55 protein-coding genes and 2 tRNA genes (1 of these 57 running past the window's edge) are annotated in these 57671 nt (G+C 55.5%); 33 read left to right on the top strand and 24 right to left on the bottom strand.

Going from position 1 to position 57671, the window contains the following annotated elements; translation table 11 throughout:
* The 9 genes from recJ to ffh form a co-directional block, all read right to left on the bottom strand.
* Nucleotides 1-73: the 5' end (the start) of a single-stranded-DNA-specific exonuclease RecJ gene (gene recJ, locus ABD735_RS18115; RefSeq protein WP_344809112.1), read on the bottom strand. 1760 nt of this gene lie to the left of the window's left edge; only the first 73 of its 1833 coding nucleotides appear in the window; the start codon lies at nt 71-73; the stop codon falls past the left edge of the window.
* Between the two features lie 15 nt (nt 74-88).
* Nucleotides 89-1483 carry a threonine synthase gene (gene thrC, locus ABD735_RS18110; protein ID WP_344809110.1) on the bottom strand — a complete coding sequence of 465 codons (1395 nt, stop codon included), beginning with the start codon at nt 1481-1483 and terminating at the stop codon, nt 89-91.
* 8 nt (nt 1484-1491) lie between these two features.
* Entirely contained in the window at nt 1492-2790 is a 1299-nt protein-coding gene (locus ABD735_RS18105; RefSeq protein WP_344809233.1) for a homoserine dehydrogenase, read from the bottom strand.
* A 221-nt stretch (nt 2791-3011) separates the two neighbouring features.
* Entirely contained in the window at nt 3012-3863 is an 852-nt protein-coding gene (locus ABD735_RS18100; RefSeq protein WP_344809108.1) for a DsbC family protein, read from the bottom strand.
* A gap of 328 nt (nt 3864-4191) precedes the next feature.
* Nucleotides 4192-4551, bottom strand: a complete 360-nt coding sequence (gene rplS / locus ABD735_RS18095) for a 50S ribosomal protein L19 (RefSeq protein ID WP_344809106.1) — start codon at nt 4549-4551, stop codon at nt 4192-4194.
* Between the two features lie 78 nt (nt 4552-4629).
* Nucleotides 4630-5322 carry a tRNA (guanosine(37)-N1)-methyltransferase TrmD gene (gene trmD, locus ABD735_RS18090; RefSeq protein ID WP_344809104.1) on the bottom strand — a complete coding sequence of 231 codons (693 nt, stop codon included), beginning with the start codon at nt 5320-5322 and terminating at the stop codon, nt 4630-4632.
* A complete protein-coding gene (rimM, locus tag ABD735_RS18085) occupies nt 5322-5954 on the bottom strand; it encodes a ribosome maturation factor RimM (RefSeq protein ID WP_344809102.1) in 633 nt (210 codons plus the stop codon). Before rimM ends, trmD begins: the two co-directional genes overlap by 1 nt.
* On the bottom strand, nt 5905-6162 hold the full coding sequence (gene rpsP, locus ABD735_RS18080; protein ID WP_344809100.1) for a 30S ribosomal protein S16: 258 nt from the start codon (nt 6160-6162) through the stop codon (nt 5905-5907). The genes rimM and rpsP overlap by 50 nt, the downstream gene beginning before the upstream one ends.
* 138 nt (nt 6163-6300) lie before the next feature.
* Complete coding sequence (gene ffh / locus ABD735_RS18075; protein ID WP_344809099.1) at nt 6301-7686, bottom strand: signal recognition particle protein; 1386 nt, start codon at nt 7684-7686, stop codon at nt 6301-6303.
* A 163-nt stretch (nt 7687-7849) separates the two neighbouring features.
* Between ffh and ABD735_RS18070 the strand changes: the two genes are divergently transcribed.
* The 5 genes from ABD735_RS18070 (at nt 7850) to ABD735_RS18050 (ending at nt 14359) form a co-directional block, all read left to right on the top strand.
* Nucleotides 7850-8671, top strand: coding sequence for a cytochrome C assembly family protein (locus ABD735_RS18070; protein WP_344809097.1), 822 nt, complete (start codon nt 7850-7852; stop codon nt 8669-8671).
* 95 nt (nt 8672-8766) lie between these two features.
* Nucleotides 8767-10014, top strand: a complete 1248-nt coding sequence (locus ABD735_RS18065) for an HlyC/CorC family transporter (protein ID WP_344809232.1) — start codon at nt 8767-8769, stop codon at nt 10012-10014.
* Nucleotides 10015-10210: 196 nt separating this feature from the next.
* Nucleotides 10211-10819, top strand: a complete 609-nt coding sequence (locus ABD735_RS18060) for a Yip1 family protein (RefSeq protein ID WP_344809095.1) — start codon at nt 10211-10213, stop codon at nt 10817-10819.
* 378 nt (nt 10820-11197) lie between these two features.
* A complete protein-coding gene (locus ABD735_RS18055; protein WP_344809093.1) occupies nt 11198-13465 on the top strand; it encodes a DUF1631 domain-containing protein in 2268 nt (755 codons plus the stop codon).
* A 417-nt stretch (nt 13466-13882) separates the two neighbouring features.
* Nucleotides 13883-14359: a TonB family protein gene (locus ABD735_RS18050; RefSeq protein ID WP_344809091.1), complete on the top strand. Its 477-nt coding sequence runs from the start codon at nt 13883-13885 to the stop codon at nt 14357-14359.
* 18 nt (nt 14360-14377) lie between these two features.
* Here the strand turns inward: ABD735_RS18050 and grxD are convergent, their stop codons facing one another.
* Nucleotides 14378-14692, bottom strand: coding sequence for a Grx4 family monothiol glutaredoxin (gene grxD, locus ABD735_RS18045; protein ID WP_344809089.1), 315 nt, complete (start codon nt 14690-14692; stop codon nt 14378-14380).
* A gap of 283 nt (nt 14693-14975) precedes the next feature.
* Here grxD and ABD735_RS18040 point away from each other — a divergent pair, with 283 nt between their 5' ends.
* The 3 genes from ABD735_RS18040 to ABD735_RS18030 all read left to right on the top strand — a co-directional run bounded on the left by ABD735_RS18040 (nt 14976) and on the right by ABD735_RS18030 (nt 18245).
* Nucleotides 14976-16172, top strand: coding sequence for an aspartate aminotransferase family protein (locus ABD735_RS18040; RefSeq protein WP_344809087.1), 1197 nt, complete (start codon nt 14976-14978; stop codon nt 16170-16172).
* 101 nt (nt 16173-16273) lie between these two features.
* Entirely contained in the window at nt 16274-17188 is a 915-nt protein-coding gene (gene argF / locus ABD735_RS18035; protein ID WP_344809085.1) for an ornithine carbamoyltransferase, read from the top strand.
* A complete protein-coding gene (locus ABD735_RS18030) occupies nt 17172-18245 on the top strand; it encodes an ABC transporter ATP-binding protein (protein WP_344809083.1) in 1074 nt (357 codons plus the stop codon). The genes argF and ABD735_RS18030 overlap by 17 nt, the downstream gene beginning before the upstream one ends.
* Before the next feature lie 188 nt (nt 18246-18433).
* Here the strand turns inward: ABD735_RS18030 and ABD735_RS18025 are convergent, their stop codons facing one another.
* Nucleotides 18434-20134, bottom strand: a complete 1701-nt coding sequence (locus ABD735_RS18025; protein WP_344809081.1) for an ATP-binding protein — start codon at nt 20132-20134, stop codon at nt 18434-18436.
* Nucleotides 20134-20916 carry a response regulator gene (locus tag ABD735_RS18020; protein WP_344809079.1) on the bottom strand — a complete coding sequence of 261 codons (783 nt, stop codon included), beginning with the start codon at nt 20914-20916 and terminating at the stop codon, nt 20134-20136. The genes ABD735_RS18025 and ABD735_RS18020 overlap by 1 nt, the downstream gene beginning before the upstream one ends.
* A 154-nt stretch (nt 20917-21070) precedes the next feature.
* Here ABD735_RS18020 and ABD735_RS18015 point away from each other — a divergent pair, with 154 nt between their 5' ends.
* Together ABD735_RS18015 and ABD735_RS18010 are read left to right on the top strand one after the other, a co-directional pair.
* On the top strand, nt 21071-21868 hold the full coding sequence (locus ABD735_RS18015) for a GNAT family N-acetyltransferase (RefSeq protein WP_344809077.1): 798 nt from the start codon (nt 21071-21073) through the stop codon (nt 21866-21868).
* A gap of 13 nt (nt 21869-21881) precedes the next feature.
* Nucleotides 21882-22721, top strand: coding sequence for a lysophospholipid acyltransferase family protein (locus ABD735_RS18010; RefSeq protein ID WP_344809075.1), 840 nt, complete (start codon nt 21882-21884; stop codon nt 22719-22721).
* Between the two features lie 16 nt (nt 22722-22737).
* On the opposite strand, the gene ABD735_RS18005 is transcribed toward ABD735_RS18010, so the two are convergent.
* The 3 genes from ABD735_RS18005 to ABD735_RS17995 all read right to left on the bottom strand — a co-directional run bounded on the left by ABD735_RS18005 (nt 22738) and on the right by ABD735_RS17995 (nt 26949).
* A complete protein-coding gene (locus ABD735_RS18005) occupies nt 22738-25026 on the bottom strand; it encodes an acetyl-CoA hydrolase/transferase C-terminal domain-containing protein (RefSeq protein WP_344809073.1) in 2289 nt (762 codons plus the stop codon).
* A gap of 53 nt (nt 25027-25079) precedes the next feature.
* Complete coding sequence (locus ABD735_RS18000) at nt 25080-25571, bottom strand: hypothetical protein (protein ID WP_344809071.1); 492 nt, start codon at nt 25569-25571, stop codon at nt 25080-25082.
* Nucleotides 25572-25770: 199 nt separating this feature from the next.
* A complete protein-coding gene (locus ABD735_RS17995) occupies nt 25771-26949 on the bottom strand; it encodes an alpha/beta fold hydrolase (protein ID WP_344809069.1) in 1179 nt (392 codons plus the stop codon).
* A gap of 114 nt (nt 26950-27063) precedes the next feature.
* Between ABD735_RS17995 and minC the strand changes: the two genes are divergently transcribed.
* The 7 genes from minC to ABD735_RS17960 all read left to right on the top strand — a co-directional run bounded on the left by minC (nt 27064) and on the right by ABD735_RS17960 (nt 33693).
* On the top strand, nt 27064-27969 hold the full coding sequence (minC, locus tag ABD735_RS17990; RefSeq protein ID WP_344809067.1) for a septum site-determining protein MinC: 906 nt from the start codon (nt 27064-27066) through the stop codon (nt 27967-27969).
* Between the two features lie 30 nt (nt 27970-27999).
* A complete protein-coding gene (minD, locus tag ABD735_RS17985; RefSeq protein ID WP_344809065.1) occupies nt 28000-28809 on the top strand; it encodes a septum site-determining protein MinD in 810 nt (269 codons plus the stop codon).
* 2 nt (nt 28810-28811) lie between these two features.
* A complete protein-coding gene (gene minE / locus ABD735_RS17980; RefSeq protein ID WP_344809063.1) occupies nt 28812-29060 on the top strand; it encodes a cell division topological specificity factor MinE in 249 nt (82 codons plus the stop codon).
* Nucleotides 29061-29220: 160 nt separating this feature from the next.
* Nucleotides 29221-29991: an START domain-containing protein gene (locus tag ABD735_RS17975; protein ID WP_344809061.1), complete on the top strand. Its 771-nt coding sequence runs from the start codon at nt 29221-29223 to the stop codon at nt 29989-29991.
* Nucleotides 29988-30659, top strand: coding sequence for a TetR/AcrR family transcriptional regulator (locus ABD735_RS17970; protein ID WP_344809059.1), 672 nt, complete (start codon nt 29988-29990; stop codon nt 30657-30659). Before ABD735_RS17975 ends, ABD735_RS17970 begins: the two co-directional genes overlap by 4 nt.
* 94 nt (nt 30660-30753) lie before the next feature.
* A complete protein-coding gene (locus ABD735_RS17965) occupies nt 30754-32190 on the top strand; it encodes a PhoH family protein (protein WP_344809057.1) in 1437 nt (478 codons plus the stop codon).
* 12 nt (nt 32191-32202) lie between these two features.
* Nucleotides 32203-33693: a cryptochrome/photolyase family protein gene (locus tag ABD735_RS17960; RefSeq protein ID WP_344809055.1), complete on the top strand. Its 1491-nt coding sequence runs from the start codon at nt 32203-32205 to the stop codon at nt 33691-33693.
* Here the strand turns inward: ABD735_RS17960 and ABD735_RS17955 are convergent.
* From ABD735_RS17955 to hemA, 4 genes are all read right to left on the bottom strand, one after another.
* Entirely contained in the window at nt 33677-34468 is a 792-nt protein-coding gene (locus ABD735_RS17955) for a HesA/MoeB/ThiF family protein (protein WP_344809053.1), read from the bottom strand. The genes ABD735_RS17960 and ABD735_RS17955 overlap by 17 nt on opposite strands.
* On the bottom strand, nt 34465-35451 hold the full coding sequence (gene prmC / locus ABD735_RS17950) for a peptide chain release factor N(5)-glutamine methyltransferase (RefSeq protein WP_344809051.1): 987 nt from the start codon (nt 35449-35451) through the stop codon (nt 34465-34467). The genes ABD735_RS17955 and prmC overlap by 4 nt, the downstream gene beginning before the upstream one ends.
* Nucleotides 35444-36535: a peptide chain release factor 1 gene (prfA, locus tag ABD735_RS17945; RefSeq protein ID WP_344809049.1), complete on the bottom strand. Its 1092-nt coding sequence runs from the start codon at nt 36533-36535 to the stop codon at nt 35444-35446. The genes prmC and prfA overlap by 8 nt, the downstream gene beginning before the upstream one ends.
* A 66-nt stretch (nt 36536-36601) precedes the next feature.
* Nucleotides 36602-37945 (bottom strand): glutamyl-tRNA reductase, encoded by a 1344-nt coding sequence (gene hemA / locus ABD735_RS17940; RefSeq protein ID WP_344809047.1) that lies wholly within the window; start codon nt 37943-37945, stop codon nt 36602-36604.
* Between the two features lie 271 nt (nt 37946-38216).
* Between hemA and ABD735_RS17935 the strand changes: the two genes are divergently transcribed.
* The 9 genes from ABD735_RS17935 (at nt 38217) to ABD735_RS17895 (ending at nt 45766) form a co-directional block, all read left to right on the top strand.
* On the top strand, nt 38217-40034 hold the full coding sequence (locus ABD735_RS17935; protein WP_344809045.1) for a tetratricopeptide repeat protein: 1818 nt from the start codon (nt 38217-38219) through the stop codon (nt 40032-40034).
* A 19-nt stretch (nt 40035-40053) separates the two neighbouring features.
* Nucleotides 40054-40728, top strand: coding sequence for a lipoprotein insertase outer membrane protein LolB (lolB, locus tag ABD735_RS17930; RefSeq protein WP_344809043.1), 675 nt, complete (start codon nt 40054-40056; stop codon nt 40726-40728).
* Nucleotides 40728-41708: a 4-(cytidine 5'-diphospho)-2-C-methyl-D-erythritol kinase gene (gene ispE, locus ABD735_RS17925; protein ID WP_344809041.1), complete on the top strand. Its 981-nt coding sequence runs from the start codon at nt 40728-40730 to the stop codon at nt 41706-41708. Before lolB ends, ispE begins: the two co-directional genes overlap by 1 nt.
* 80 nt (nt 41709-41788) lie before the next feature.
* A tRNA-Gln gene (locus ABD735_RS17920) sits at nt 41789-41863 on the top strand.
* A 192-nt stretch (nt 41864-42055) separates the two neighbouring features.
* Nucleotides 42056-43000 carry a ribose-phosphate pyrophosphokinase gene (locus ABD735_RS17915; protein WP_344809039.1) on the top strand — a complete coding sequence of 315 codons (945 nt, stop codon included), beginning with the start codon at nt 42056-42058 and terminating at the stop codon, nt 42998-43000.
* Between the two features lie 116 nt (nt 43001-43116).
* Complete coding sequence (locus ABD735_RS17910) at nt 43117-43761, top strand: 50S ribosomal protein L25/general stress protein Ctc (protein WP_344809037.1); 645 nt, start codon at nt 43117-43119, stop codon at nt 43759-43761.
* Nucleotides 43762-43833: 72 nt separating this feature from the next.
* Nucleotides 43834-44433, top strand: coding sequence for an aminoacyl-tRNA hydrolase (gene pth / locus ABD735_RS17905; RefSeq protein WP_344809035.1), 600 nt, complete (start codon nt 43834-43836; stop codon nt 44431-44433).
* A 50-nt stretch (nt 44434-44483) separates the two neighbouring features.
* Complete coding sequence (gene ychF, locus ABD735_RS17900; protein ID WP_344809033.1) at nt 44484-45575, top strand: redox-regulated ATPase YchF; 1092 nt, start codon at nt 44484-44486, stop codon at nt 45573-45575.
* Nucleotides 45576-45689: 114 nt separating this feature from the next.
* Nucleotides 45690-45766: transfer RNA gene (locus ABD735_RS17895), tRNA-Met, on the top strand.
* Between the two features lie 162 nt (nt 45767-45928).
* Here the strand turns inward: ABD735_RS17895 and ABD735_RS17890 are convergent.
* Together ABD735_RS17890 and ABD735_RS17885 are read right to left on the bottom strand one after the other, a co-directional pair.
* On the bottom strand, nt 45929-46162 hold the full coding sequence (locus ABD735_RS17890) for a DUF2061 domain-containing protein (protein ID WP_344809031.1): 234 nt from the start codon (nt 46160-46162) through the stop codon (nt 45929-45931).
* 111 nt (nt 46163-46273) lie between these two features.
* The gene (locus ABD735_RS17885; RefSeq protein WP_344809030.1) at nt 46274-46639 is read right to left on the bottom strand and encodes a polyribonucleotide nucleotidyltransferase; all 366 of its coding nucleotides are present in this window, start codon (nt 46637-46639) and stop codon (nt 46274-46276) included.
* A gap of 149 nt (nt 46640-46788) precedes the next feature.
* On the opposite strand from ABD735_RS17885, the gene ABD735_RS17880 reads away from it, so the two are divergent.
* From ABD735_RS17880 to ABD735_RS17870, 3 genes are read left to right on the top strand one after another with little or no spacing between them, the layout of a single operon-like run.
* On the top strand, nt 46789-47943 hold the full coding sequence (locus ABD735_RS17880; RefSeq protein WP_344809028.1) for a glycosyltransferase family 4 protein: 1155 nt from the start codon (nt 46789-46791) through the stop codon (nt 47941-47943).
* Nucleotides 47940-49088, top strand: a complete 1149-nt coding sequence (locus ABD735_RS17875) for a glycosyltransferase family 4 protein (protein ID WP_344809026.1) — start codon at nt 47940-47942, stop codon at nt 49086-49088. The genes ABD735_RS17880 and ABD735_RS17875 overlap by 4 nt, the downstream gene beginning before the upstream one ends.
* Complete coding sequence (locus tag ABD735_RS17870) at nt 49085-50329, top strand: oligosaccharide flippase family protein (protein ID WP_344809024.1); 1245 nt, start codon at nt 49085-49087, stop codon at nt 50327-50329. Before ABD735_RS17875 ends, ABD735_RS17870 begins: the two co-directional genes overlap by 4 nt.
* A 4-nt stretch (nt 50330-50333) precedes the next feature.
* Here ABD735_RS17870 and ABD735_RS17865 read toward each other — a convergent pair whose 3' ends face one another.
* Nucleotides 50334-51176: an ATP-grasp fold amidoligase family protein gene (locus ABD735_RS17865; protein ID WP_344809020.1), complete on the bottom strand. Its 843-nt coding sequence runs from the start codon at nt 51174-51176 to the stop codon at nt 50334-50336.
* Nucleotides 51177-51289: 113 nt separating this feature from the next.
* Nucleotides 51290-52405, bottom strand: a complete 1116-nt coding sequence (locus tag ABD735_RS17860) for a putative signal transducing protein (protein ID WP_344809018.1) — start codon at nt 52403-52405, stop codon at nt 51290-51292.
* Between the two features lie 33 nt (nt 52406-52438).
* Between ABD735_RS17860 and ABD735_RS17855 the strand changes: the two genes are divergently transcribed.
* Both ABD735_RS17855 and ABD735_RS17850 read left to right on the top strand, forming a co-directional pair.
* Nucleotides 52439-53386, top strand: a complete 948-nt coding sequence (locus ABD735_RS17855; RefSeq protein ID WP_344809016.1) for a diacylglycerol/lipid kinase family protein — start codon at nt 52439-52441, stop codon at nt 53384-53386.
* Nucleotides 53383-54192 (top strand): metallophosphoesterase family protein, encoded by an 810-nt coding sequence (locus tag ABD735_RS17850; protein WP_344809014.1) that lies wholly within the window; start codon nt 53383-53385, stop codon nt 54190-54192. Before ABD735_RS17855 ends, ABD735_RS17850 begins: the two co-directional genes overlap by 4 nt.
* 421 nt (nt 54193-54613) lie before the next feature.
* On the opposite strand, the gene ABD735_RS17845 is transcribed toward ABD735_RS17850, so the two are convergent.
* The gene (locus ABD735_RS17845; RefSeq protein WP_425548629.1) at nt 54614-55102 is read right to left on the bottom strand and encodes a pilin; all 489 of its coding nucleotides are present in this window, start codon (nt 55100-55102) and stop codon (nt 54614-54616) included.
* Nucleotides 55103-55544: 442 nt separating this feature from the next.
* Here ABD735_RS17845 and pilB point away from each other — a divergent pair, with 442 nt between their 5' ends.
* Entirely contained in the window at nt 55545-57245 is a 1701-nt protein-coding gene (gene pilB / locus ABD735_RS17840) for a type IV-A pilus assembly ATPase PilB (protein WP_344809010.1), read from the top strand.
* A gap of 62 nt (nt 57246-57307) precedes the next feature.
* Nucleotides 57308-57671: type II secretion system F family protein (locus ABD735_RS17835; RefSeq protein WP_344809008.1), on the top strand; the 364-nt coding region annotated here is incomplete at its 3' end.

The following is a 57671-nucleotide window of genomic DNA, read 5'->3' as shown; positions in this document are numbered from 1 at the left end:
GGAGGGTGACAGACAATCGCAGCGCATCATCTTTCGCAGATGACTCCCTGCCCATTTCGTCCATCACCTTCATGAAGAGGACCTCAAATCAGAGTTTCAGCGCCGAGACCATGGATGACTGCACTGCTTTCAGGTCGTTCGGCAACACCTCGAAGCGTTCCTCCCTGTCCATGAGATCAGCCAGGAATGGCGGCAACACAGGATCCGAGGCCGCACCCGATTTCCGCACGGCTTCCGCAAATTTTGCAGGGTGTGCAGTACCGAGCACTACCATTGGTACAGCGGGATCGCGTCGACAATCGATCGCCGCCTTGTAACCAATCGCCGTATGCGGATCGAGCAGTTCATTACTGCGCTTCCAGCGTTCGCCGATCACGCGGGTTGTTTCTTCATCGCTCACGGCCGCCGAGTCGAACAGGGCACGAGCCTTCTGCCAGGCGACGTCTTCGATGCTGACGGTTTCAGTGCTCATTCGCTTCATGAGATCTGCCAGGGCCTGGCCATCACGGTGATGCAGATCGAACAACAGACGCTCGAAATTCGAGCTGACGACGATATCCATGCTTGGCGACAACGTGTGCTCGAGCGGCGCCTGCTCGTAGCGGTTGCTCGCCAGGAAGCGGTGAAGAATATCGTTCCTGTTGGTAGCGACCACCAGCTGGGTAATTGGCAAGCCCATTTGCTTGGCGAGGTATCCGGCGAAGATATCGCCGAAATTGCCTGTTGGCACCGAGAAGGCGACCGATCTCGATGGCGCGCCGAGCCGCAGCGCAGCGTAAAAATAATACACGATCTGCGCCATGATTCTGGCCCAGTTAATCGAATTGACTGCCACCAGTTGCCTGCCCTTCAGGAAACTCTGATCAGCAAAGCTGGCCTTGACCATCCTCTGGCAGTCGTCGAAATTGCCTTCAACCGCGATATTGAAGACATTTGGTTCAAGTATCGACGTCATCTGACGCCGCTGCACTTCCGACACCCGGCCGTGAGGATGCAGAATGAACATGTCGACCCAGGCCGAGCGCTTGCAGCCATCGATGGCCGCCGAGCCAGTGTCTCCAGAGGTAGCCCCCATGATCACGACTTTCTGCTGCCGCTTGGCGAGGAAGTAGTCGAACAGCCGACCAAGCAGTTGCAGCGCAAAATCCTTGAACGCCAGGGTGGGTCCGTGAAACAGCTCCAGCAACCAGACATCGGCCTCCAACTGCTTCAGAGGTGCGATGGCATCGTGGTTGAAGGCCGCATAGGTGTCGTGCACCATCTCAGTGAAGGTTTCGCGATCAATCGAGTCGCCGACGAACGGCATCATGACCTCTACCGCCAGCTCCTGATAAGACGCCGAGCGCAAGGCCTGAAGCTTTTCTACGCTGAATTCGGGCAGATGTGTCGGCACATAAAGGCCGCCATCGGGCGCCAGACCGGTGAGAACCACGTCTTCAAAGTTGAGTGCAGGCGCCTGCCCTCGGGTGCTGATGTATTTCACGGTGAATCCTAGTTTCTGTGGTCGAGTAAAAGATCAGCCACACGGATACGAACTGGCTCTCCGATGATCTGATCAAGGTCCGCCATGCTGGCCAGTGCCTTGTTCATGCGGCTTTCCTGTACACGATGGGTTAGCAGTACGATAGGAATGAGGCCATTCTGCTCGTCACTTTCCTTTTGCATGATCGACTCGATATTGATGCCCTCATTGCTGAGTATCGTCGCCACCGAGGCCAGAACGCCTGGTTCATCTCGAGCAAATAGACGGATATAGAACGCGGATTCTACATCGTTGATGTCAAGACAATGCTGGTCCGTGAGTTTGCTCAACAGTGTGCCGAGCATCGGTGTAGAGGTACCATCGTGACGAGCCAGATCAACGAGATCGGCAATGACCGCTGAGGCGGTAGCCTCACCACCGGCACCGGCCCCGCAATACAGCGTCTGACCAACGGCATCAGCATGAACGACTACTGCGTTTAGCACGCCATCGATACGCGCGAGCAGATGCCAGTCTGGCACCAGCGCAGGATGAACTCTAAGCTCCACGCCGCCTTCATGCCTGCGGGCGATACCCAGATGCTTGACGATATAGCCGAGCTGCGCGGCGTGCTGAATATCAAAGGGGGTAAGCCTGCTGATGCCTTCGGTGTAAGTTCTTTCGAATGCCAGCGGCATACCAAAAGCTATTGAAGCCATCAGTGCCAGCTTGTGTGCAGCGTCGATACCTTCAACATCAAAAGTCGGATCAGCTTCCGCGTACCCTCGTGCTTGTGCTTCGGCGAGCACATCAAAGAAGTCGCTGCCTTCGCGCTGCATTTCAGTCAGGATAAAATTTCCAGTACCATTGATAATGCCGGCGATCGCATCGATACGGTTACCCGCCAACCCTTCACGCAAGGCCTTGATGATCGGAATGCCACCAGCAACGGCGGCTTCGAAGGCGATGACGACGCCATGCTCCCGCGCAAGATCGAACAACTCGTTTCCGTGCTCAGCCAGGAGGGCCTTGTTGGCCGTCACCACGTGTTTGCCATTGGTGATTGCGCGACGAACGAGTTCGTAGGCGGTGGTGGTGCCGCCAATAAGTTCCACGATGACATCGACATCATCCCGATCAGCTGAAGCGAGCACGTCTCCGCTGAAAATATCGGGATCAAGACCGTCGGTCTCGTAATAACGACGAGAGGCGCAGTTGATGATACTGAGCGGGCGCCCAGCCCTGTGGGCGATGAGATCCGCATTGCGCTGCAGCACGTTGATGACGGCTTTGCCCACTGTACCGAGTCCGCAAAGACCGATTCTCAGGGGATCATCTTTTCGAAAACTACTGACAAAGGGAGCCTTTGGAGACTCAGACCCTGTGCTTGAAGGATTGCTTTGCATGCTCTGGCTGCTGCTCTTTCTGGTGGTCTGGATTGATGACCTGGCAGAGCACCCTCACCGGCAATCGGCGCGGGAGCCGGACTCCGCCAGCGGGCGCCAGAAGATACTCCGTGCCCTGCCTCAAGTCAATCTGACCCGCTGCCTCAGAGCTTGCTGAGCCCCAGATTCTGCGTGAGCATATCGGCTGGGAGATAGCCGGGGATCAGGCGGCCATCATCCAGAACGATAGCAGGCGTTCCAGAGATACCGATCTTCCCACCAAGGTCGTATTGTGAAGCGACACCGTTGGTACACTGCTTGAGCGGCACCGACTTTCCTGCCTTGGCCTGATTCATGGCCTCGAGGCGGTCGTCAGCACACCAGACAGCCACCAGCTTGTCATAACTGGACGACCCTACGCCAGCACGAGGGAATGCCAGGTAATTCACCTGTATGCCCTGCTTGAGCAACGCTGGCACTTCCTGATGAAGCTTTCTGCAATATCCGCAGTCGACATCAGTGAACACATTGACCACGGCGCGTGGCTCACCTTCAGGCTTGAATACGACCTTATCAGTTTGCGGAACGCTCGCGATGGCCTCCGCACGAGCAGACTCGCGTCGCTCTTCAGCCAGATTGACGATACGACCCTCTTCAAGCTTGAAGATGTCACCAGCGATGAAATAGTCGCCACTGGCGCTCACGTACAACAGTTGCTGATTGGCCGTCTCTATTTCATATACATTTGGAATCGGGCTGATACTGATTCTGGCCACTTCAAGGCCGGGCACAGCGCTCATGAGCCTCGACCGAATGGCAGCCTCTTCATCTGCCTGCATTTCGCCGGACTGTTCTGGCAGCGCTGGCGCCTGGCTGTGGCCCGACTTCTGCTCCTCAGCAGCAGAAACAAGCCCTGCGTTCAGTCCGCCAACCGCAAAACTCAGGCAAGCAAGCCTGAGCACGTATCGGGAATTAATCAGGGAGGAGATGGACAAAGGAGACAGCGTTGACATCATTCAGTTCCAAAAGAAGAAATCAGGTCACTAAGCTAACGCTACACGGCAGTAAAATTCCAGCTGACAACGCACAGAACGCATTACTATTTATTCAGATCGATGTCATGGCTCATAGCGAACAAGCGCCATTTCGAACGGCACAACAGAATCCGACCACCAGGACAGACTAAGAAAGACAGGAAGGATTGAAAGGACAGCGAAGAATTTCAGACAAGCGAAAGCACAACGGTAGCGCCAGCTCGCAAAACGTCTTTAAGGAAGTCTATGGAAAAATCCTGAACCGGGCGACGAGGCCATTAAGCCAGATCGCCCGACGGACAACGCTGGCTTACTTACCCAGCTTTTCCTTGATTCTGGCAGCCTTGCCGCTCAGATCACGGATGTAGTACAACTTGGCTTTGCGCACATCGCCGCGACGCTTCAGAGTGATGCTGTCGACCACTGAGCTGAAAGTCTGGAAGGTCCGCTCAACGCCAACGCCGTAGCTGACCTTGCGTACTGTGAACGCACTGTTCATGCCGCGATTACGCTTGCCAATGACAACGCCTTCGAAAGCCTGAAGACGCTCACGAGCACCTTCCTTGACTTTCACGCTGACCACAACCGTATCACCGGTACTGAAAACAGGCACTTCTTTCGACATCTGTTCCGATTCGATCTGGCTGATAATCGGGTTACGTGTGGTCATCTTTCCGTCTCCTTTCGCGCCTGTGCTCTCAACAGCAGAGGCTGATACTGAAATTATAAGGTCTGAACCTAAAGTTTATCAATCGAGCAAATCTGGTCTCAGCCGCCGAGTAAGCTCGAGCGACTTCGCTTTCCGCCAGGCTGTAATTCGAGCATGATCGCCGCTCAACAGCACCTCCGGAACCTGTACGCCTTCAAACACTTCGGGGCGCGTATACTGCGGCCCTTCCAACAAGCCATTGACGAACGAGTCGTCAGCAGCAGAATTCTGATGACCCAACACGCCTGGCAAAAGCCGCGTGATGGCATCTATCGCTGCCAGTGCGGCATATTCACCACCACTGACAACAAAATCTCCCATCGACCATTCCTCGTCGATAGCGAGATCGATAAAACGTTGATCGACCCCTTCATAACGCCCGCACACCATAATCAGTGCGTCCGCTGATGCAGCGTCAGCGATGAGCTGATGGCTCATGCGCCGCCCTCGGGGCGAAAAATACACGGTCTTCGACCGTCGTCCTTCTCCAGCAAAATCTCCGCGACCCTGCAACTGCCTGGTAGCCTGCATCAATGGATCGGCCAGCATAAGCATGCCTTGACCGCCACCGTAAGGTCGATCATCGACAGTTCGATGACGATCCGAGGTAAAGTCCCTCGGCGACACCGTCTCCAGGGACACCAGACCTTCCCTGAAAGCCCTTCCACTGACGCCGTAATCAGTGACAGCGGCAAACATCTCGGGAAACAGCGTCACGACACCGAATCGCACTAGTAGTCCGAACCCCAGTCAACTTCGATGAGCGCCTGGCTCAGATCGACATTCAGCACCACCGAACCAAATAGCAGAGGAATCAATCTCTCTCCGCCATCAGAGTAAGGCAGCGCGGTCTTGTCCACCGTCAAGACCAGAACATCGTTGGCCCCGGTTTCAATCAGCTTTTTCACTCGCCCAAGATCTTCTCCAGCGCGATTTCGAACTCTGAGCCCTACCAGCTGATGCCAGTAGAAGCCTTCCTCACCAAGCGCCGGCAAGCTGTCACGATCGACGAAAATGCTGGCCCCTGCGTAAACAGCTGCCTCTTCCTTGTTCTGACACCCCTGCAAGCGCACCAACCAGGAGCCACCATGTTGACGGGTCTCAGTTTTAGGCACCGCTATGAGCTCGTCAGAAGCAAGCGCATCCCGGAGCTGTAGCATCCAGGGATGATAGTCGAAGATGGCGTCAGGCTCGTCGGTAAACGACTGCAGCTTCATCCACCCCTGCACACCGTAAGACGCTCCAAGGCGGCCTACTAGCAAGCGCTGGGGGGAGGCAACCTCGTTCAAGGGCAACGTAGCTTCGGGCGCTGAATCAGGCAGCCTGTTCAGCAGCTGGCAGCTTCTTGACGATAGAGGCAACACGCTCGGACAGCTGTGCGCCTACGCCCTGCCAGTAGCTCAGACGCTCTGTGTCCAGACGAACTGACTCTTCCTGACCGCGCGCAGTCGGGTTGAAGAAGCCAATACGCTCGATGAAGCGGCCGTCTCTGGCTTTCCGGCTATCTGTAACGTGAATGTGATAGAACGGACGCTTCTTCGATCCGCCGCGCGAAAGTCGGATAGTTACCATGAATGCTTTCTCTCTGTTATGTACTCGATGTCTGGTCAAAGGCAGCTGGAATGGCATTCAGCCAGACATACTCAAGCAGCCTCTTTTGAGGGCGCGCATTGTACCTCATACTTGTCGAGGTTGGAAGCGCGCCGCTGTTCAGAATTTTCCGAAGGGCGGCATTCCGCCTCCACCGCCTGGCGGCATCATCCCACCCATGCCGCGCATCATATTCATCATGCCGCCTTTCTTGCTGAAGCGTTTCATCATCTTCTGCATCTGCTTGTGCTGTTTGAGCAACTTGTTGACGTCCTGGAGAGGCTGCCCACAACCCTCGGCAATCCGCTTCTTCCTCGAAGGATTGATGATGTCCGGATACTGTCGCTCTTTGGGCGTCATGGAACCGATGATAGCCTCCATACGGCCAAGCGACTTGTCGTTCACCTGAGACTGGGCGGCCTGGGAGAGCTGCCCCATGCCGGGCAGCTTGTCGAGCATGCCGGCCATGCCGCCCATACGCTTCATCTGCTGCAACTGATCGCGAAAATCTTCCAGGTTGAAGCCCTTGCCCTTGGAGACCTTGGATGCAAATTTCTCAGCCTTGCCACGGTCAAGTTTGCGCTCGGCATCCTCAATAAGGGACATAACGTCGCCCATACCGAGGATTCTTGAGGCTATCCGGTCCGGGTGAAATCGCTCCAGCGCGTCGGTCTTTTCGCCAACACCTATAAATTTGATCGGCTTGCCGGTGATATGACGAACCGACAGCGCAGCACCACCTCGTGCGTCACCGTCGGCCTTGGACAGAATGACGCCGGTCAGGGGCAAGGCCTCATTGAAGGCCTGGGCGGTATTAGCCGCATCCTGACCGGTCATCGCATCGACCACGAAGAGGGTCTCGATGGGATTGAGCGCGGCATGCATGGCCTTGATTTCGTCCATCATGGCTTCGTCGATAGCCAGGCGACCCGCGGTATCGACGATCAACACGTCCTTGACCCGACGCCTGGCTTCCGCCATCGCAGCCTTGGCTATCTCGACAGGAGTCTGCGTCAGATCGCTCGGGAAGAAATCCGCCTTGACGTCTTTCGCGAGGGTCTCGAGCTGCTTGATGGCCGCAGGTCGATAGACGTCTGCACTGACGAGCATGACCGACTTCTTCTTTTCCTGCTTGAGATAGCGCGCGAGCTTGGCAGCAGAGGTCGTTTTACCAGCGCCCTGGAGACCTGCCATGAGTATGATGGCGGGCGGCTGCGTCGCGAGATTGATATCCTGATTACCGCCACCCATCACGGCGACGAGTTCCTGTTGCACCAGTTTGACGAATGCCTGGCCAGGAGACAGCGCTCTGGATACTTCAGCGCCAACAGCGCCCTGCTTGACCTGCTCGACAAAGGCCTTCACGACCGGAAGCGCGACGTCCGCCTCCAGCAGCGCCATCCTTACTTCACGCAGCGTATCCTTAATATTGTCTTCGGTCAGTTTGGCCTGACCGGTCACTTTCCGGAGGCTCGATGATAATCGTTCGGTCAGGTTTTCAAACATGCAGTGGTTCCAGACTGAGTGAGCGAGGCTGTGGCAAAAGGGCTTGGATTATAGCGAACGCTCGCGCATACTTCACGCTTGATCGCATAAAGATCAGTGGCCAAAGCCGTTTTCGGCCCGCCATCGCTCAAGTTTTGCGCCGCCCGTTTCAGAGTTCCGATTAGTGCCGACAACCACTCTTTATAGCTGGCTACCGGCCTTTGGTGCCATCTCGACAACCTTCTATGCCCTTGGTCTTGCCTTGCAGCTGGCAGTGCTGTCGGGAAAGATCTCGCAGAATCGCTTCGCCTCCGGCCTCATCGGTATCGCCGCGACGGCATTGCACGGCGCCTGCATCTGGATAGCCCTCAGCTTCAGCCCGACCGAAAGAACCATAGCGCTGCTCGACTCGATATCAGCCATCGCCTTCCTGTCGTCGGTGCTGATCGTCGTGATGGCGTTTTTTCGTCCAGTGCATAACCTCAAGATACTGATCTATCCCGTCAGCGCAGTCACCGTGATCGTCCTGCTCTTCCCGAGCGGCGCCGGCACACCTGGCATTCACCTGGGCACAGCCGTGATCTGGCATGTCGGGTTCGCAGTGCTGGGCTACGCCCTCATGACGGTAGCCGCCCTCCAGGCCTCTTTGGTCTACCTACAGCACGCGCAGCTGAAGACCCGCACCAACAACCGCCTGATACGGGCACTTCCGCCCCTCTTGCTGATGGAACGCCTGCTGATACAGATGGTGACTGGCGCTGCGATATTTCTCACCCTCGCCATACTGACCGGCTTCGTTTTTGCTGATAATTTCTTTGCCCAGAAACTGCTCCACAAGTCAGTCTTTACCATTGCAGCCTGGGCGGTCTGCATCATGCTCCTGCTCGGTCGGTTTTTCTGGGGATGGCGGGCCAAAACTGCGGCAGTGTATACAGTATCTGCCCTCGGGCTGCTGATGCTGGGGTTTCTGGGCTCGAAACTGGCACTGCAATATCTGCTCGCGTAGTATGAACGGCGCATCCCCAGTCACCTCTGCGTTGAGCGAAGTACTATCGCAAGGGGAATCCTTCACGTTATCTGGAAGCTTCTGAATTGAACGACATGTCCGTCGAGTCGCTGCTCGTCCTCCTTCTGATTCTTATTATCTGTTCAGCGTTTTTCTCAAGCTCTGAAACCGGAATGATGACACTCAACCGTTATCGCTTGCGCCACCTCGCCCAACAGAATCACAGGGCAGCCCAGCGCGCCCAGCGCCTGCTCGAACGTCCGGACCGACTGATCGGCATTATTCTGATCGGCAACAATTTCGTAAACATCCTTGCCTCCTCGGTAGCCACGATCATCGCCATCAGAATATGGGGAGACGCAGGCATTGCCATTGCTACGGCGCTGCTGACACTGGTCATCCTCATCTTTGCTGAAGTCACTCCGAAAACCATTGCTGCACTCTATCCTGAGCGAATTGCCTTTCCGGCGACCTTGATCCTGCGACCCTTGCTCGTACTCATGTATCCACTGGTCTGGGCTGTCAACCTCCTGTCGAATGGTCTTATTAAACTGCTACGGATCGATGCCAGCGCGATTGGCAGTGATCACCTCTCACGAGAGGAGCTTCGAACGCTCGTACACGAGGCCGGCACCCGAATCCCCAAACAACACCGCCAGATGCTGCTGAGCATTCTTGACCTGGAAAAGGTCAGTGTTGAAGACATCATGGTACCGAGGAGTGATATTAATGGCATCGACCTCGAAGACGACCTCGACGAGATCGTGGAGCAGCTCAAGACCTCACAACATACACGGCTACCCGTATACAAGGGCGACATCAACAATATTCTCGGCATCCTCCACCTCAGGAATCTGGGTCGCTTTCTGACTCACGAATTTTCCAACAAGGCCATGTTGCTACAGCACAGCAGGGACGCCTATTTCATCCCCCACAAGACCTCGCTCAACACCCAACTCCTGAACTTTCAGAAGGAACAGCGGCGAATTGGCATCGTTGTCGACGAGTACGGCGACGTGCTCGGACTGGCCACGCTAGAAGATATTCTCGAGGAGATCGTGGGTGAGTTCACCACAGATGTCGCCAACACGAGCCCGGAAATCACCTTGTTCGACGATGAGCGCGTACTGTTGGACGCTTCAGCTACAGTGCGGAAAATAAACAAGCTGCTTGGCTGGAAGCTACCGATAAATGGCCCGAAGACGCTGAATGGACTGATTCTCGAAGCGTTGGAAAACATCCCCGACAATCCGGTCTGCCTTGTTCTCCATGGGTATCGGCTTGAGATAAAACAGATAAAAGATAACGCAATAAAATCTGTTCTTGCACTTCGCAATCAATAAGCACATGCGCGCCCAGACACATACCCAGAGAATCTAAGCAGTCGCCGTTTAGATCATCAAAGTATAAGGGCGTCATTGACTCGCTTCCGGCATTTCTTTAGAACAATAGTAAGGGCATAGTCTGCCTCGAAACGGTTCTCACAGCGCCGACCTGGCAGCTCAAACAGGCCGACAAACAATAAAGGAGTTGAACTCTATGATCCTGGAACACACGCTCGGTTTATTCACTCACCCTGACAAGGAGTGGGCCCTGATTCGAGCGAAGACCGAATCTCCCGGTCGACTGTACTTTCAACACACGCTCCTGCTGGCGCTTATTCCAGCCGTAGCCGCCTATATCGGCGTCACTCAGACAGGCTGGAGCATCGGCGGTTCTGGTACTGTGCGCCTGACCACCGCGAGCGGGCTCAGCCTGTGTGTTCTGTTCTATTTTGCGATGCTGTCAGGCGTCTACGTTCTAGGACGCTTTATCGACTTCATGGCAGTCACTTATGGCGTGGATCAAGAGGCTCACAGAGGCGTTGAGCTGGCAGCGTATGCAGCCACGCCAATGTTCCTGGCCGGCGCCGTTGCTGTATATCCCAATGTGTGGATCGTCATGACTGTGGGGCTGCTCGCAGTCGCTTACTCTGTCTACCTGCTCTATGAAGGCCTTCCAATTCTCATGAAGATTCCGCCAGAGCGTGGATTCATGTTTGCCAGCAGCATACTGACTGTCGGCCTGGTGATGCTCGTAGCGCTTATCGCTGCTAGCGTGGTCATCTGGGGCCTCGGCGTTGGCCCCGAGTACACGACCCGCGGCTAAATAGTGCTGACCAGCCCCGGGGCGGCCATGGCGGCACCCGGGGCGGTATCACCTCCTCGTCCAGCCCTCCAGCCCTCCAGCGCCTTTCGTCGACATCTTACAAATCATCACCGTAGTGCAATTGATCGCAATATAATCAGGTGATACTGGCTATTTTGGCAATCTGTAGTACAATCCGTAGCATTAAAACATAAAACTACTTATAACTAATCTAGAGTCGCCGCCACGACCAATACCCTTGTTCATCCGCCATCAGGCCGATGACCGCATTGCTGCGGACAACCATAACAGGGGCTCTATGTCATTTTATCTCACTGCTTTCGTTTTAGAATCGGAAAGTGCTGTTTCATCGATTCAACGTGATGACGGTGTCTGGATATGATCACCGGTCCTGACATGTCTCCCTCGGAAAAGCCTGGCCAGGCTCTTTTCCGCGACCAGCATACTGCTGTTCATGCCAGTCTGCTCGACCTTGCTCGAGACAGATTTTCAGCGCTGCTCGCCCGAATGTTCGACGGCACCGACGACTCATTCTTCGAGCTCGCTAACCACGCCCATACAAATAACGAACAGAATCGTTTTTTTGAAGCCATGCGTGAAATTCGCATCAGGCGGCGTGTGATCGAAGCTGAATTCCTCGCCGAACTCGAAGCGGAACTCAATGCCCCAGGGCATTACCAGGAAGATCTTCGCGCCGCAGCGGACGAGATCGACATGGATACGCTGAGCCTTGTTCAGAATGACGCCCTGGAGGAGTCGGTCGCCATCACCACAATGGTGACCAAGGCGCGGGCAAATTTTGCCGGCGAATTGCTGAACTTCCAGGCCCGTGTGAGCAGTCTCTATGTCCATGCGAGCGCGCAGAATCCAGTGAACCCCCTCGATCCGGATTTCATTGCCCGAACCTTTCTGGAAGTTTGCCATCGCAGTGACCTGGCCATGGAGATCCGAGAACGCCTCATACTGTTGAAGCAGTTCGATCGGGAAGTATTATCCTTTATTGGCGGTATTCTTGAAGACGGAAACCGGCTCCTGGCCGCCGCGGGTATTCTTCCAAACCTGAAGCTCGGCGTTCAGAAATCAGCGAACTCGGCGGGCGAGGCAGGAACACAGTCAGCCCGGCCGGCGGCCGCTGCACAGAATGACAGCAGCGCAGCAAACGCTGCCGAGGCCCTGGCCGCGCAGCAGCAAGGTGAGGCGCTGTTTTCACAATTGCAGACGCTTATGGCTAGCATTCGCAACAAGAGCGGGGAAGCTGCCGAGAATGGCGGACGAGCCGCTCCACGCGACAATGTACATTACATTGCGGATCGACAGCTCTTCGGTGCGCTCTCGAACCTTCAGGAACAGATCAGTGAGCGACCGCTTGACGACACCCAGGTACTGGCAGTCGACATGCGTGCCTCCCTTGATCGCTTTCTCGCCAGCCAGCATAAGGATGGTCCTCCACCGGCCCTATCACAGGCAGACGAAGACCTCATCAACCTCGTGTCCATGCTGTTTGAGTTCATACTGCAGGATTACAATCTTTCGGCCCCGGTGCAGGTGCTGATCAGTCGCCTGCAGATTCCAATTCTGAAAGTAGCCATCAGAGACAAGGCCTTCTTCAGCAAGCCCTCGCACCCTGCCCGCAAGCTGCTTAACTCGGTGGCAAAGGCAGGCATTGGCTGGAGTGACTTCAGCGAGCGTCGGCGCGACAAGCTTTATGAAGAGATTCACTCCATCGTCGATCGCATTCTCAATGACTACGATGGCGACATGACACTGTTCCAGACCCTGAATGATGAATTCGATGCATTTCGGGCGCGTGAGGATCGAAAGGCCTCACTTGTTGAGCAGCGAACCCGCGAATCCGAAGTCGGTCGGGTAAAGGCGCAGCGCGCGCACCGGGTGGTCGAGCGTCTGTTGCAGGCCAAGATGGAAGGTGGCGACCTGCCGGACTCTGCCATTCGTCTACTGCGAAATGGTTGGAGCCAGGTCATGTTTCTCGCTTTTCTGAAGGAGGAATCCGAACATAGGTTCAATCAGACTGTTCGCGTGGTCGACGAACTGACCTGGTGCCTGCAGTCGCGAATCAACCGCGCCGGTCGGGAGCGATGGGTCAAGATTGTTCCGCAACTGCTCAAGAATCTTAAATCTGGCTTGCAGGATGTCTCCTACGACCCAGCTGAAACCGAGCAGCTCATCATCGAGCTGAAACGGGATCTGACGGCGCATTTCAAACTGGCCTCTGCCTCGACACAACCCGGTGATCAGGATGATGTGGTTGGCGCGCCTCGTTCCGCTGTTCTATCAGCCGATATCGAAGCAGCCAAGAACGCCGTCGAAAGACAGGCCGAGATGGAAGATGCTGCGCTGATAGAATACCTGAACAGAGTTGATCAGCTGAGTCCTGGCGCCTGGGTAGAGTACTCACTGGTCAATGGCAGCCAGTTCCGTTGCAAGCTTTCGACCACGATCGAAGAAACCGGCACAATGATCTTCGTCAACCGCCTGGGTTTGAAGGTCGTTGAAAAGAGTCGCGCCGAAGTCGCTCATGAGTTACGTCGCGGTCGGGTCAAGTTTCTTCAGGAAGGCATGCTCGTCGACAGGGCAATGGATGCTGTCATGAGCAATTTGAGAAAAATTTCCGGCAAAGCTGCCTAGATTTCAAGGGCTGAGTCTTCTTGTGGTTCATTGGTGTTGTTGAACGATCGTCTGTACACAGTGATTTTCTGGGGCGCCATATCCTTGACCCTCCATGCCCTGATCATTGCACTGACCCCCCAGCAAGCTGCGCGCTCTGACGCGGGAGGCATGGAGGTCAGCATTGTACGCCCTCAGCCCCAGCCTACGTCTTCGGGCCGGGCATCCGACACACCCTCCCCGCCTGTGACCGGGCCAGTGATGACTCCGCCAGAAGTGCCGAACACGGCCCAAGCACCCACTGCCGAGCCCGAAACAGCCGAATTGTCGGAACCATTGGCGACGCCGGCGGAAGCTACTCCACCGCCAGTGGTCACTAGCAGGAATGGACAGCGCTCTGCACCCCTCCCGGACGTTAAGCCAGAGAGCCCTCCCCCGGTGACAGCGAAGCCCGCGCCATCAGTGTTTGCTGATACCGCCAAGCCTGTCGAGCCTGAGCCCAGGCCCTCTGAATCACCAGACGACACTGCGGCCACTGAGACTGCAGCCATCATCGAACGATTAGTCGGGGAAGATGAACGTGAAGTGGCTGAGCGACTGGCAGAAATCCCGACTACCGACTCGCCTTACTGGAACTATCTCATGCAAAGGCTTGCGCAACCTCGATGGCACCATCAGCAATTCAATTTTCGGTCACTGAGGCGTCAGCGAACGCTGGCTGTAGATCTCGAGTTCTATCCGAATGGCATTGTGAGGGCGGCACGCATCGCGCGCAGTAGCGGCCTGGAGGAGCTTGACGCCGCTGCTATTCGTGCAAGCTACGCAGCAGCGCCATATACGCCGCCGCCGTCGGAAGACAGACAGTACGGCTACACGTACAGGATCAGGCTACAGTATATGCCAGGCGCACTCTAGCACGCCTGGCAGGGCGGCCTAAGCGGCGTCTGACTTGACCAGGGTCTGAAGCTTACCTTTCTCATACATGTCCAGCACGATGTCACACCCGCCCACGAGTTCACCATCTACGTAGAGCTGGGGATAGGTAGGCCAGTTCGAATGAGACTTCAGCGCCTCACGCAGTTCTGGGTGCTCGAGGATGTCCACGTAGGCAAATTTTTCGCCGCAGGCCATCAATGCCTGAACGGTCTTCGCCGAAAATCCACACTGAGGGGCGTTTGGCGAACCCTTCATGTAGAGAATGATGTGATTATTGCTCAACTGTTCTTCGATCGTCTTGACGACATCCATAAAATTACCTCATGCGTTTCATAAATACTGCCGCGAACGCCCTCAGCAGGTAAACTCTACTATACTGCTCCGAATATATCGGAAGGGACCTGCAGTGAGCACCATTACCGCGCCGACACCTGGCCTGGAACAGTCGCAGGACCACCCAACTTCGCTGCAGCATCTGATTCGGTCTGCTCGCGGCCTGAATAACTGATGATCGAATAGTCTATCACTAGTTTAGCCGGAGGTCTTGAAGCAGTTCAGGACAGCCTGCTCTTCACTCAATCGAGGTTGCGCTTACATGCCGGCACTGTACTCCAACAAATTTGGCCGCCTGCCACTACTGATTTCGGGTGGCGATGGTTGCTGGTTGCAGCGGGAGAATGAGCCCCCTTTGTTCGATGCCATTTCGTCCCATAATCAGTGCAATCTTGGGCATCAGCATCCTGAACTCATCGCGGCTGTCAAGAACCAGGCGGACCGCCTCATGAGCGCCTCGCCTGTACTGCAGCTTCCAGTTCAGCAAAGTGCTGGCACCGATTTGTGCCAGATCGCCACGATGCACTCGGCAATTCTGTGCGATTCGGGTGCGGAGGCCAATGAACTCGCGATCAAGCTTGCCAGGTTCCAGGGGCGCCGAAAGAAGATTGCCGAGCCAGCCATACTGACCTTCGAGGGCAGCTTTCATGGCCTGTCTCTGGCTACCATGAGCGCCAGTGATTACCGCAAGGCCCATGCCCGCTATGAACCGCTGGTGAAGGGTTTCGTTCGCGCGCCCTTCAACGATCTGTCGAGACTTAGGCAGATTGCAGAAGCCAACACAAACATCACCGCCGTGATGGTTGAGTCAGTGCAGATAGAAGCGGGGATCCGCTTCGCCAGCACAGGGTTTCTTCACGGACTGCGCCAGATCTGCGATGAATTCAACTGGCTGCTGATACTGGATGAAATTCAGACGACCGCCGCACGAACCGGTACTTTCTTTTCCTTTCAGGAGCACGGTATCAGCCCGGATGTGGTGACCTGTGGTGAGGCACTGGCGAACGGTCTACCGTCGGGCGCCTGCTTGGCCCGCGATGCCGCTGCCGATCTACTCCACGACGGCGCACGTGGCACATCACTGGGCGGCGGCCTGCTGAGCAGCGCCGTCATTAGCGCGCAATGCGCCGTCATCAAGGACGGTCACCTGAGTGAGTTGTCTCTCGCCCTCGGTGAAGAGCTGTTGTCGGCGCTGAAGTCCGCTTTTGCCGGAGCGCACTACATCAAGGATATTCGTGGCCGTGGCCTGCTGATTGCGATCGAGATGAATGAGCCCTGCGAAGCGATTATTCCACTTGCGCTAAATTCCGGCCTTCTGATTGAAGTCTATCGGGAGAAAGTGATACAACTGAGCCCGCCGTTGATCATGCAGCCAGAAGATCAGTCATTTCTACTCGACAGCGTGGTCAACCTGATCAAGCTCTATGCCGGAGATGATCGAAAGACACCTCGACACTGAGCGCCGGGTTAACATCTGAAACGATGCCATAGGCGACTCCGTAAGACATGTAACCTGCACTGAGTTCGGCATCATCAGTGCAGCCAGATTAGGCAGAACCTTTGACTACTAGACACTTTCTGACTCTGCAGGACTTTGAGCCTGCGGAGCTGGACTACATTATTCAGCGCGGTATCGCACTGAAAGCCAAGCAGGCCAGCGGCGAAATTTACGAGCCGTTGCGGGCCAAAGTACTCGCCATGATCTTCGAGAAATCCTCGACCAGAACGAGGGTCTCTTTCGAATCAGGCATGGCGCAGCTCGGCGGCCAGGCCCTGTTTCTCTCTTCACGGGATACGCAGCTCGGCAGAGGTGAGCCCGTGGAGGATAGCGCACGAGTGCTGTCGCGCATGGTCGATATCATCATGATCAGAACCTTCAGCCACGAAACACTTGAACGCTTCGCGCAATTTTCTGATGTTCCCGTCATCAACGCCCTGACCGATGACTACCATCCGTGTCAATTGCTGGCCGACATGCAGACCTATTACGAGCATCGAGGCAGTATTCGGGGCAAGACAGTGGCCTGGATTGGCGACGGCAACAATATGTGCAATAGCTACATCAATGCCGCCAGCAGCTACGATTTCAAGCTGCGCGTCGCTTGCCCCAAGGGCTATGAGCCGCTCAAGTCCTTGTGCGAGCAGCACGCAGACCGGATCTTTATTACTGAAAGTCTTGAAGAGGCCGTTACTGGCGCCGATCTCGTCGCAACCGATGTGTGGGCCTCCATGGGCCAGGAAGAGGAGGCGAAGATACGTGCCGCTGCGTTCAAGCCCTATCAGGTGTCGCCCGCGCTCATGCAGCATGCCGCCCCCGACGCCCTGTTCATGCACTGCCTGCCAGCCCACAGGGGCGAGGAAATTTCCGAGACCATGCTGGATCACCCCTGTTCGGTCGTCTGGGATGAAGCCGAAAACAGGCTTCACGCACAGAAGGCGTTGATGGAGTTCCTGCTCAATGGTCGCGTCGACTGATCAGCGTTATGCGCTGGAGATAGAACAGCTTTCCGCCGGCTATGATGGTACGGATGTCCTGCACCAGGTGTCATTCGTGCTCAAGCCAGGCGAAATCGCCTGCCTTCTGGGCCCGAGTGGCTGCGGCAAGACGACTCTGCTGAAAACCCTCGCAGGGTTCAATTCGGTCTCTTCTGGTCAAGTGAAAATTGACGGCAGACTGTTGTCCTCGAAGGATGTCAACGTCTCGCCGGAGCATCGCGCCATAGGCATGGTGTTTCAGGACTTTGCGCTTTTTCCGCACTTCTCTGTCAACCAGAACATCGCCTTTGGTCTCGATCGCCTGAGCAAGCAGAAGCGGCGGCAGACGGTGGCCCAGTTGCTTGAACTCGTGGGCCTCCACGGGTTTGGCGAACAGTACCCTCATGAACTCAGCGGGGGGCAGCAACAACGAGTCGCTCTCGCCCGCGCCCTAGCGCCTGAACCTACACTTCTTCTGCTGGACGAACCATTTTCGAGCCTGGATGCTGAGCTGCGCGGCCGCTTGAGTCTCGATATCAGAGACATTCTCAAGCAGCGCAATGCCACTGCCCTCATGGTGACGCATGACCAGCAGGAAGCGTTCGCAATGGCAGATCAGGTGGGCATTCTGAAAGACGGTAACCTCCAGCAGTGGGACTCACCGTTCAACCTCTATCATGAACCAGCCAATCGCTTCGTGGCCAATTTCATCGGCAGGGGCACCCTGCTCGAAGGCATCATGCGCAGTGGTGAAGCCATTGAAACAGAGCTAGGTCTATTGATTGGCAATCGGGCGTATCGTTGGCCAGAGGGTCATCCGGTCGATGTACTGATCAGACCAGACGATGTCGTCGAAGACAGAAACAGTGATATGAGTGCGGTCATTGTGGGCAAGGTATTTGCGGGTTCTTCGACGCTGTACAGACTGGAACTCAGGTCCGGCAAACGTATCGAGATACTCTGCCCAAGCCATCATGACTATGAGCTGAAGGATGCCCTGCCCATCCGCGTACAGGCGGATCATCTCATTGCATTCGAACGACATGACCCCATATGAGAAGGTTCAGGCGCGGACGGCAACTTTTCTGCGGACAAAAAAACAGGGCCAAATAGGCCCCGAATACATGAAACAAGGAAAGTTCGATAGAACTACAACCTCAAAGCGTCATCCCTAACACTGTCTAAAGTGTAGATCAAGCCCCTCAAGCGGTATGTTGCTGAACTGTCTGTATTTGTTACTGTTCGTTACGAGCTGAGTTGTTTTCGTGGCCAGACAAGACTGAACTTGGCGCCGCCGAGTGCACTCTTGCCGACGAAAGCCTGACCTCCATGCCAGTACAGAATGCGACGGACGATCGAGAGTCCGAGCCCGTAACCACCGCTGCTCCTGGTTCGGCTATCGTCCAGACGTGCGAATGGTGTAAATATTCGCTCCCAATCCTCTTCCGGGACACCTGGTCCGTCATCCTCGACATCTATACGAATCGTCTCGTCACCAAAATTTGCGTTGATCTGCACCTGGGATTTTGCGTATCTCGCTGCGTTGCCTACCAGATTCTGCATGGAACGATGGATATATCTCGGTTCAACCTCGGATACTACGGCTTTCGGGTTGGCTACCTGTATATTGGCCTGAATGCCAATCCGCTGGTGAATGCGCGTTTGCTCACTGACTATCTGCTGCACGATATCCTTGACGTTGGTGGTCTGGAAATCGAGTATCGGACCGCCCTGCTCCAAGCGCGCATAGGTCAAGATCTCATCGATCAGCTCATTCAGCTCCTGTATGTCAGAGTCGATGCCCTTGAGCTGCTTGGTGACCACCTTGTCGTCGACGAAGTCTTCGATCATCTGAATACCGAAGCGGATGCGAGCCACCGGCGTTCTGAGCTCATGAGATACGGCGTGAATCATTTCCCGCTGCACGTCGACCAGCCTCTGGATATGATCGGCCATACTATTGAAGACGCTGCCCAGGCGCCCCACGGCATCAACGTGCGGATCCACGACCCTGGCGTCCATATCACCTCTGGAAATCCGGTTTGCCGCCGTTTCTATTTTCCGCAGACGGCTCTCGATCTGCTGCAATAGTAGGTGCAAAGTCACGCCTACACACACCAGCGCAAGCGCAACCAGCGTGCCGAGCACGGGCCAGGCCCAGACTTTAAAGCCCGGCAAGGGTGAGAGTTGCAGGAAGTGCTTGTCGTCGAGCGCTACGGCGAGTGCCCGCTGCTCAACACCCGCGTCAGCATGAGTCACCACGGGAAAGACGGTCCAGCCCTCCTGGACGAAGCGCTGTCTCAGGCCAAGCTGCCACAGTGCCATGTTTTCGACTGGCTGCAGAACCAGGGGGAGGTTCAGCCGTCGGGCCAGGGTGTCTACGGTAGCCGTTTGCATGGCCTCGTCACTCTGTCTGCTGAGAATTGAGACCAGTCTCGTACTCCAGAGCGCTGTCTCAAGCTCCAGGTCTGAAAACAGAATGGAGAGCACCTGCCCTGTAGGAAGCATTCGAAAGGCCTGAGTACCGCCATGGTAGGGGAGCACAACGGTCTGGCCTGCCAGCAGACGTTCGCGCTGAATACCTGTCAGCGGCAACTGTTGTAGCTGACGGAGTGCGTGGATCTCATTGGTACCGGTAATGGCGGTCAGTAACTCGAGGCGGGGTCGTGTATCTTCGGCAATCCAGGTCATGAGCGGCGTTACTCGCTGCTCACGATAGTCGCTGTATCGGGTGCTGTTGAGAAAATGGAAGATGGCCACAGCAAAGACGGCATAGATCAGCAGCGCCCCGGCCACGCCGAAGAAAACCCTGAGAAAGACGTTATCGGCTATCGGTAATTCGTCAATGCCCGCCCAGCGTTTCCAGCTGGCGCTTCGCTGCCCTAAAGACTTGAACATCTGCCTGAGGGCAGACCTGGCAGGGTGCCAGGAACATCCAGACTGCATCAGATCTCCCTGACGAAGAGATACCCCTTGCTACGAACGGTCTTGATTCGTCTCGGGTGAACAGGGTCGTCGCCTATCTTGGGTCGAATTCTCGACACCCTGACATCGATCGAACGATCCTGCCCGTCGTACTCGATACCTCGAAGGGCCGTGAAAATTTCTTCACGGCTGAGCACCCGGCCAGCATTGCTTGCCAACAACCATAACAGATCGAATTCAGCGCTGGTCAAATCGATACTCGACTCGTCGAGCCAGGCTTCGCGCATCGAACGGTCGATAACAAGATTGTTGAACTGCAGTCTCGAAGGTTCGTCACCGGACCTGTTCGCATCGACAGCTTCGGCCACGTTGGTGCCGGACTCATTGATGCGTCGCAGCAGCGCCCTCACCCGTGCCAGCAGAACGCGCGGCCTGACCGGCTTGCACATATAATCGTCGGCGCCCATCTCGAGGCCGAGCACCTGATCGAGATCGTCGGTTCTGGCGGTCAGCATCAGAATCGGCCCCGTATAGTTGGGTCGAACCTTGCGACAGATGGAGAGCCCGTCTTCCCCAGGTAGCATGAGATCCAGTACAACGAGGTCAGGCTGCTCGGTCTGTATGCGCTCGATTGCTCTGGTGCCATTTTCTTCGACGTTGACGATCAGACCGTTCGACTCAAGGTACTCTTTGGTCAATTCAGCCAACCGTTCGTCATCTTCGACAATTAATATACGCCAAGCTTCGCTGTTATCCACGATGTCTGATCTCACTTCGTAAGTTGGAACATGACTCTGAGCCATTTTTTTGATTCTTGTACAAAAAGATAGCCAAGAAGCTGCGTTAAGCAACTTTTTGTTACTGTCACCATGATGTCACACATGGGCTTTACGCTGGACTGGTTTGTCAATCCTGCGCCAAGAATCTTAAGTTGTGCGCTCACGCTCCGAGGTTTCCATGGAAGCAATGCTCTCAATAGACAACGCTGCCGTTGCCATCAAGACATCGCCAGCGCCCCGACGTGCCGAGCTGTTCGTGAAAGTGGCCAGAACGGCCGAAGAGATCCGTGCCGCCCAGCGCCTGCGTTTTCAGATATTCACCGAGGAGTACGGCGCTGACTTGCAAACCACAGAGCCAAACCTCGATGTCGACCACTACGACGAGCATTGTGACCACCTGCTGGTATTCGACAACATCAGCGGACAAGTCGTCGCTACGACCCGCCTGCTCGACGATGCACAGGCTGTCGGCTGCGGCGGTTTTTACTCAGAAAGCGAGTTCGATCTGGCCGCCATCACGGCATTGCCTGGCCGTAAGCTGGAGGTTGGCAGGACCTGTGTGGCGCCTGCGTACCGCAATGGCGCGACTCTCGCGCTGCTCTGGTCGGGCATTGCCAGATACGTGCTCGATAACAACTACGACTACCTGCTGGGCTGTGGGTCGATCAGTGTGGCTGACGGCTTCGATGATGCCTGGAATATTACCCGCCAGATTCACACCAGCCATCTGATAGCGCCCGCTCTTCAGGTTCAGCCAAGACAGCCATTGCCCCAGCCTGCCGAAACGCTGAAAAGCATGACCAGCCGCAAGCAAAAGGTTATGATTCCACCTTTGATTCGGGCATATTTGAGGCTCGGGGCCCGCATTGGCGGGGATCCCTGCTGGGACCCACACTTCCGCTGCGCTGATCTCTTCATCTTGCTTGAGGTCAGCGCTCTGGAGGCGAGGTATGCGCGCCACTTCTTGAAAGAATAGGACACTGTCTGATTTGCAGTCCCAGACCCAATTGAGCCTGATCCAGAAAGTCAGGCTGTCGCTGCGCGTGAGTGCAGTCGTGTTGTACTTTCTCAGTGGGGCTATTTTTGCCCTCTATTTCATCGTCAGGCGAGCCCTTTCGCGCGGCAGCTATTCGCCGTCTGGCGTCACTCATCTCTGGGCCGTGGGCTTTTGCAAGGTCATGGGCCTGCGCATTCACCGCTACGGCGAGCCGACTACAGCCACCTGCATGATGGTGAGCAATCATGTGTCGTGGATAGATATTGCGGTGTTTGCAGCCAGCACAAGGGTGCATTTTCTATCGAAGATTGAGGTCCGGAGCTGGCCCTTGATCGGATGGCTTGCCGAAGTCGCAGGCACCCTGTTCATCAAACGCGGTGGCAACAATGCAGGCAGTGTCATTGATGATTTGCGCAACTTCATGCAGGAAGGCAACAGCATACTCATGTTTCCGGAAGGCACGACCACCCAGGGATTGACGGTCAGACGCTTTCACAGCAAATTGTTCATTGCTGCCATCCAGGCTGGCGTACCCGTCCAACCCATGACCATCCTGTACGAATGTGACGGTACGCTGAACTACGATGCGGCTTTCGTGGGTGATGATGACATGCTGTCTCACCTCATTAGGTATCTGCGGAGGCCAGGCGGTAGAGTGCACCTGATGGCGCATTCGGCCATCCCCACTTACCCCGATTCATCCACCGCCGAGATCACACGCCTGGCTTCGGCGGCCGTCAATGCCGGCCACGCCCAATTGATCGCAGGGCTCGAAAAGCCCCCCGGTCCACCACCCGAGATCATCAAGGGCAAGCGCGGACGCTTTCAGTAAGACAGATGGTCAGTATTCAAGCTGACTCATTGAGATCATCGGTTTGACGCATTGCCAGCAGGAACAGGCGATATTCTGTTTCTGCCTTCAGGCTGGCCTTCCAGCCCTCGGCCTGGTTCCAATTACCCTGGTAGGCCATGAGTGCCAAAGCGTCTGCGTCGATTTCAGAGGGCTCCGTCTTCAGTAACCACGCCTTTACGCTGGTCTCCATCATGCCTCTCCGAGAGGCTGTAGCCGCTTTCAGCCACTTCAAGGCCTTGCCTACCCTGAGTTCGGTACTGGTGAAGGCGCAGTCAAAAGGAAAGGGCGGAAATGCCGAGGTTTCAGCGGTAAACGACGTGTCCAGCTGTTGCATGGCGTGCTTATAGGTGGCGGGATAGTTGTTTCGGTAAGCTGCTTCCAGCTCAAAGTTCCGCGGTAACTTGCCTACGCGCCTGGCCTGCTCAATCAGCTCTGGCTGAAAGCGGCTATCCGCTATTCTGATGATGGCGGCATACACCTCGGCATCCTGCTTGCCCCGAGTATCAGCAATACCGTATTCAGTGATGAAGATATCGCGCAGGTGACGCGGTATGGTCTGATGCGCATAGTTGAACACAATGTTGGATCGCGTCTCGCCATTGGACTCACGGGTGGCTTTCAACATGAGCACTGAGCGCGCGCCGGGTAGCTGGTGTGCCATTTCGACAAAATTGTACTGTCCCCCTACGCCGCTGACGACCCGTCCATCGTCGAGGCCATCCGAGATTGCACCGCCGCCGACGGTGACCATCATGGCGGAATTCATGAAGCGGGCATTACTGCGCTGGGCAGCCTTGAGCTGCTGCGAGCCAAATCGGTGGTCGTACAAGGAGTTGATAAAGCGCACACTGGTCATGCAAATGCCAGAACGCTCCGCCGTACTCATGGACCTCAGTGCCTCATAGAATTCATCAGGCCCAAGAAAGAAGCCACCATGGGCCACGATGCCGCCTTTCAGCTCTGCAGCGAACAGGGCATCCTCGAGCACCGCTCTCGAATCAGGGTCTGTGGTGTCCGCAGCACATTCATAAGCCTCGAAGCAGAGTTTTCCATCGCGAAGCGCCACCGCCTGGTCGAGCACGCCGATCGACTTGAGATAATCGACGTCACCGGCAGTCAGCACCTTTTCGATGGCGCCTTGCGCCACTAGAGAATCAATCAACAGCAGAGAGGCCTTTCTGTGAAGATATGGCTCCTCAACTCCCTGACTGGCGAGGTCGTGAAGCGCCTGCTGCAAGTGAAGATCCAGGTAGACCGGGCGCTTGAGAATATCTGTCTGCATCAACTGGATGAAGCCATCTGTCAGCATTTCGCTGGAGCCATAAAGGCCGGTAGAAAACGGCTCGAGCCCCCCGACGCTTGCGGCTGACGGAAAGCGCTCGTGCAGCTTGATCAGGTCGGCAAACTGGGCATAGCGCTCGTTCTGATGCTGCCGAAGAATGGTACTGTGCACCAGAGCAGTGCCCAACGAACCGATGCCAATCTGCAGGGTCCCCGCGTCGCGCAACAGACTGCTGGCGTAGAAACCGATCATGTGCTCTGCGGGACTGACAGCCATCGAAGGCGCAGCGAATAACGCGGAATGGGGCGCTGGTGGATCAAGGATCAGCTCGAAATCATCGGCCTCGACAACAGCATCATGAGGCATGAAGGGCAAATGATCATTGATCTCAGCGATACGACAGATTGGTGTGCCTTCGGCCTTGAGCCTGGCTAGCTCTACGTTGAGATCGAGCGTCAGGTCAGGATTGCAGCTGAGCGAAAACTGCGGTGGCCTGGTGTCGTCGTCATGATCAGGGTCTCGTGCCACGTATTGGGCGATGACATTGATACCCTGCAAGAGAAGATCACGAACGACGTGGGTGTAGTTGCTGGAAATGTAATGTTGCTGGGCGTAAGCATTTCCCAGATACCCGGCAGCCTGCAGAAAGAATTCAGTCACTTCGATATTGGGCGGCAGCTTCCCCGACCTCACGGCCGCATCGTAGTCGAGCGGTACGACATCGTCATATTGACGCTTCAGGAAGGCTTTGAGAAAACGAGCTTCGAGCTCTGATTTAGGCTTTGGCGCAGATAACGAGAGCGCAGTAATGATCTTCAGCGAGATCGTCTTGTCGACAAGTGCCCGTTGGTAGAGTGCGTTGATAACGGTGGTGGCTTTGCCTATGCCGAGCGGCAGGCCGATGACGATTCGCTTGCCGACTGTGGCAATCAGCTCATCGATGAGCGTATCTACATCAGTATGAGCGGCAGCTCCGGCGTAAGCGTCTGTTGTCTTTGGCATTACATTTCCGGCCTGGGTCGTGAAAGGCCTTCAGTGTGCCAGTTGAATTCCCTTCAAAACAACCAGCCCACGACGAAAGTAGAGGTATTACCGTATAAGTTGACCTGGTAATGAGCCTGCTGCAGCGCATCCTGGAGGAAAGCTGGTGCAGAATCGTACTTGCACCTGGGCCGGAAGCCACGCTTTTCGTCGTTCGCACTGAAAATGACTTCAGCAGATTCCTCTATCGCCTCGCCCATCCACTCCGGAAGGAGTCTGTCGGCCAGATAGCCGATCCGATCGTCTTCGCTATCGGTATGGCCGCCCTGTCGACTGCTTAACCGGGGACGAACATCTGAAAAACCCATGAGATCGCCCAGCTCTGAAAGCTCGATGGTAAAACCACGATGTGAATTCAGGCGCTGATGCTGAGGCTGAAAGGCGTGATGGGGACGATACTGTGACGGATGGTACTGGCTGCCGAAGCCTTCTGCTTTCACCTGCCCACTCTGAGCTACCAGATTGAGGCACAACAGTATCGCAAATAATCTGAAGTAGAGAACCATGGACGATCCTGGATTCCGTGGGCAGTTTGCCAGAACAAGTAGTGCTCTCATCTGTTGTCCCGCCATTAATTTGTCACTGAGCAAATAATAGCCAAACGTCGAAACCAAAACTGTGATGAACGCCCGCCACGTCGGCTTTTTGGCCTATAAAGCGGTAACGTTTTGTCAACGCAATGTCACTGGGGTGTAAAGCGCCTCTCTATGTTGATCGTTGTACCAGCCAGTCGGCAGCGATAGCCCATGTCGATGCGGGGGCCTGGCTGCCAGCAAACACGCCAGCATGCCCGCCGGGCACCACGCAGAATTCCTTGTCTTCAGAGGCAACTATATCCAGCAGTCTATGGGCTGAACGAGGGCTGACCAGGCGATCATCGGCCCCTGCGAACGCGAGAATGGCGCATCGGATGTTGTCGAATTCGGCGCGTTGATCACCCATCTTCAAACGCCCTCCAGCCATTTCGTTGTTGATCATCATGCTGACGGTCATCTCTTTTATGGTTTGACCTGGATAATCCACCATGTCGTCGAACCAACGGCTCACCGTAGTGTGATTGATGACGAATTCACGATCCCAGAGGTTGACCAGTAACTCCCAGTAGTTGATGAGACTGCCGAGTGGATTGGTCAGTTTGAAGACAAGTGAATTGAGCCAGCCAGGCACATGCATGAAGCGCGCGGGCAGATCCATGAGCGAAAAGTTGAGCAGTCTTGAAATGATCTGCGCGGGGCGATAAACCGCTGAAAGGATCTGACCGGCGACGCCGCTCTGGTGCATATCGATCGGGCTCGCCACGGTTACGACATTGCGAAGCCCGGTGTCGTTTGCAGTCGCGGCGTACATTAGCGTCAACAGCCCGCCCATGCAGTAGCAGAAACACGACACCTCGGTCTGCCCGCTGTCCTCGCGCACCGCCTTCATGGCCGCCGGCATCCATGACAATACGTAGGACTCCAGGGACAGTTCGTAGTGAGCCTCGGTCACTTCGCCCCAGTCGAGCAGATAGACATCGAAGCCCATGGCCAGAAAGTATCGGATCAGGCTGCGATTTGGCAGCAGATCGAAGATCATCGAGGTGGCCGCCAGCGGCGGCACGAACACCAACGGGACCGGCAGGCGACGGCGGCTCACTTCAAGTATTTCATCGCCGATCTGAATGCTGTCATCTTCCAGCGGCAGATAGTGGCGAACAGACATTATGCCGTCTCTGTATATTTCGTCGTAGGGCGTGAGATTGGCAACGATGAAATTTTCGGAGAAGAGACGGCGTTCAATAAGGTGCAATGCGCTCAGCAATAGCCGCCGCGCCATCTTCGGGGGGCCTTCAGTGGCACCAACCGACGCTTTCGTGCTCATGTGGGCAGGGGTCTTTCTCTTCACACACTTTCCTCGTAGAATGCGGATTACGTCGGTGTCCGCAGCGGGTAAATCCCTTGGCTGTCAAAGGTATTACCACAATAATGAACACACCGCATGCAAAGGGAATACAAAACGATGTCTCAGGCTAATGCCGACCTTCTCGACGCGACCTGTCTTCAGATTAAGGGCGCTCTCACTCCGCTCACCACCTTCGAGCTCTACTATTACGACGAAACGAGATTTCTCGAAGCCGTCGAGGAGAAGATCGCCCAGGCACCGAAACTGTTTGAAAACCTCCCGATCGTGCTCAGCCTCGAAAAATTCGAAGGTAACGGTCCGGAAGACGAGGTTCAACCAGTCAGCGAGACGACGGCCCTGGAAAGCCTGGACTTTGGTCTGATCAAGCGACAGTGTGCCGGTCTTAGGCTTCAGCTGGTTGCGGTTCGCGGCGCCAGAGGCGTCGTTGCGAAGAACGCGAAAGCAGCCGGTCTTGCAGTCATGACCTCACAGCGCTCCTTGGCCGAAGCTACCCGCATTCCGGCGCCTGACGTCGAGCCGGTAATTGAAGACAAACGGCTGCAGCCAGTATTTCGGCCGCCTACCAACGAGACCATCGTTGCGCCGCAGCTGGCGCCAGAGAATGATCAGCAGCAGTCAGGTGCCGAATCCGAAGAACCAAAAACGCAGGCCGAACCTGCGGAAGAAGCAGTTCCCAGGAACATGATCGTCACGAACCCGGTGCGTTCGGGGCAGCAGATCTACGCCAAGGGCGGCGATCTCATCGTCACCGCCGCTGTCAGCGCCGGTGCGGAATTACTCGCGGATGGCAATATTCACGTCTATGGTGCCCTACGTGGTCGCGCGCTGGCTGGCGTCAAGGGCAACCAGGCTGCAAGAATTTTCTGTCACAGCCTTGAGGCCGAACTGGTCTCCATTGCCGGGCAGTACAGAATCAGCGAAGATCTCCAGAAGACTGAGTGGCAGAAAAGCTGTCAAATCTATCTTGCAGACGGCAAGATGAAAATTCAGGCACTCAGCTAAAACCAACCAGCTTCAATCAGGATTTGTCAATTGAGTAAAATCATCGTTGTTACCTCGGGAAAAGGTGGTGTGGGTAAAACCACCACGAGCGCCTCCATCGCGACAGGACTCGCCCTGAAAGGTCATAAGACCGTAGTCATCGACTTCGACGTGGGTCTGCGGAACCTTGACCTGATCATGAATTGCGAGCGACGGGTCGTGTACGATTTCGTCAACGTCATCAATGGTGAGTCGACCCTCAATCAGGCCCTCATCAAGGACAAGCATTCAGACAAGCTCTTCATCCTGCCAGCTTCACAGACGCGCGACAAAGACGCGCTGACCAAGGAAGGCGTAGGCAAAGTGCTTGATGAGCTCGCTACAAACTTCGAGTATATCGTGTGTGATTCGCCAGCCGGCATCGAACACGGCGCTCTCATGGCGCTCTACTTTGCCGACGAAGCCATCGTCGTCACCAACCCGGAAGTATCCTCGGTGCGGGACTCGGATAGAATACTTGGCATTCTCAGCAGCAAGTCCAAGCGTGCCGAGCTGGGCCAGGATCCAGTCAAAGAGCATCTCATCCTTACCCGCTACAATCCTGTTCGCGTATCCAAGGGCGAGATGCTGAGCGTAAAGGACGTCGAGGAGATTCTCTCGATCCCTTTGCTCGGCGTCATTCCTGAGTCGCAGTCAGTGCTCACAGCGTCCAACCAGGGTGTTCCCGTTATCCATGAAGAAGAAAGTGACGCAGGGCATGCCTATCGCGATGCTGTTGGCCGCCTGTTGGGCGAAGAGATCCCCCACCGTTTCATTGAGCAGTCTCGTAAGGGCTTCTTCCAGCGAATGTTTGGAGCTTGAGCATGAGTTTTTTTGATTACTTCAGAACAAAAAAAACCGCCACAGCCAATATGGCAAAGGAACGCTTGCAGATCATCGTGGCCCACGAGCGCAATCGCCGTGGCAGGCCCGACTACCTTGACAAGCTTGAACAGGAACTCCTCGAGGTGATTGGCAAATACGTCAAGATCAATCGCGAGGACGTTCAGGTTCAACTTGACCAGAATGATGACTGCGCAGTACTCGAGCTGAATATCACCCTGCCGGACTAGCGGCTCGCCTACCGACGCTTTCCGCTCCAAGCTTTCGACCTCACCGGTGCTGCAAGGGGTCGAAAGCGTCTCAGTTTGCCACAGATGCCTGTGCTAATATCCGCCGCGCGTGCTGTGCTAGCCAGTCAGCTGAACAGAATTCTCCAACGAAATGGCATCTATGACCCCACCGAAACTTGACGCTGCAGCTCGATTGCTCAGCTTTGCGCCCCACCACGAGCTCGTTCGCGTGATCCTGCGTTTTTCTACATTGCTCCTCGCGAGCCTCAGTCTTCTTATTGCCTCAGGCACCAGCCGTGCGGAACTGCTGATTGAAGATGAGCAGTGGAAACGGGATTATGAGAAGGATGGCGTTGTCGTCTATACCCGCCCTTTTCCCGGCAGCGATTTTCAGGCCTTCAAGGCCGTGTATACCCTTGAAGCCTCGATAGAAGACATTATGGCCGTGATGTCGGACCCAACTTCATGTACGGAGTGGGTCTTGAACTGTGTGGAGTCCTGGGGGTTTGACGACAAGCAGTTTTCCAAGCGCCATGCCTACAGCGTGAACGACCTGCCCTGGCCGGTCATGGACCGGGACTACGTTCTGGAAATCAACACCAGCAAGGCGTCAGATTCGGACACCATCGTCATGGATCTGTATGCCGTAGACGACAAGATTGCGCCGAACAAGAGCTATGTTCGGGTCAGCAAACAGGAAACCCATTACCACATCAAACCACTAGGCGACGAACAGACCGAAATTGTTTGGCTGCAGCATACCGAGCCTGGTGGCGCCATTCCGAGCTGGCTGGTCAACGCGCTCATCGTCGATATTCCCTTTAAATCACTCAAGGCGCTTGAAAGTCTCGCCAATTCCGATAAGTATCAGGATCATCAGATCCAGTACAGCGATGACGGCGAGATAACAGGAGTCGAAAAACAGCCTTGAGTGAACAGCCTCGGCGCAGCCGCGCCATCGATATCGAAGACAAGGTCAAACGGCGAAGCGATATCGAGCGGGCTGCCGCAGAGTTGCTGATACAGGATACCGACACCCTGCCCTCTGTCAGCGATATCGCCAGGGCGGCCGGGCTGGCCAAGGGCACGCTGTATCTCTATTTCGACACCAAGGAAACGATTTATTTCGCCATCCTGGCCAGGCATTACTGCACCCTGCTGGCCGCGCTCGATGAATTCTTCAATAATGACAAGCAGACGGCCGACCCTATCGACGCCGCCGTCGGACTCATTGCCGACTTCGTTCGCCTGAATCCCGACTTCATGCCACTGGCCTGCCAGAGCGCCGCCGTGCTCGAACGCAAGGTCGATGAAGAAGTCATTGTCGAGTTCAAGTCCCGCCTGCTCACAGATATGGAGCGTGTCAGCATATCGATTTGTCGCCGAATAGCAGGCCTGACTGAAGCGGATTGCGTACAGCTCCTTATACAGACTCATGCCATGCTGCTTGGACTGTGGCAAATGCAGCATCTTCCGGCTGAGGTGAATTGCATATTGAGAAGTCGAGGCCTCGCGGCCCTCATTCCTGAGTTTGATTCAGGGATACGCCGGGCGCTCCGGCAACTCTGGCAGGGTGCATTGCTGGTCCGTGCCGGGTGACATTATTCTTCGAAGACAGAACATCTGACGGTCGCATCACATTCCGATAGGCTGGCAGGTAACCACACAACAGACGCATAGACAGGTGGTAAAGATGGCGCTGCGCCAGAGCAATAAAAAAACCTATGTCCTCGATACCAATGTATTGATCCACGACCCGAATTCCGTGCTGAATTTCGAAGAGCACAATGTGGTGATTCCGCTTACCGTACTCGAAGAGCTCGACCACCTGAAGAACGGGAATGCCTCGATTGCAGCCGATTGCAGGCAGGCCATCCGTCTCATCGACCGCCTGCTTGGGGATGCGTCTCCCGAGCTTATCGAGAGCGGCGTACCTATCTTCCGCGAAACCAGTAACGAGCACTCCGGCTGCATTTCCATCCTCATGGATCAGTCCGGCAATGAGCAGCTGTCAGATACGCTGAATGACAACAAGATCATCAATGGTCTGCTGGCTTTGCAGGAGCGTCAGCGCAAGCTGAATCAGGCACTGCGCAGTGAACAGGGTGATAGCGAGAAAAAGGGCGATCAGCTGCCAAGCGTCGCCGTACTGGTGAGCAAAGACATCAACATGCGGCTAAAAGCGCGTGCCTGCGGTGTTGAAGCCGAGGACTACCATACCGACCAATTGATTGATGACATCGACCTGCTCTCCAAGGGCTATCGGGAGTTCGAAGGGTCCTTCTGGGACAACATCGAGAAGGTCGAAACCAAGCAGGACGGCGGGCGCACCATTCATATCCTTCCTGTCATCGACGCACTCAAGGGCATGTCGATCAATGATTTCGTGGTCGACAGGCAGGATTTCATCGGCAAGGTCTGTGGTTTTGGCGATAATACTGTGCACATCCTCGATCTCACCCATCACCACCTCATGGACCGGGAAGCCTGGGGCCTGATGCCAAGAGACATCTTTCAGGCGATGGCGCTGGACCTGCTCATGGATCCTGATATACACCTGGTGAACCTGACCGGTGCAGCTGGTAGTGGCAAGACGATACTTGCACTCGCTGCAGCGATAGAAATGACAGTGGCCAGCAAGGGCTACAAACGTATCATCGTGACCCGCAGCACCCAGGGCCTGGACAAGGACATCGGCTTCCTGCCGGGTACTGAAGCCGAGAAAATGGAACCCTGGCTCGGCGCCATTACCGACAACCTCGAAGCCCTGCACCAGGATGACGAGAATATGACGGCGAGCGTCGAATACATCCTGCAAAAGGTGCCGATTCAGTTCAAGTCATTGAACTATATCCGAGGCCGGAGTTTTCAGTACAGCCTCATCATCATCGATGAGTGCCAGAATCTGACCCCTCACCAGGTGAAGACCATCATCACGAGGGCTGGCACCGGGTCCAAGGTCATCTGTCTGGGTAACCTTGCCCAGATCGACACGGCCTACTTGAGCGCACCGAGTTCGGGGCTCACCTATCTCACCGAACGCTTCCGTAATTTCGAGCATGGCGGGCACATCCATTTGCAGGGTGTCCCGAGATCCATACTGGCGCAGTTTGCCGAAGCCAATCTGTAAGGGGTTTTCAGGGTGAGTGATGATAAGGGCTGCGTGCTGCATTGGTTTCGCAACGACCTGAGGCTGGCCGACAACCCTGCGTTCACTGCGGCGGCCACCAAGGCCGCAGACGACGAGCGACCATTGCTGTGTTGCTTCGTCATCTGTCCGAATCAATGGCAGCAGCACGACGCGGCCCCCATCAAGCTGGACTTCCTGCGACGATCCCTGATCGAGCTCGCCTCGGCCCTGGAGAAGCTCGGTAAGCCACTGTTTCTGCTGACTGCCGACGACTTCACGACAGTGCCAAAGGTGCTCGAGGACTTCGTGGAAGCGGTGGACGCTCGCGCGCTGTACTTCAATGAAGAGTATGCCGTGAACGAGCATCGACGCGATCAGGCCGTGGCCAAGCGACTCAAGCCCCTCATTGAGTGTGTCCATAGCTACCGTGACCAAAGCATTCTGCCGGTGAAGTCAATACGCACCAACGCCGGCGAGCCATACAAGGTGTTTACCCCTTACAAGCGCAGCTGGCTCGAAGTAGCCGATACTTCCCCGATTTCACTGTGGCCAAAACCTTCCAAATCGAGGAACCCGGACAAGAAGCTCATTTCAGCGGCAGCTGAACTATCAGTTCGAGCAGACACAGCGAAAGCCATCGACTCGGCGTTTTCAAAGCTTGATCTGATTGACTCGAGTGACTGGGCAGCCGGTGAGGACGCGGCCCATGACGAGCTGGAAGCGTTTATCGAGTCCTATGCAGAGGACTACGACCGTCTGCGGGACAGACCAGCCGAAGATGGCACCAGCCGGATATCACGCTTCCTGGCCAACGGCACCCTGTCTGGCCGTCAATGCTATGTGGTGGCCACCGAGGCCAGACGTCGGCTGAAGTCTGGAGGCGCCTCTGAAGACGCCGTGAAGGGTATCTCGACCTGGATTAGTGAACTGATCTGGCGTGATTTCTATATTCATCTGATGACGGACAATCCTCGCCTGTCCATGCACCAGCCGTTCAAGACAGAGACAGATAAACTGAAGTGGAACGATGATGAAGCCGGCTTTGAAGCCTGGTGCGAAGGGCGCACCGGTATTCCCCTGGTCGACGCAGCCATGAAGCAGCTGAATCAGACAGGCTGGATGCATAACCGTCTGCGCATGGTGACTGCGATGTTCCTGACGAAGAACCTGTTTCTCGACTGGCGTCGAGGCGAGCAGTATTTCATGCAGAAGCTGATCGACGGGTATCTCCCCTCGAATAACGGTGGCTGGCAATGGAGCGCTTCCACTGGTACCGATGCAGCCCCCTATTTTCGGGTTTTCAATCCGGTGAGCCAGAGCCGAAGCCACGATCCTGACGGCGCCTTTATTCGAAAATACCTGCCGGAGCTGGCGTCGCTGGACAACAAGAGCATTCACGAGCCTGATAAAAATCAACGCAAGGACTGCGGCTATCCAGAGGCGATCGTTGATCTGAAAGCGACCCGCGCGTCCGCTATAGAGCGCTTCAAGGCCTTGGGCTAGGTGTGTTACCACACACGGCACACTCAGGATCCTGGCTGAAACGAAGCGTTCTGAAGAGAACACCTGTGGCATCGTAAAGCAGCAACTTCCCAAGACTATCCTGGTGGCGACCGAACAGAACCTTGGTCGCCTCTACGGCCTGCAGCGCGCCAATCACGCCCACCAGGGGAGACAGCACCCCGCTTTCGGCGCAGTTTGCCGCCCCGCCAGACTCGTCAAGATCACCATACAGACAGTGGTAGCAGGCTGAGCCTTCGACCCGGCTGTCAAAGACGCAGAGTTGCCCTTCGTTGCGTATCGCAGCGCCGGACACAAGCGGTACCCGACGGCTGACACAGAACTTATTAACGCCAGCCCTGGTGGCAAAATTATCGCTACAGTCGAGCACGAGGTCGAAATCCTCTGGGGCACCCGTTGCTTCGGTAAATCGGCTCACTACCGACTGCACCCGGATATGTGGGTTAAGCGCACTCAGACGAGCGCACAAGGCTTCGGCTTTCGCTTGTCCAATATCAACACTGGTAAAGCCAATCTGTCGCTGCAGGTTGCTGGCCTCAACCGAATCGTCATCAAAAATGGTGAGGGACCCTACGCCGCTGGCGGCCAGATACATGGCAGCTGGACAGCCCAAACCACCTGCGCCAACTATGGCTACCCTGCCCTGCTTCAGCGCCAGCTGACCTTCATAATCGATACCCGGATGCAGAATGTGGCGACTGTAGCGTAAGAGCTCGTCATCAGAGAGGCCAGTATCCGGCTGGCTAGCGTCGGTCATTTTGCCGCTCCGGCTATTTGCACAGCTGCCACTGAATGTCGTGCCATCGTCACGCGTGGCTGTCCGGCCAGATCCAGCGCTGTGGCAACGTTTTCGTAACCGGCTTGTCGCATCAATTTGCGAACAGCTGGTCCCTGGTCGTAGCCATGCTCCAGCAGCAGCCATCCCGTGGGCTGCAGCCAGCGCGAAGCGGCCGCAACGATGTGCCTGATGCTATCAAGTCCATCAGTGCCTGAGCTGAGGGCAAGCGCCGGCTCGTGACGCAATGCAGGAGCATCCAGATGAGGATCCCCTTCGGCGATATAGGGAGGGTTGCTGATGATGAGGTCGAAACGCGGAGCAGCTGACTCGTGTGAAGCCGCCATTCCGTTCTCCAGGGCATCGAACCAGCTACCGAGAAGCAAGGTCGTCTGCCCGGCAAAGCCATGGCCAGTGACGTTCGTGGTGGCCACGGCCAAGGCCTCTGCCGAGACGTCTGTCGCTGTGAACTGCCATAGCGTCTCTTCGGTAGCCAGCGCACAGATGATGGCACCACTGCCGGTGCCCAGTTCCAGAACATCCAGCACGGTCTGCCCCGTTTCAATTTCGAGCTGCCGACCAAGCTGCAAGGCCTGAGTCACCAGCACCTCAGTATCCTCTCGTGGAATCAGGACGGCATCGGTGACGTACAGTTCCAGGCTCCAGAAGTCCTTTCGACCCAGAATGTAAGCCAGCGGCTCACCGCTAAGGCGGCGCTGCAGTAGCTGCTCAAACCGGTGTTGCACTTCAAGGCTTAACCGTGTGTCATCGAAGGCTCTCAGCCAGGCTCTGGACTTGCCAGTCATCTCGAGTAGCAGCAGCTCTGATTCGAGACGGGCTTCATCTGCATCGGCACCCCTCGCCTTGAGCGCCTGGCCAGCCATCAGCAAGAGCTGTTTGACGGTTCTCTCTTCACAGGAAGAGTCTGCGCTGTCTAAGCCGGCGGACTCAGCGGAATCAGGCATCAGCGTCATTCAGGGTAGCCAGCATTTCGGCCTGATGCTCCTGAAGCAGGGGCATAATGACAGGATCCAGGTCACCCTGAACCACCTCATCCAGCTTGTAGAGCGTCAGGTTGATGCGATGATCAGTGAGACGGCCCTGAGGAAAATTGTAAGTTCGAATCCGCTCGGAGCGATCACCACTCCCCACCAGCAACTTGCGCTTCTGCGCCTGCTCGCTGGCCTGCTTCGCCTGTGCCGTATCGAACAGCCGGGCCTGCAACAGCGACATCGCCCGCGCCCGGTTCTTGTGCTGGGAGCGTTCATCCTGACACTCGACAACCGTACCAGTCGGCAGGTGAGTGATTCGTATTGCGGAGTCGGTCTTGTTGACGTGCTGACCACCGGCGCCACTGGCCCGGTAAGTGTCTATTCGAAGATCGCCGGGATTGATATCAATAGCGGCGACTGCCTCGACCTCTGGCATAACGGCCACGGTGCAGGCTGATGTATGTATCCGCCCCTGTGACTCCGTGGCCGGAACGCGTTGAACGCGATGCGCTCCGGATTCAAACTTCAGCGCGCCATATACATTATTCCCCGAGAGTCTCGAAATCACTTCCTTGTAGCCGCCATGATCGCCATGGCTCTCGGACAGAATCTCGACCTGCCAGCCGCGCTGTTCCGCATACCGGCTATACATCTTGAAAAGATCACCAGCAAAGATGGCCGCTTCGTCACCACCGGTGCCGGCCCTGACTTCGAGAAAGACGTTTGCGGTGTCTCGCGGATCTTTAGGCAATAGCAGCAACTGCAGTTCAGCTTCGTGAGTTTCAAGCTCGGCCTTGAGCTCGTCAATCTCATCCTCGGCCATGGCCTTCATCTCGGCGTCATCCTCGGCCAGCATTTCCTTTGCCGCGGCAAGGCCAGCCTCGGTTCGACGAAAGGCACTGAAGCGTGTGACCAGCGGTTCGAGCTCTGAAAACTCCTGTGACAACTCCCTGAAGCGTGTCTGGTTATGGATGACATCAGCATCACTCAGCATGGCCGATACTTCTTCGTGGCGATCCTGGAGTTGCTCGAGCTTGCGACGTATTGAATCTTTCATGTGGCCTGTTCGGAAACCTGTTCGATAGTGAGGTAAGGAGGGTTGGTCAGCGCAGAAGATATGACGCTAGGATTCTGGACGTGGATGCCTGTCCAGGCTTTCAGGGTCAGCGGATTCGAGAGGCGTTTCCGGGGCGGCTGGAACATTCGCCGGCAGTTGAAACAGATCCCGCAGCCAATCGCTGGCTTCCTTGCGGCCTTCAGCGTGGGCACGCCGCACCTGCACGGTGGGATGATGTATCAACTTGTTGGTCAGGGCATGGGCGAGTTGTCGCATGACGGCTTCTACGCTCTGCCCCGAATCCGCCAGACGAAGCGCCCTCGCCAGCTCCAGATCGCGCACTTCTTCAGCTCGCTCACGTAGTGACTTGAGCACATCAACGGTTTCAAGCGAACGCAACTTGTACATGAAATCGTCGACACCCTCGCGAATGAGATGTTCTGCCTCTTTGGCAGCTTCCTCACGGGCACGCACATTGCCTTCGATGACGGCTTCCAGATCATCTATGCCATAAAGATAGGCATCTTCGATATCGGCCACTTCAGCTTCGACATCACGCGGAACGGCGATGTCGGCTATGAACATCGGCTTGTGGCGGCGCTTTCGCAGAGCAGTCTCAACCGCCCCCTTGCCCAGTACGGGCAGCGGCGCCCCGGTAGACGCAATCACGATGTCTGCCTTCGCGAGGTGTTCCGGGAGATCACTCAGCAGAATCGCTGCCCCACCGGTTTTCAGAGCCAGACTTTCAGCGCGGCTCAGGGTCCGGTTGGCTATGATCAGATGCTCGATATTACGTTGCAGCAGGTGCTTGGCCACCAGCTCTATCGTTTCACCGGCCCCTATGAGCAGTGCCGTACACTTATGCAGATCAGGAAAGATTCGACCAGCCAGCGACACTGCCGCGTAGGCTACAGACACCGGATTGTTGCCAATGGCAGTCTGGGTTCGCACACGTTTCGCAACAGTAAAGGCATGTCGAAACAGTCGATCGAGCACGCCACCTACGGTGCCACTCGATCGCGCCACCGTAAAGGCGTCCTTGATCTGCCCGAAAATCTGTGGTTCTCCCAGCATCAATGAATCCAGACCGGACGCAACACGCATGAGATGACGAACGGCGGCCTTGCCTTCGAGGAAATACAGACCAGGTTCCAGCTCGGCCCGACCGACATCATGGCCCACTTCATGGTAGCCACAAAACCAGTCGCTCATCCGACCTGCATCGATATCGGCACCGCTCATGTAGAGCTCAGTGCGATTGCAGGTCGACAGTATGACCACCTCATCCACACCCAGCGCGTTCAGGGCCAGCTTGAGAACGGCGGGCACCTCTTCGGCCTGAAAGGCTACGCGCTCGCGGAGGCTGACTGCAGTGGTTTTATGACTGAGACCGAAAACCTTGATCGTCATGGGTGTCCGTCGCTGAGGAAATCCGAGCGTCCGCGTACCGCGAATCCTGACGCCGCTCAATTCGCCATATTAGCATGCGTCCGGGCGACTTGCAGCCACCCCATCGAGACGGCATTCGATCATGGCCTTTGCCTGGCCGGGAATTTCTGTACAAGCTGTAAGGCATCCGTAAGGCTCTAATCGCCGCCAATAGTTGCGAATCGGGACGCCTGAATGCACACTCTGACGGAACTTCTGGTACAGACCGGATCTCAGAACAGGAAAGGCCTTCATGACCCGTAAAACTTCGCTGCCGCCACTGATAGCCTTGCTGGCCGTCGGCGTCCTCACTGGCTGCGCCTCCAATGGCAGCGATCATCAGGGAATGAGTAAAGCCCAGTACCAGTCCCGCCAGACGATACCTGAAGGCCATGTTCGCGATCCGATAACGCTGCAGCCGATCAAGATAACGCCTGCGGAAGACTATACTGATACTGCAGTAAGCGGCATGTCCGAAAATACGGTCAGGCTCCTCGTCGAAGCCGAAATCTCCGGTCATCGTGGTGACCTCAAGCGCCTACTGAGTGACTACTCCGCCGTGGCACTGGAAACACAGGATCAAGCCGTGATCCAGCGTGCCTTCGAGGCTGCCCAATACATGAAGGACGATGATGCAGCTTTGGCGCTGGCTACGCTCTGGACTGACGTGGCGCCAGATGATCTCGAGGCTCATCAGCATGCGGCCGTCTATCAGCTCAAGGCTGGCGACTTTTCATCAGCCCTCATGCACATGGAACGGGTCATGGAGCTTGGTGGACAAAGCACCTTCGATCGGCTCGCGCTGCATGCCACGACGCTCGACCCTCAGACACAGAGCAGCCTGCTTGAGCTCTACGCAGAGCTCATCGAGCGTCACCCGAAAGAAGCCTCGCTGCGCTATGGTCACGCCACCCTGCTCGCGCACAGACAGCAATTCGAAGAAGCCTACGCCGAAAGTGGGGATCTCGTACGCCAGCATCCGGACGAAGCCAATTATGTCGCGCTGCACAGCAAGCTGATGCACAAGCTCGAAGGTGCGGACGCGGCACTCAGCTATCTGAAAAAACAGCGTAAGCGATTACCCAAGAGCATGCAGATCGGGGTCCTGTTGGCACAGGCGCATCTGGATGAGGAACAATTCGAGGCAGCTGAAAAAGTCTACGCGGATCTGGCCGATCAGTTTCCGAAAGTCCCGACGCTGAAGCGGTCCTACGCCATCATCGCGTTGCAGAATGACAACGTCGAGGCGGCGCGCCAGGCCCTGCAGTCACTTGTGGCCGAAGACAAGCTGACCAACGATGCGCATTACTACCTCGGTCGCATTGCCGACCAGGCAGATGAAATCGACACCGCCATTCATCACTACTCGCAAGTCACCTCAGGCGGCAACTTCGTCACCGCACTGGCGCGGAGTGCTTTTCTCCTCCGCAATGCGGATCGCGACGCTGAAGCCGCAGCCATGTTCGCTCACGCCCGCAGCCTCTATCCTGAGCAGAGCGAGGCGATCTGGCAGGTTGAAATCAGTCTCTACAATGAGACGAATGATCACGAGGAAGCCCTCGAGGTCGCTGAACGTGCTGTGGATGAACATCCCGAAAGTCTCGACCTCAAGTACAGCTATGCCATGACAGCCGACCGGGCCGGTCAGATCGACGTACTCGAGCGCGAGCTGCGTGAAATTCTCGAGCAGGATCCGGATAATGCCATCGCCCTGAATGCACTCGGGTACACGCTGGCGGATCGAACAGATCGTCTCGAGGAAGCCGAGAAGCTCATCAAGCGGGCGCTCGAGCTGGATCCATCCAATCCCGCGATCATGGACAGCCTTGGCTGGCTGCTCTATCGCCAGGGCTCAGCAGCCGAAGCCCTGCCCTATCTTGAAAAGGCCTACATGGCCTTCCCCGACCCCGAAGTCGCAGCCCACCTTGGTGAAGTGCTCTGGGAAACCGGTGAACAGGCCCGCGCGCGGACAGTCTGGCGTGAAGGACTCATCCAGGATGATGACCACAAGCTTCTGCTTGACACCATCCAGCGTTATGGCCTGACCTCGGCGCAACTGACCAGCGACTGATGCATAAGGCTGTATTACTGTGAACCTGCCATTCCTTCGCATCGGACTCCCCGTCCTGCTATCGCTTCTGCTGCTGGGCGGCTGCGAACTGAGCGCGCCGCGCGAGCCGGTGGTCTTCGGTGTTCAGCCGGCGGACTGGGCGAATACGGCGGCACGCCTGCGTGGCTTCGACCACTGGACAATTGAAGGCAAGATCAGTGTGCGCCGTGACGACCGCATCGATACTGGCCAGATTCGCAGCTGGACGCAGGATGAGGCTGCGTACGACATCGAGCTGGCTTCAGTCATCCTCGGTCTGGGGGCCACACGTGTGCGTGGAGACGACGCCACAGTCACCATCCATCAGGCGGGTGAGGAACCGGTGACGCTGCTACAGGATCCGGAGCGCGCTTTCTTCAGTGCTTTTGGCTGGCCTCTGCCGGTTCGGCAGATCAGCAGCTGGATCAAAGGCCTGCCTGCGGCAGTGTCTGACGGCTCTGCCCCTGAGATCACCTTCGGAGCCGGCGGTGAAGTGATTGGCATCGAGCAGGATGGCTGGTCGGTCAGCCTGCGCAAGCATCAGCCAGTGGATATTGGCAGCTATCAACCCCTCCTGCTGCCGCATTTCGTTCAGCTGAGTCGTCTGCCTATTCCCGGGCAGGATGCGCAAGTCACCATCAAAATGGCCATTTCGAACTGGACGCCTTTCAGATAATGGACTCGCTCCGAATACCCCCCTCTCTCAGCGTGCTGGCTCCAGCCAAGCTCAATCTGTTTCTCCACATCAATGGTCGTCGTGAAGACGGTTACCACGAGCTACAGAGCCTGTTTCAACCGGTCGACCTCTTCGACACGCTGCGCTTTGAACACGAGGCTTGCAGCACCAGGCAGCCAGACGATGTCGCCATACACTTGCGCCTGGACCCCTCGTCGCCTGTCAGCCTGCCTGCAGAGGCCTCTGAGCATGATAAGCGCAGCAACCTGGCCTTCCGCGCCGCCGAGCTGCTGAGGCAGCACCAGATCCGGATGAAGGGCGAAGATCCACTGGCAAATGCCGAACTGCACATTACCCTCACAAAAGTGATTCCGGTGGGCGCCGGACTCGGTGGCGGAAGCTCGGACGCTGCGTCGACGCTCCTCACACTCAACCGGCTGTGGAACCTGAAGCTGCCGCTGAAAAACCTGTGCTCGCTCGGCTTGCAACTGGGCGCCGACGTGCCGTTCTTTCTCTATCAATCAGCCTGTCTGGCCGAAGGTATTGGTGAAGTGCTGACGCCACTCAAGCTGGCTCAGGAACACTTTCTCCTGATCCATCCAGGCTGTCATATTTCGACGCCTGCAATTTTCGGCCATCAAGCCTTGACAAGAGACACGCCAAAACGCAAAATTGCGCCCGCTTTACGAGATGAGCTGACTGCTTCACTGAGTCCGCTCTGGAGCAGCAAGATGTTCGGAAATGACTGTGAAACAGTCGTCCGGTTTCAGCACCCCGAGGTCAATGATATTTTTGACTGGGCAAGTGCTGAAGGTCAGACCTGCCGTTTGACGGGGACCGGATCCACAGTGTTTATTCCATGTGGTCCTGTTGCGAATCCGGAGTCTGCAAGCCTGGCGAACAGGCTGGCGCAGAAGTTACCGTCAGCCTATAACAGCAGGCTTGTATCGGGGCTGACATCGGGTTCTCACAAACTCTGATCAGTGCTAGAATAGATAACTCGTAATGCCTTGAATGAAGACGCTCTTGTCCCTTTGAGGTCGTTCATTACATGAATTATTGGGGTGTAGCCAAGTGGTAAGGCAGCGGGTTTTGATCCCGCCACGCGTTGGTTCGAATCCAGCCACCCCAGCCATCTTTTCCGTGGCGCGACACCTAGTCGCCCACGGGTGTCGTTGCAAGTTCAAGCACAGCCGGCAGCCATCAGCATTTCACATGCTTCTGCAGGCTGACTTGCAGGTCCGGGTAGCCTATCCGCCGCTGAGCGACGCATGACATGACTGTATCCTCGAAACTATCTCACGAACCATCTGAAAAGGGTCCCACTGTGTCCAAACTCATGATCTTTTCCGGCAGGGCTAATCCAGAGCTTGCAAGAAAGGTGACCGACGCACTGCATATTCCACTTGGCAATGCAGTTGTCAGTAACTTCAGTGATGGCGAAATCACAGTCGAAATAAACGAGAACGTTCGTGGTCGTGATGTCTTTATCATCCAGCCCACCTGCGCACCGACCAACGACAACCTGATGGAGCTCGTGGTCATGGCCGACGCGCTGCGTCGCGCCTCTGCCGGCCGCATCACAGCCGTTATCCCCTACTATGGCTACGCGCGCCAGGATCGTCGTCCGCGATCGAGCCGCGTTCCCATCAGCGCCAAAGTGGTGGCCGATATTCTGGATGGTGTGGGTATCGACCGCGTCCTGACCGTCGACCTGCACGCTGATCAGATCCAGGGTTTCTTCCATATTCCGGTCGACAACGCCTACGCGACACCCGTCATGCTCGACGATGTCGAACGCCGTGGCCTCAAGGATTACATTGTGGTCAGCCCCGATGTCGGTGGTGTCGTGCGGGCGAGAGCCTTTGCCAAGCGTCTGAATGATGCTGATCTGGCCATCATCGACAAACGTCGCCCGAAAGCCAACGTCACTGAAGTCATGCACATCATCGGTGATGTCCAGGACAAGACCTGCATCCTCATCGACGACATCGTCGATACGGCCGGTACGCTGTGCCAGGCCGCCAATGCGCTGAAGAAACACGGTGCGAGCAAGGTCCTGGCCTATATCACACATCCGGTACTGTCCGGACCAGCCATCGAAAACATCGAAGCGTCGCAACTGGACGAGCTCGTGGTCTCCGACACCATTCCGCTCAGTGACAAAGCCCGTAATTGTGATAGAATCCGGCAGCTTTCGTTGTCTGGCCTGCTCGCGGAGTCCATCCGCAGGGTCTGCAATGAAGAATCAATCAGTGCAATGTTCAACTAAGGCCTTGAAAGCATTAGTTTAATAGTCTGATACAAGAGTTGGCGATTGGTCGCGATCGCTGACATTCATTTATGAAGATATTGCAGCCGCTTTGGCGACTGCCAGGAAAAAAGATTATGGCTATCGATTTTACAATTGCCGCAACAAGCCGCGATGTTCAGGGGAAAGGTGCGAGCCGCCGCCTACGTCGCGAGCAGGGTATGGTACCGGCCGTCGTGTATGGCGGAAAGGGCCAGCCAGTCAACATCATGATCAAGCACAACGAGTTCATGCATGCCCTCGAGAACGAAGCATTCTACTCGCACATCCTTAACCTCGACATCGACGGCAAGACCGAACAGGTCATCCTGAAGGATCTGCAGCGTCACCCATACAAGCCGACGCTTCAGCACGCTGATTTCCTGCGTATCGTAAAGGGTCAGACCATCCACGTCCACGTTCCACTGCACTTCATCAATGAAGACAAGGCAGTTGGCGTACGTCAAGGCGGCGGCATCATCTCTCACCAGATGATCGAAGCTGAAGTCATCTGTCTGCCGAAGGATCTGCCTGAGTTCATCGAAATCGATATGGCAGACGTGGTTGTCGACCAGATTGTTCACATGAGCGATATCAAGCTGCCAAAGGGCGTGAAGCTTGCTGAACTCGAGAAAGGTGAAGGTCACGACCAGCCGGTAGCCAACATTCACATGCCACGCGTTGTGAAAGCTGATACCGATACTGATACTGACAGCGAGACCGCTGAGGGCGACGCTGAGTAATCGGTGTAGTTCACGAAAAACGGGCGAATAGCCCGTTTTTTTATGCAGTTTTAAACTGAACGAGTCATCGCCATGACGGATGTTGCGACAACGCCAATTCGCGCCATAGTCGGCCTGGGTAATCCGGGCAATGAATACGCACAGACGCGGCATAACGCCGGTGCCATGTTCGTCGAGCGACTGGCCAATAGTCTGGGCTGCACATTGAAGGCGGACAGCAAGTTCTTCGGTCATTATGGCAAGGCAATCACCAGTGCCGGCGAAGTACATTTGCTGATTCCCGCCACCTTCATGAATCGCAGCGGTCAGGCAGTGGGCGCCCTCGCCCGCTTCTTCAAGCTCGAACCGGAAGAACTGCTGATCGCTTATGATGAGCTGGACCTGCCCCCAGGTACGCTACGTCTGAAAGCCTCGGGCGGCCATGGCGGGCACAATGGTATCCGCGATATCATTCAGACCTTCGGCGGACGGAACGATTTTCACCGCCTCCGTCTTGGTATCGGGCACCCCGGCCACAAGGACCGGGTGACTGGTTACGTGCTTGGTCGTGCACCAGCGAACGAACGCGAATTGTTGGAACAGACATTTGACCGGGTGGAAGCCCACCTGCCCTCTCTATTGAAGGGCAATCTGGCTGCCGCCATGAATGAACTACACAGACAGGTCGAATAATCGGGCTGTCGTTTCGAATTGAAAACAACTGAATTCAGAGCAGGTGTGATATGGGTTTCAACTGTGGCATCGTCGGCTTGCCCAATGTCGGTAAATCAACGCTGTTCAATGCGCTGACACAAGCCGGCATCGATGCCGAAAACTTTCCATTCTGCACTATCGAACCCAATTCGGGCATCGTGCCGATGCCTGACCGTCGGCTTGATGCGCTGGCTGCCATCGTGAAGCCACAGAAAGTACTGCCAACCACGATGGAGTTCGTCGATATCGCAGGTCTCGTCAAGGGCGCCTCCAAAGGCGAGGGTCTGGGCAACCAGTTTCTGGCGAACATTCGCCAGACCGATGCCATCGCTCATGTCGTGCGCTGTTTCGAAGACGAGAACGTGGTGCACGTCGAAAACAGGATCGATCCGGCGGCCGATATCGAAGTCATCAATACCGAACTGGCGCTGGCCGATCTGGACACCGTGGAAAAGGCTGTTTATCGCCTCTCCAGGGTCGCCAAGAGTGGCGACAAGGATGCCAAGACCAAACTGGCCATACTGGAGCGCGTGCAGCCCCACCTGGATCAGGGCAAGCCCGCGCGAAGCCTCACGCTGACGCCGGACGAACACCTGCACATTCGCGAGCTTTGCCTGTTGACCATGAAGCCGACGATGTACATCGCCAACGTTGCAGAAGACGGTTTTTCGGACAATCCGCATCTGGCTGTGGTCGAAGCCATTGCCGCTGAAGAAGGCGCGGTGGTAGTGCCGATCTGCAACAAGCTGGAGTCCGAGATTGCCGAACTGGACAGTGATGAGAAAGCAGAATTTCTCGCGGATCTCGGCATGGAAGAGCCAGGGCTCGATCGTGTTATCCGCGCCGGCTACGGCCTGCTGGGCCTTCAGACCTATTTTACTGCCGGCGTGAAGGAAGTGCGGGCGTGGACAGTGAAAGTCGGTGCTACGGCTCCACAGGGCGCCGGCGTGATCCATACGGATTTCGAGCGTGGCTTTATCAGAGCTGAAGTGATTGCCTATGACGACTTCATCGCCTGCAAGGGTGAGGCTGGTGCCAAGGATGCCGGCAAGTGGCGACTGGAAGGCAAGGAATACATCATCAAGGATGGCGACGTCATCCACTACCGCTTCAATGTCTAGGCGGTAATCACACTCTGAGTGGGCAAAGGGCATTGACATGCCCGCCAAAAGCTCAGAGAATACGCGGCCTGAACTTCGGGTCAATCCCCGTTTTTCAGAACATGATCAGAACGTGGCAAGGTAGCTCAGTTGGTTAGAGCACAGCACTCATAATGCTGGGGTCGCGAGTTCGAATCTCGCTCTTGCTACCATTTTTTTGAAGCATCAGTCATTAGCTAGCAGAATTTTCTCTGTTATATCTTCGTCGACTGATGTTTAGCTGAGAGTAAGGTCAGCGTCCCTCCTGGTAATCTTGACTAGCTGGCCCCAGCACTGCCACTTCGTGTTTTCAGAATTCTGAACCTTTATTCCTTTCAGACAGGCTGAACTTGGGAAAACGCCGGCGCCATGGCGTTTCGACTGGAGACGCCGGCTTTCCGACGCTCCATTCTGGTCCAGACTTTCTCGTGAAAATAGAAACCAACGGTATTGACTGCTGGCTCGATCAGCGCCAGCGTGCCGCCGATAATCAGACTGCCGGTCAGCAGATAGGCCACCGTGAACGCGATGGAAAAGTGCAGCACCGCAAAGCTTAATGTCTTCTTCATAGCGACCTCTCCTGAAGGTGGTTACCGATTGCTCAGTGTCCACACTAACTCAGGCGAGATCATAACTAAAAGCAATTGATTAAATACAACCAATAGTTTTTAGCAATACACCTACATTCGGCGAATTTCCATGCTGCTTCCAGCTGATTCGTCGATCGCCTCGCCACTACGAGCAGCGATCATCTTCGCGACTTCCTGCTTATCAACCACATTATCCGCTACCAGGGCATCCATTTCTTCCGGGCTCAACTGGGCGCTGCCGCCGGGTAAATAGATGGTGCCATTGGAGAAGTCTATGGCAAAGGCAATAATGCCGGGGATAAGGAAGAACAGCAGGCCAATACCGTCGAGGACGGCGATGGCAGGGTCGATGTTCCCACCCCGCTGACCTTTACGTTCCGGGTGAAGAATTGTGCCGCAGGCGGCGAGTTGCGTAACGAGTGCGGTGGCAATGGCAAAAGTGGTCAGCTTCTTCAAAGGATTCTCCATGGTGTGGTTATATTATGAGTCTAGTCTAAGCTGGCGGTGAGGCGGCATTATTCGCGATTGGGTCCATACCTGTAATACCTGATACACCCGCCGCTCTTTTACGCCTACAATCGCGACCTTTCTCCTGAGGGACCGCAATGAACATTCTCGTACTCACCTACGAATACCCTCCCCTGGGTGGTGGTGGTGGCAAGGTAGCGCTTGGCCTGGCCGAGGGCTTGGTAGCTAACGGCCATTCGGTGGATGTCGTAACCATGGGCTTCAAGACCCAAGTGGGCGAGACCGCTCAGAATGGTGTGAGGGTGCATCGGCTCAAGAGCCTGCGGGCGAAGCCAGAGAGCTGTCATATTGGCGAGATGGTGCCGCACGAAGCCTCCGTGCTCTTCTACGCGCTGAAATTGGCCAAGACCAGGCGCTTTGACATTATCCATGCCCACTTCATTTTTCCGGACGCATTCACTGGCTCCTTTCTCGCCAGACGGCTGAAAATACCACTCATCTGCACCGCGCATGGCTCGGATGTGCCGGGTTACAACCCCGACCGCTTCCAGTTCCAGCATGTACTGCTCAAGCCGGTCTGGCATTACACCGTCAAGGCTATCGATCTCATCACCAGCCCGAGTGAGCATCTGCGCAAGCTGATATTGAAATCACGGCCGAGCGCGAACGTGACTGTCATTCCCAATGGTTACGATCCTGCGCGCTTCGATCCAGGCACGCCAAAGCAGCCAGGCATCGTCGTCTGCACACGAATGTTTCAACGCAAGGGTGTGCAGTACATCATCGATGCCGTGGTCCGCATGGCGAAGGAAGACCCAAAGTACCGGATTCCGCTGCATATCCTTGGCGAAGGCCCTTATCTCCAGACACTGCGCGATCAGGCGGCTGGCAAGGATATCGACATCACCTTCCATGGCTGGGTCGACAATGATTCACCCGAGCTGAAGGCGATCTATGAAAACAATGCCATTTTCGCCTTCACCTCTGATCAGGAGAACTTCCCGGTCAACCTGCTCGAAGCCATGTGCGCTGGCATGGCCATCATTACTACCGACTCGAGTGGCGGCAAGGAAGTCGTCGGCGATTGCGCCCTGCTGGTGCCACCGCAAAATCCTGAAGCCATTGCCACACAGCTCAAGCGCCTGATCGATGAGCCTGAGTTCCGTCGTCAGCTTGGTCAGAACGGTCGTAAGCGGCTGGAAGACAACTTCAGCTGGAAGGCCGTCACCGGGCAGTTCGAGGCCAGTATGCGGCCGCTGATCGAGGCCAACGAGCGGACACAGCAGCAGTGAAGATAGCCTATATCTACCTGAGCCAGCTGGAAACACGCGACGCCAACATCAACCAGATGCTGAGCATGTGCGAAGCGCTGGGCAAGCACAGTCAGGTGACGCTGTTCACTGGCTGGATGTCACAGACGGCGTTTACATCGTTGTGCCAGTTCTTTTCGATCAAGCAGAATTTCACGACCCAGCGCTTGCCGGTGAAGCTGCTCACGGGCTCGATGTTGATCGAGAAGGTCACCCGCCTGCTCTACTGTGTGCAGGTGCTCCTGGCGCTCAAAGCCAGTGATTTCGACGTCATCTACACCCGCGACATTACGCTGCTGGTGTTTCTCAAGATGCTGCCGGCCTGGGCGCGGCCAAAGGTGCCAGTCATCTACGAACCGCATACGCTGTACCACAAGACCTCTGAAAAGGTGAGCTACGAACTGGAGCTGGCTTCACTGAAGCTGGCTGACTATTTCATTCCAATTTCCCACGGCATTGCCCGCGATCTCGAAGCCATTCTCGGCGTGGATCCACAACGAATCACGGTGCTGCCAGATGGTGTCCGCGTCGACGTGATCGCCAGTGTGAAACCACAGTCACTGGCCGGTGATCGACTGCAGGTGCTGTACTCCGGCAGCTTCATCGACTGGAAGGGTGTGGAGACACTGATAGAAGCCATTCCTTTCGTGAGCACGCCAAACGTCGTTTTTCTGGCACTCGGTGGCGTGGGCAAGGATTTCGAGCGTATCCAGCAACTTGTCCAATCTCTGGGTGTCGGTGACCGAGTGGAGTTGCGCTCGCGCATGTCGCAGGACGAACTGATGCCCATCGCCAAGAGCGCCCATATTGGCGTGCTACCGAACAACCGCACAGCGATAGGTGCCCATTACACTTCGCCGCTCAAACTGTTTGAATATATGGCCAATGGCTTGCCTATCGTGGCGTCCGATCTGGAGTCGATGCGGGAGATTCTTGTCGAAAACGAACATGCGCTCTTTTTTGAGCCGTCCAATCCATCGCACCTGGCAGCCCAGCTCGACAGGCTGCTGCAGGACGAGGAGATGCGACGATCGATAGGGCAACGGAACCTGGAAGCAGTAAACGCTTACAGCTGGGATTCGCGCGCCGAGCGGATCATCGAGATCGCGGGCCAGCTCATACGATGACCCTGTCGCTAAAATCCTTTCTGAGTTTCGCACTGGTGCGCATGGTGGCTCAGGCCACGATGTTCGTGTTTCCGCTGCTGGTGGCGGCCTTCATTACGCCTGATGAGTTTGGTCGCTTCTCACTGGCGCTCATGCTGCTGTACGTGTTCACGGCCATTGGTATCCAATCTTCACAGTCGCCTTATGTGGTGCAGGCCAGTCGGGAGTACACCAAACATGGGCACGTCAGGCGCGCCACTACGGCTCGCGCCATCAGTGTAGGCGGCTGGTACGTTATTTCGCTTGGGCTTGCCATCGTATTCCATGACGCCTTTCTTACCTTTACCGGCTTGAGTCATGACAACTACGTGCTGGTCATCGCCGCCTTTTACGTCGTCAGCATGCGCTTCATCCACATATCGACGTTTACGTCGACCCAACGGAAGATGTGGGGACCGCTGTTCGAGCTGATGATCGGTATTGGCCTCTTCGCCGTGCTCGCATTTTTCTATTTGCAGGGCGTCTTCGATCTGAGGGATGCGCTGTGGACACTATTCCTGGGCCATTGCATTGCCGCCATACTCATCTTGCCGATACTGCCCTGGCGTGAAATGCTGCCCTTCGAGTTCGATGCCAAGGTCGTCAAGGAGCAGTTCAGGAACAGCCTGTGGTACGTCATCGGTGCGGTGGCCGTCTACCTCATGAACTGGGGTGATAATCTCGTGCTGCGGCTCTACACGGACTTTGAAAGCATCGGCCAGTACAACTTTGGCTATCAGATCTTCAAGGGCATGCTGATCTGCTTTACGACCATCCAGATGTTCTATCTGCCGGACATCCATCTCCTGCTGGAAGACAAGACCAGGCTCCGTCACTTCATGACGAAGACACGCTTGCAGATCATGGGACTGGGTACCGCTGGCCTCATCGTGACCGCCCTGCTATTGGCGCCAGGCCTGTCGCTCGTTTACGGCACCAAGTACGACCCCTCACTGCCGATCATGTATTGCCTGCTGATCGCCTCGTTCTTCGCGCTGTATCAGATGCTACAGCTGTCGATCATTGTCGGCATGTCGCGTTTTGCCTTCGTACAGATCGCCACCTTCATCGCGCTCGGCGTCAATCTGGGGCTCGATTTTGCGCTGGTGCCGACTTACGGCATCATGGGCGCAGCAGTGGCGACCACCATCGCCTACGCCTCGCTGGCGGCGATGTTCAGCTGGTATATGAGAAAACGGCTCAAACTGTTCGAGGAGATCTGATCAGCTAGTTGAAGATGAGGTCGGAAGCTTTCTGTTCGGCCTCGACAGGAATAAAGCGGGCGCAAGCATTTTCCGGGCAGTGAGTAATTTCGCCGACGTAGATGGCGTTACCGTCGCTATACAGGTCGATCCTCACAAAACCGAAATAGCTGCTGAGCTTTTCAGCGACCGCGATCATTTCCGCCATATTCTTTGGCAACTCGTAGGCCCCGAGCTCGCGCGGACGCTTCATCGAGAAGTCCTGCTCGTTCATCTGCCCGTCATAATACTTCCGGGTGTGATTGTCATGGCGGCCGATGTCGACCTGAAGCAGCTTCACCTTGCCTTCATAACAGAAGAACTTGTAGTCCTCTCCCTTGGTACCACCAAACAGAATCGGCTCGATAATCACCTTCGGCTGGGCATAGCGATAATTGATTTCACGTTTGTACAGGTAGTAGTTCAGATCGAACCATGCCTTGATTTCGGCCTTGTCGATCGGCTCCCCGTTGCGACGCAGAATGACCCGCCCGCTGCCGTGGGTTGGCTTGATGCAACAGGTGTTGGGGAACTTATAGCTATCTACCTGGTCTTTCGATTCCAGGACAGCTATCGACTCGATGTTGTACTGATCACCCACGGTGGCCGCCACGAAATGCTTGACCAGCGCCTTGTCGGACGTGAACTGACGCAGCGGACTCAACATCTCGTTGGACGTCTTGAGACGGAACAGATAATCGTTGAGCAGCATGCTGGCACCTGGCTTCCGCTTGTGCGCGCGGAGGAACAGCATGTAAGAAAAAATATAGTCACCCGTCCGGGTTTTCGGCAGTGACTGAAGCACGCTAGCCAGTACTTTCGTGAGCAATTGAAATCCTCTTGGTAAAGGGAAATGTGTAAGAAACCCACGGCAAGCGTAGCGATTCTGAACGGAACTCTAGCAGATACAAGAGGGGCCGTTGATAAATCTTTCGGCCGATATCAAGCGGCTGTCGACTGCCCTGGCCCCACCTCTTCATACCACCCAGAGAGATCACGCCCGGTAATGCCCTCGAGCTTGATGATGTCCTGACGGTAGTAGTCTCTGATCTCGACCTTGAAGGCATCCGAGAGCTCGAGTGTTGACGATTTTTTCGTCAACAGGCTCAATACCAGTTTGTGCAGATTGGCTTTACGCAGGGCGACCAGCAGCCAGTTCAACCTGATCGCCACAAGAAAACGCGGTAGCAGAAACAGGAACCTGCCGACCCAGGGAAATCTGGCTTCCTTCGCTGCATTCGACTTTTCATCGATGGCGGCAGGCACGAAGGTGGGGTCGACACCGAGAAAATCGTACATTCTGGCCACCGTACCCTGCTTGTCGGCCTCGACATCCTCCATGAACAGCAGCAGCACCTGCTCAGGCTTGCAGCGCTGATACAGCCGCTCGATCTGTTGACCATACAGCCCCTGCTCCAGATAGCGCCCATCGGCCTTGATCTCTTCCTCGATTGGCCGCTTTGCGATTCCGACGTAGTCACGATTCATGCGGTAGTGTGACACGAGGCGCGCCAGTGGATCCCTGAGGCAGATCAGTATTTTGATCCTGGGGTTGTAGGCCAAAATGTTATCCACTGCATCCGGATCTGCCAGGTACAGTGGCGTATATTCGCCTCGAACTGCACCGTCTGGGCAGTGCGAAAAATGATGGTGATACCAGTTCAGGCTTTCCTGCCGGTTCGGATTCAGATCCGTCCCTCCCGGCGAGGCGAGCGTATTGAAATAGCGGATTTCCTTGGGCTCAGACAGGCAGACCTGTGGATGCGCCGACAGCATGTCAGCCAGCCAGGAACTGCCGCCCTTGGTAACGCCGATGCCGATGAATTCGATTGGTGTCATGTGTGTATAGACCTCCTTTTCATATTGTTTGATGACGACTCGCGCCCTGTCAACGTCATCGTCAGCTACCATCACCCGCACGTGGCCATGCGCTGCCAGTTCACCGATACCACCCTGCAAAAACTCCCCTGTAATCCACGCGAGGACCTCTTCATGCTCCAGGCGTGACTTGAGCAGGTATGCTTCTATAGTATTCGAAGCTTCGTATACGACTTTCATCTTCCAACTTTTACCATCAATTCAGGGAAAACTGTGACATACCGTCGGTTCATCGTCGTTATCAATGCCGCCGCAGGGGATCAGAAGAACGAGCAACTGCTCGACTGCATCAGCCAGCAGATCCCAGCCGAATCACTACTGAAAACGCACCAACTGCACCCGGGGCCCGACTTCGAGCACGAGATAGATCGTGCCATTCATGATGCGGCAGCGGAAGAGGCCGTATTGCTGATTGCGGGAGGTGATGGCACTGTCAACACCTTCCTTGGTCGCACATCCGTACTGAATGCTACCGTAGGTAAGTCCACGCTCGCCATCATTCCGCGCGGCACCTTCAATTACTTTGCGCGGGATCATGGTATTCCTACTGAGACAAAGGCAGCCATCAGGAACGCCATCGAAGGTGAAGCCACGGCCGTGCCCCTGTGCTGGGTGAACCGGGAGCCCTTCTGTGTCAGCGCCAGTCTCGGAGTTTATCCGAAGATCATGAAGGCCAGGGAGCGGATGCTGGCGAAAACCGGTCGATCGCGGCTTGCAGCCGTACTCACCAGCATCTGGGTCTTCCTGACCAGTCAGAAGCGCTCGCTGATCTCGATCGAACACGGTACACAGGTCCGGCAAATGAGGACGCCCCTGGTCGTGGTGACCTGCAGTCAGACTCAGATCCAAACCTTCGACATGCCTGAGGCAAGCCATCTGGACCAGGGTTACATGATCCTGTTTGCCATGCGTGGGCGCACCAGTATCAGTATGTTGTTCGCCCTGCTCCGAAGTGCTTTCGGCGGCATACGAAACGTAGAAGAGATCAGCTACGAACCAGTACAGAAGCTCAAGATTACCTACTCGCGGGTGCGACGCAGAAAATCTATTGAAGTGGCTGTCGATGGCGAGATTCGCAAACTGCAAAATCCGCTTATTTTTACTGTCGAACACGAAGCGGCTCAAGTCATCATGCCTGCCAAGAAACAGGATGGTGAATGAATATACTGCATATTTCAGACACGCATTTCGGTACTGAGATACAGGCCACCATCGAAGCGCTGCTCGAACATCTCGAAGAGTTTCCAAGCCAGCTGGTTATCTTTTCAGGCGACATCACCCAGCGCGCGCGGGTCAGCGAATTCAAGGCAGCGGCTGCTTTTCTGAGACGCCTGCCGGATGGTCCGGTGATGATTGTACCTGGCAACCATGATATTCCGCTCTACAACGTGCTTCGACGCTTCAGCTCGCCTTACGGTCGCTACGATGAATACCTGGCGGATTTTTCACTAGGCCAGGACCACATGCCGACGTTCGACTCGGATCGGGTGTCAATTACCGGCCTGGATACAACTGACCCGGCCCGGCACAAGGACGGCTTGATCACTGAAGAGCATATCCAGCTTACCAGCGAACGCCTGCGCGCTGCCGAGACGCACAAACTCAAGATCGTATTTGCGCATCAGCCCGTGGACGCTATCCTTGAAATGGATGAGAAAAACATCATGCACAACGCCGAGCCTGCCATCCGGCAGTGGGCGGCCGATGGCATGGACCTGTACCTGGGTGGCCACATTCATTTTCCGTTCATGCAGCCCCTGCGCATCCGCTACCCGGATATAGCGCATGACGCCTGGACGGCCCAGTGCGGCACGACCTTCTCGACCAGAATCAGAAACAAGATGCCGAATTCGTTCAATCGGATTTGTGTTGGAGAGACCAGGAATGAGACCAAGCTGGAGCGCTGGGAATATGATTATGGGATGCGGCGGTTTAAGTTGGAGGAGCGGGTTGAGCCTTGGTTGTAGTGGCTAAAGCTTTAGCTCGCAGACCTCTTAGCATTAATAATTGGGAGAAAATTTAAGCCTTCTTCCTATAGGTGCTGTCGACCTAAGCTGCTGTGCAGGCATTAGTCATCGACCACGAAGGCCAGATCACCTGGCAACTCCAATCCCTTGCAGTTTCCGTTCGTCAAGCCTCTGCTTCACCTTCTCCTGCCTTTAGATTATCCCCCGCGGTGCACACCCATGCTATACGATTAACCGTTCTCCTTGCCGGGTCGAAACAGACTGCACCGCCCAATTACCCCTTTGCCGCGACCGCCAGGCGAATATCGCATGGAGGCCCTGCCCACCATGCTTGAAGCACCACAGAAAAAGCCGCTCAATTGAGCGGCTCTATATTCACTGACATACTTTAAACTATGTCAGCAGAGTTGTACCGTTTCGCTTATCTGCAAGCAGAAGGCAGATATTTGGTTGGTACAGTGGTCGGACTTGCTGAGGCTGGTGCAGCAGCTGTACCAGTTGCATCACAAATCATTTCTAGACCTTTAACGCTCGCTGCGAATTTAACAGTCAAGGTTGCCGCATTCAGATCGGTAGGACCCTTGTCCATATCCATAACGAATGCTGAAGTATTATCATCGATTCTTTCATAAGCCGCTGCGTTAACAGTCTCGGCAAGCTCAAGGGTATCGGTAATCTTTGCGATAAGTATGTCTGCTGCAGCATCGCCTGCTGTTGGCATAGTGCCGTATGAGGTGTACCAATCGTAAAGATCAACCTTAGCACCACTTGAAAGACTCACAGGCTCGGCAACCTTCGCACGAGTGGTATAATCCTGATAGGCCGGAATCGCTACAGCGGCAAGAATACCAATGATGGCAACAACGATCATAAGTTCGATCAGTGTGAAGCCTTGCTGTGCCTTGCTCATTACTGGTTTGAAATTTTGCATTTGGTAATCCTCAGTGTTCTATGACGTTTTGCTTCGGGCGTCGCCTGTGCTTCGCATCCTTGTATGAAGTAAAGCAGAGGGCGTGCCAAAATCAAATTTCACATATTCCCCACTTTATTATCATAGGCTTAGACCTTCTGGTCCGCCCCAAACGCAACATGTCTACTCGTTCAAATTATAGCCTACTCTGGCATAATCACTCTCTGTCGCGGCATAAAGTGACGCTCCCGGTCACAATTAAGCGCTGTTAAAGATGACCACCTTTGTCCATGTCATGAGATACGCTGAAATTTGAATTCATTTTCGAACCGGATTTTTGCGAACTCTCCTATTCACTTCTAAACTCCTCAAATACCTTGATTTCTGCTTAAGCTGCAGTTGCAGTGGTATTCCTCACCTTCTAAAGAGTCAGAAACTGTACATGAGCGCACCACTCACAGGCCTTGCCCGTCGCTTTGTATTCGACGGCATCATCGACGAAGAAACCGCTCGCAACGCCAGTAATGAGGCCAAACGGGCTAACATTCCGTTGGTGGCCTATATCGTCAATAATGGGCTCGCCAAGGCACCACAGATCGCGCAAGCATCTTCGTTGGAGTTCGGAGTACCGCTTTTCGATCTGGATGCGCTTAACCTGGCAGTCATGCCAGAGAAGTCAATTGGCGAAAAATTGGTGCGCAAGCATCAGGTACTGCCGCTCTTCAAAAGAGGAAACAGATTATTCCTGGCAGTCGCTGATCCAACCAATATCACGGCAATGGATGAAATCAAGTTCGCCACTGGATTAAATGCCGAACCCGTTCTGGTTGAGCAGGATAAACTCAGCCGAGCCATCGACGCCTATCTGGAAACACAGGAACAACCCCTTGGCGGCATGGATCTAGATGGTGACCTTGAAGATATCGATATTGATACCGGTGACAATAAGCCGGAAGCAAGTTCAGACGCCGGCGAAGACGATGCGCCTATCGTCAAATACGTGAACAAGATGCTGCTCGACGCCATTAAGGGCGGCTCTTCAGATGTCCACTTCGAGCCCTACGAGCACGCCTACCGCATACGCTTCAGAACCGACGGCATCCTTCACGAGGTATCAAGACCATCGGTGAAGTTAGCCGCCAAGTTCTCGGCTCGTCTTAAGGTCATGGCCCAGCTGGATATCTCTGAACGACGCGTGCCACAGGATGGCCGTATAAAGATGAAGCTGTCCAAGACAAAGTCTATCGATTTCCGTGTCAATACCCTGCCCACGCTTTGGGGCGAGAAGATCGTATTGCGGATTCTCGACTCCAGTAGCGCTAAAATGGGTATCGACGCGCTCGGCTATGATCCGGACCAGAAACAATTGTATATGGACGCGCTGGCCCAGCCCCAGGGCATGATTCTGGTTACAGGACCCACAGGTAGCGGCAAGACGGTTTCGCTCTACACAGGCATAAACATACTGAATACGCCGGAGCGAAATATCTCAACTGCTGAAGATCCTGTCGAGATAAACCTCGAGGGCGTCAACCAGGTGAACGTCAGTACTCGAGTTGGTCTCGACTTTTCTGCAGCGCTGAAAGCGTTCCTGCGTCAGGACCCGGATGTGGTCATGGTTGGTGAGATACGCGATCTTGATACCGCTTCCATCGCCGTCAAAGCAGCCCAGACTGGTCACTTGGTGTTGTCGACGCTTCACACCAACAGCGCCCCGGAAACATTGACCCGCTTGCGCAACATGGGCGTGCCCTCTTTCAACATTGCCACTTCGGTCAGTCTTATCATTGCGCAACGTCTTGCTCGCCGCCTCTGTAGCGAATGCAAAGAAGAATTGAAGGTGCCAAATGAGGTGCTTAAAGAGGAAGGCTTCACAGACGAACAAATTGCTACAGGCTTTACCTTGTATCATCCCAAGGGCTGTCCAAAATGTAAGGGTGGATACCGCGGTCGTGTAGGTGTTTATGAGGTAGTAAAGGTCACGCCTGAACTACAAGAGCAGATCATGAATGATGCCAGCTCGCTCGAGATCGCCAGAACTGCGCAGAAACTGGGCTTCCGTAACCTACGTCAGTCTGCCCTGCGCAAGGTAATCGAAGGCATGACAAGCCTGGAAGATGCCAACCGCATAACGAAAGACTAGAGCAGGTTTAATAGACGACTTGAGTTCGAGCCACTGGCCGAACACTTTTGGGTAGAGAAACTATGGCGCAGGTAATCGAGAAAACCGTCCCGTTCATTTGGGAGGGCAAAGATAGAAAGGGTAACAAGACCAAGGGTGAAACGATCGGCACAAACTCGACCATCGTCAAGGCTCATCTGCGAAAGCAGGGAATCGTGCCGACCAAAGTACGAAAGAAACCGAAGAGTCTCTTCGGTGAGAAGACCCAGAAGATCACGCCTTTTGATATCGCGATATTCGTGCGTCAACTTGCAACGATGATGAAGGCTGGTGTGCCACTCGTGCAGTCGTTCGACATAGTCGCCGATGGACTCGAAAACCCTTCGTTGAGAAAGCTTGTGTTGGACGTCAAAAACGATGTCGCTGCAGGTAATAGCTTTGCGGGGT

This window comes from Allohahella marinimesophila, assembly GCF_039538005.1.
In the GTDB taxonomy this organism is placed as follows: domain Bacteria; phylum Pseudomonadota; class Gammaproteobacteria; order Pseudomonadales; family Oleiphilaceae; genus Allohahella; species Allohahella marinimesophila.
The sequence above is the reverse complement of the archived record's forward strand: the minus strand, read 5'-3'. Positions and strand labels throughout refer to the sequence as shown.

Coding starts and splice junctions, on each gene's coding strand:
- ABD735_RS18055 (WP_344809093.1), top strand. CDS start 11,198: ATGATCACCGGTCCTGACATGTCTCCCTCGGAAAAGCCTGGCCAGGCT.
- ABD735_RS18020 (WP_344809079.1), bottom strand. CDS start 20,916: ATGGCTCAGAGTCATGTTCCAACTTACGAAGTGAGATCAGACATCGTG.
- ABD735_RS17955 (WP_344809053.1), bottom strand. CDS start 34,468: ATGACCGACGCTAGCCAGCCGGATACTGGCCTCTCTGATGACGAGCTC.
- grxD (WP_344809089.1), bottom strand. CDS start 14,692: ATGGATGTCGTCAAGACGATCGAAGAACAGTTGAGCAATAATCACATC.
- prmC (WP_344809051.1), bottom strand. CDS start 35,451: ATGCCTGATTCCGCTGAGTCCGCCGGCTTAGACAGCGCAGACTCTTCC.
- ABD735_RS17870 (WP_344809024.1), top strand. CDS start 49,085: ATGACCCTGTCGCTAAAATCCTTTCTGAGTTTCGCACTGGTGCGCATG.
- ABD735_RS17965 (WP_344809057.1), top strand. CDS start 30,754: ATGGCGCTGCGCCAGAGCAATAAAAAAACCTATGTCCTCGATACCAAT.
- ffh (WP_344809099.1), bottom strand. CDS start 7,686: ATGTTTGAAAACCTGACCGAACGATTATCATCGAGCCTCCGGAAAGTG.
- ABD735_RS18100 (WP_344809108.1), bottom strand. CDS start 3,863: ATGATGTCAACGCTGTCTCCTTTGTCCATCTCCTCCCTGATTAATTCC.
- ABD735_RS18005 (WP_344809073.1), bottom strand. CDS start 25,026: ATGCCAAAGACAACAGACGCTTACGCCGGAGCTGCCGCTCATACTGAT.
- ABD735_RS18000 (WP_344809071.1), bottom strand. CDS start 25,571: ATGGTTCTCTACTTCAGATTATTTGCGATACTGTTGTGCCTCAATCTG.
- ABD735_RS18065 (WP_344809232.1), top strand. CDS start 8,767: ATGTCCGTCGAGTCGCTGCTCGTCCTCCTTCTGATTCTTATTATCTGT.
- pth (WP_344809035.1), top strand. CDS start 43,834: ATGACGGATGTTGCGACAACGCCAATTCGCGCCATAGTCGGCCTGGGT.
- ispE (WP_344809041.1), top strand. CDS start 40,728: ATGGACTCGCTCCGAATACCCCCCTCTCTCAGCGTGCTGGCTCCAGCC.
- rpsP (WP_344809100.1), bottom strand. CDS start 6,162: ATGGTAACTATCCGACTTTCGCGCGGCGGATCGAAGAAGCGTCCGTTC.
- ABD735_RS17860 (WP_344809018.1), bottom strand. CDS start 52,405: ATGAAAGTCGTATACGAAGCTTCGAATACTATAGAAGCATACCTGCTC.
- ABD735_RS18060 (WP_344809095.1), top strand. CDS start 10,211: ATGATCCTGGAACACACGCTCGGTTTATTCACTCACCCTGACAAGGAG.
- rplS (WP_344809106.1), bottom strand. CDS start 4,551: ATGACCACACGTAACCCGATTATCAGCCAGATCGAATCGGAACAGATG.
- ABD735_RS18030 (WP_344809083.1), top strand. CDS start 17,172: ATGGTCGCGTCGACTGATCAGCGTTATGCGCTGGAGATAGAACAGCTT.
- ABD735_RS18040 (WP_344809087.1), top strand. CDS start 14,976: ATGCCGGCACTGTACTCCAACAAATTTGGCCGCCTGCCACTACTGATT.
- minE (WP_344809063.1), top strand. CDS start 28,812: ATGAGTTTTTTTGATTACTTCAGAACAAAAAAAACCGCCACAGCCAAT.
- ABD735_RS17850 (WP_344809014.1), top strand. CDS start 53,383: ATGAATATACTGCATATTTCAGACACGCATTTCGGTACTGAGATACAG.
- prfA (WP_344809049.1), bottom strand. CDS start 36,535: ATGAAAGATTCAATACGTCGCAAGCTCGAGCAACTCCAGGATCGCCAC.
- ABD735_RS17975 (WP_344809061.1), top strand. CDS start 29,221: ATGACCCCACCGAAACTTGACGCTGCAGCTCGATTGCTCAGCTTTGCG.
- ABD735_RS17910 (WP_344809037.1), top strand. CDS start 43,117: ATGGCTATCGATTTTACAATTGCCGCAACAAGCCGCGATGTTCAGGGG.
- ABD735_RS17845 (WP_425548629.1), bottom strand. CDS start 55,102: ATGAGCAAGGCACAGCAAGGCTTCACACTGATCGAACTTATGATCGTT.
- minC (WP_344809067.1), top strand. CDS start 27,064: ATGTCTCAGGCTAATGCCGACCTTCTCGACGCGACCTGTCTTCAGATT.
- pilB (WP_344809010.1), top strand. CDS start 55,545: ATGAGCGCACCACTCACAGGCCTTGCCCGTCGCTTTGTATTCGACGGC.
- hemA (WP_344809047.1), bottom strand. CDS start 37,945: ATGACGATCAAGGTTTTCGGTCTCAGTCATAAAACCACTGCAGTCAGC.
- ABD735_RS18015 (WP_344809077.1), top strand. CDS start 21,071: ATGGAAGCAATGCTCTCAATAGACAACGCTGCCGTTGCCATCAAGACA.
- ychF (WP_344809033.1), top strand. CDS start 44,484: ATGGGTTTCAACTGTGGCATCGTCGGCTTGCCCAATGTCGGTAAATCA.
- ABD735_RS17880 (WP_344809028.1), top strand. CDS start 46,789: ATGAACATTCTCGTACTCACCTACGAATACCCTCCCCTGGGTGGTGGT.
- ABD735_RS17935 (WP_344809045.1), top strand. CDS start 38,217: ATGACCCGTAAAACTTCGCTGCCGCCACTGATAGCCTTGCTGGCCGTC.
- ABD735_RS17890 (WP_344809031.1), bottom strand. CDS start 46,162: ATGAAGAAGACATTAAGCTTTGCGGTGCTGCACTTTTCCATCGCGTTC.
- ABD735_RS18025 (WP_344809081.1), bottom strand. CDS start 20,134: ATGCAGTCTGGATGTTCCTGGCACCCTGCCAGGTCTGCCCTCAGGCAG.